Source organism: Pseudobutyrivibrio ruminis (genome assembly GCF_015057245.1).
GTDB lineage: Bacteria > Bacillota > Clostridia > Lachnospirales > Lachnospiraceae > Pseudobutyrivibrio > Pseudobutyrivibrio ruminis_E.
The window spans coordinates 57,672-115,342 of sequence record NZ_SVET01000002.1; the positions used below are offsets into that span (position 1 = coordinate 57,672).

Here is a 57,671-nt window from a genome sequence, read left to right on the forward strand (position 1 = left end):
AATATAAAAAATATAACAATATCGGGAAAATGCACCATGTTGCAAAATCATTATAACTATAACTCGATAACCCCATAACAAATGGAGACCCAAGCCAAATCATAGATATCATAAGATATTCTGTCTTTCCAGCTTTTGGATACATTATTTGCAATAGTTTATAAATCCCAACACCAGATACCACAATCAAGATTTTTGAATATAGCATTTGCCCCAGTATTGCTGTTCCAAAAAGCGCCTTATTAAGAAAAGCAAAGAATACATAACTATATGATATATGATTATAAAAGGCTAATTTATCAAAATCTAATAGTTCTGATATTGTGGAATTATACCCATCTAGCAAAGCAAACATGTTATGACAATCCCACATATAGTATGACTTACTTTGATACGAAACTATAAGTGAAAAAACAATAATTGTTAAATAGATATAACAACTTTCCTTATTTAAAGACATATGTGTTGATTTACACTTAAAACTGACCCAGGATTTACACTCAGAATTGAGCCACTAGATATAACAAGTATCTCCTGTTGTCATTTATTATACTCGTTGTTCCTTGAAAATTTAATACTTAGAATTGACCCACCTCTTTAAGAAAAATACAATACTTTCCGTATATCAATTCGTATATACGGAAAGGAGAAAAAAGAGGTGAAAGACTTGGAAGATTGGGCAGCTGTACAGAAAGTGTACAAGCAAACTAAATCGAAACGAGCAACAGCTCAAATCCTTGGTATCTCACGCAACACAGTGAAGAAGCTTCTTGCGATGGATAAGCCACCGACTTATAACCGGAAAATCTATCATTCAAAAATTGATTCCTTCAAGGAGCAAATCATTGAATGGAGATGCGACCCTTATAACTTTAATGGCACAAGAATCTTTAGAGAACTGAAAGCTATAGGATATCAAGGTAGCATAGGACCTGTATATCGTTTCCTAAATAAGATTGATGAGGATGTTGGTTATCATATTAGCAAACGAGCTACTGTAAGGCATGAAAGCCCGTGTGGCGACCAAGCTCAGTTTGATTGGACTGAGTATGAAGTTCTTGTTGGTTCACGTTACAGAAAGGTGTATTGCTTTGCTATGATTTTAGCGGCCTCAAGAAAGAAAGCTGTTTGCTTTTCTTTAAAATCTGATGCTGCAGCTATTTATGAAGCAATTCAAGAACTTTTTGACGATTTAGGTGGTGTTACATTGGAGTTGTTGATAGACAATCCTAAAGCACTAGTTTTAGAGAACAACCCTAGATCAGAAGCTGAAATCAGATACAATCCACATGCATTAATGGTAGCTAAACATTTAAACACTGAACTTAATGCATGTCCATGCTATTGGCCTAGAAAGAAAGGTAAGATTGAACGCCCCTTTAAGTACATTGAAGAACAGTTTATCAAAGGGAACTCTTTTGCAACTATGGAGGAACTAAATCATAGAGGTAAAAAGTTCGTAGATGATTGGTGCAATGAAACGCACACAACTACAGGGCGTATACCAAACCAACATTATCTACTGGAAGAGAAAGCGACATTGCTAGAGCTTCCTAAAACTCATTATCACATGGATGCATTAAAAACTAGAAAGGTCAGCCCTGACAGCTTTGTAAGCATTGAAGGAAACAAATACAGTGTTCCGGTTACATATGTCGATAGAAATGTATTCTACAGGATTATTTATGGCTTTCGAATAGAAATCTATGATAAGAATGAGCGGCTAATATTGCGGCAGGAGGCATTTGACACCAAAAGGAATGTTCTTACTAATGATGAGCATTATGCGCAGATAGCTCCAAAGGTAAATACTTCTATACCTCAGATTCGAAGAGATTTTACAGAACGCTTTAGAAATGGTTCACGATATCTAGAAGCTGCAGGTCGTAGATTTGACCAACCAACGCATCATGCAAGAAGAATTCTTGAACTTCAAGAACTCTATGATGACAACGTCCTAGATTACTTTATTGGAGTAGCTATTGATGAAGACATGATGGATATCACATCATTTAGAGCACTTCTAAGAGATTACAATAACGGCTATCGTACTCTACTAGATGAATCTAGAAATCAAGCACCTTCTAAAAATGAATTAATTCGTGATTGCAGTTATTACGAAGAATCAGCAAAGGAGGTAGCTAAATGAAGACATCAGATGTAGTAGACAAAAAGGCTTTTATCACTGAAAAGCTGAAGAAGTTTAAGCTGGTTGATATTCGAGAGCAATACGTTGACCTGATTGAAGAAGCTAAAACAGATAAGCTTGGTTATGAGGATTTCCTAATCAAACTTCTTATAGCCGAAGATGAAGGTAAAGAACAACGTAGAACGGAAAAACTTATTGCTAAAGCAAATTTTGACACGATAGCTTCTTTAAGCGAAATAGATTATTCGTTTAATAGGTCTTTGGATAAATCAAAAATTGAAGAGCTTGGCTCACTAAGGTTTATTGATGCTAAAGAGAACGTAATAATCATTGGCCCTCCTGGAGTTGGTAAAAGCATGATTGCCACTGCTATTGGGAGAAATGCTTGTAAAGCTGGATACAAAGTAATGTTTGTGAATGCCAAAGAACTTGTAGATCAGTTACACATTTCAATGATGAATGGACGCTTACAAGAGACATTAAAAGAACTCAAAAAGATAGATTTATTAATCATCGACGAATTATCTTACATAAAAATGGATAAAGAAAAAGAGAGCCTATTTTTCCAAATCATTCGCCAACGATACGAAAAAGGCTCCCTCATCATTACAACTAATCTTCCAATGGGAAGATGGGATGAATTGTTTACCGGCCAGCTTGCCGCTACTGCAATTCTTGATCGAGTTCTTCACCATTGTCATGTCCTAAGTATAACGGGCGACAGTTATCGTGTCAAAGGGTCAAAAAAGAGTGTTAAAAAATAAAAGGGAAAACAAATGAGTAGAATAACAAAAGATCAACTGCAAGGCTTTGCAAAAGTTTACAACGAGCAGGGCAAAGCGGAGCTATATAATAAACTAAAAAATAATTACGAAGTAAAAAATCCAGCCTGCATATTCAGAAGAATGAAAGCTGAAGAGACGCTTGGATTTGATGAAGCACTTAATAAATTTACATTTCATAAGCCTATCGCGGAGGATGTGTTCTTGAGCTTTGATGAGTTATGCGCACCTCGACAGGAACTGGTACAAGTTAACCAAACCGCTACTGAATCAACTAAGACTGCAGCTATGGAAAAGCTAATCCAGGAGCTTATTGGCGACAAGTTATTAGCCATAAGCAGATATGTAAATATGAATGTTTCGGATAGAACCATTATTATTGACAGGACATCCCTCCAAAATGATGGCTATCAGATAATTGCTCACTAAGAGGTGGGTCAAAACAAAGTATCAAATTTAGGAATAACATAAAAACTGACCCATCCAGCGAAATCATCGCTGGTGGGTCAGAACTAAACGTAAAAGTGGGTCAATTCTACTTGACAATCAACAATGCTAGCAATTTCGCTATCGCTATACTCCGCACAAATTAGGTTAAAAATCTCTTTGGTAGCTGGTTTAAGACTTAAATTAATGGCATTTAAGTCAATTATTAAGTCATATATAGAAGATTCCACATCAGCGCTGATATCATTTGGTAATGTTGCATAGGAATCAATGTAGGTACTGTTTTGCGCATTATCTCTACATAAATGTACAAATTTATAGTAAATAGCATTTTTTAAATAAATTAGACATTCCCCATCTGTTTTGCAAATGTCAATACGCATGACAGCCTCGATTAATGCAAGGATTAACTCTTGATAAGCATCATCTTCATCAAGAAAGAAGGCCTTTTTACTGTACTTTTTTAATAGCGGATTCATTTTAGTAATAACATTTTCCATAGAAACAGAATCTTGTTTTGCTGATTGTACTAATTGTGCAAAACTATTATTCATTATTCTCACCTCCCATAGATTAAGAAGGTGGGGATAAGAAAAATGTAAACTTAACGAAAAATATAAAATTGAGATTACAAATTAGTGATTTGAACCTTTTTATCTAATGACTGACCTGGTATTTAAGGATAGGCGTTAGGAAGGTGATGCAGATGAAAAATTATCTTAGAAGACTAAAAAATCCCGCCACCTTAATCGGTATATGCGGATATGTTCTGACGATATTATCGACGCTTGGGTTTAGTGTTGATAATCAGGCAATAATGACAATATTAGAAAGTATTTGTGCGATATGTGTATTACTTGGAATAATGAATAATCCAGAAACGGAAGGCATAGATTTTCCAAAATCTGAGTAGTTTAATATTGGGTCAGTCATATTCAGCAGAAAAATAACATATCATGAATTTTGTAGAAAATCTATAGGAAATGTTTGAAACATGACTTAGATTTACCGTAAAATAACAAGAACAAATTTTCGAAACAATGTTGACAATCGAAAATATGTTTGCTATATTGTATTCATCGCTACTAAGGGAGGTAGATACGGTAAGGCAATGTGAAGTCAGACAGACATTTCTATATAACTGGCACTAAGGAGGCGAGAATAATGGAAATACACATTGCATGTCCATGCTGTAATAACAAACGATTATTTGATGCAGAAGATACCACTGATGGAATAATTAAAATTAAATGCCCCAGATGTAAATTAGTAATAGCGGTGAGTATGCATAATAAGAAAATTCGTACTGAGCAAATAGGTACACAGTCTTAATTGATTAGTAGTAACCAACGCCTGACGAAGTTATAGAGATTATAGAAAATCTCTATACTTTGTCAGGCGTTTTTTATTTGCAATATTACAGCCTAAAAAAGATGAAAGGAGAGGATTCTATGGGAAAACTTACAGATTTAGTAAGATTGCTAGCAGATCTTAAGAATGCAGCAGAAGTTCTGGTAGCAGTGATTGATTCACTGGAAGATATGGTTGGATCAATCGATAACGCAACATCAAAGTAAAATTTATTTTTAGGAGGAAATTAAAATGGATGAAATGGTAAAAGCTACTCAGGAGTGGCTAAACAAGACTTACAAGGGTGAAAAAGATTTTACACCATTTGCAGAAAAAGATATTGATGGTATTACAGGTGCAGGAACATTTAAGAGATTGATTCAGGCGCTCCAAATTGAGATTAATAAGCAGTATGGAAAGAATATCAAGGTTGATGGAGATTTTGGTGATGGAACACTAAAAGCCTTGCCAGCAACAATTGGAAAGTCAAATACCAAGAATAATATTGTGCATATTATCCAGTCATCATTATGGTGTAAAGGCTATTCAGCAGGAGCTATGGATGGAATATATGGAAAGGATACCAGTAATGCTGTTATGAAGTTTCAAAGTGATGCTGGTATTGAAAATGATGGAATTATAAGACCTTATATTTTGAAAGGAATAATGAATACAGATGGATATAAAGTGTTAAATCCTAAAGATACAGATGCTGTATATAAATCGTATGTTCAGCAAGGTATGAATAAGTATTATGGCCAAAAAATTGGTTTATCACCTACAAATGGTTTGTGGGAAAGAAAAGCACATAAAAATCTTATTAAATGTTGTCAGCTTGAATGGGGACTAGATCCAGATGGAGTTTTTGGTACAAATACAATGAATGCTGCACCAACTTTAACTAAAAAGACAAAAGGATATACAGCATCTAAAAGACTATTAAAGTGGGCACTAACTGTCAATGGTTATTATCCATATGGATTAAATGAAGGTGTATTTGACGATAAAACTTACAATGCGATTTATGAGTTTCAGGATTTTCTTAGATTAGGAGCTGATGGAATGGCTGGTAAAAACACATGGGCATCATTACTTTCAAGTAGAGGAAATACAGCTAGAAAAGCTACTGCTTGTGATACTAGCACTAGATTATCAAGGTTTACAGCTACAGATTTAAAAAATGCAGGTTATACGGACGTGGGTAGGTATTTAACAAATGTAGAAGGTGGAACATTAGATAAAAAGATGACGGAAGATGAAATAGCAGTACTTGGAATCGTAGATTTAAATATTATTCCAATATTTCAAACAACAGGTCGAAAAAATACATACTTTACAGAAAAACAAGGAAAAAAAGATGCTATCGATGCCACAGCTGCTGCTGTAAATCTTGGATTTCCAAAAAACAGTGTAATTTATTTTGCTGCTGATTATGATGTTTTAACGAAGGATATTGAGGAATATTTAATACCATATTTTAAATCTGTAAATGATAATATTGGATGTAATTATAGAGTAGGTGTTTATGGTCCAAGGATGCTGTGCAATCACTTATATGAAAAGAAATTAGCAGAGTATAGTTACGTTTCTGATATGTCTTCAGGATTTACAGGTAATATAGGACAAAAAATGCCAAAAAATTGGGCATATGATCAGTTTTTTGAAACTAATAGTTTATCCGTTGCTATTGATAAATGCATAGCATCTGAGCGAGCAACAGCAATTCCTGCTAAAAAGATAAAAAACAATAATTCATTTAATATTTACACATTATACGACAACTTATGGAACTATGCTGAGAAGTACTTGCAAAGTGCGGGCAAAGAGACATCAATAAAAGATATAAATGTGTTTATATTGCAGTATTTAAGAGGTCATTATGAGGGAACCGGATGGGATATACTTGGTGGAACAAAAGATAAAAACTTTGAAATGGCAGTTAATGCTAAAAATTTAGGAATAGCAGATACAAGTAAAGAAATTCTAGTTTCTTCATTTGATTTTTTTGATAGTAATACGGCTCAAAATATTGAAATAGAGCATCTGGCAGCAACATTGAATGCATGTATTTATAATACATTGATTCTGGCAAAGGCAGATAATAAAATTGATGCATATGCTGGTTGGGCAGGAGATTTACATCAAATGGCAGCAGCAGTTGAGAGCAATAAAGATAGTGATGTTGATGCAACTTTTTCATTAGAAGCTCTTAAAAGAAAAATTGCTGCAAATGATGATAAATATGGTTTTTCAAAAATGGATTTATTGCAGGATGTAGATGCGTTTAATATGGCTAAGCTATATGATTGGAAGAATAATAAAATTCATGATATTTTTAATGATTATTACAATCTATCTGACAATAGCTATAATCGCTATAGCTTGTTTAAGAGAGAAATGTTATCAGCTTTTGGCAAGAAGACTATAAAAGATATTGCTTTACCATTTGCCAATGGAGAGTATAAATTATATACAGATTATTTTGAGAGTAATTTTGGTAAGTATCCATATGAGTATGGAGAGGTAATTGCTGAGGCTTTTGATAGTCGAATAGAAGATTTAGTAAATCAGTAAAAATATAAATTAGGGGGAGTAATATCACCATACTATGCTATTACTCCTCTATTGAATACATCACATTTCCTGACGAATCATAATAGGTATATATAATGGAAACTGAATTGGCATTGATGGTTCTGTATTCTATGATTAAAAGGGGAATACGTCCTCGTGTTAATGGATTGTTTTGATAAGAATAACAGTATATTTTTTTGGAAGAAGGATCCAAATCATATATTTCACATACATAAGCTTGGTTTTTTATTGTGAGTAGCTGTTCGGGGTGAAGTCCGTTTAATAATAGATGTGTGTAACCAATGCAAATAAGTAAGATGGGAATAATTGTGACTATAAGTCCAATTAGAAAGTTTTTGAACATAGTTAATTTTGGAAAGATAGAAGAATATAATTTGATTAAGTATATATAATATCCAAGTATTATATATACAATATAGATTGTTGTTACATACCATCGGTATTTCAAATCAAATAAAGTAAGAATGGCAATACTAATAAAAAATATTACCGTTAGTAATGTATGTAATAATAATAATTTGTTTTTTAAGAAATATTTCATAGTAATAGTAAGTTATATTGTTCTGAGTTTTTATATGACATTATTTATGCTAATTATAGCTAAAAAAGTGAAGAATATCAAAAAAAGATTCTTATATGCAACTAATAGATTCTGTAATTCTAATGTTTCCTTCAGTGAAAAAAGTTATAATGCATTGAATTTAGATAATGATAGAATGTGCAAAAAAACAGTTGGTTTCGTGAACAAAAAATCTTGTAAATATGCTATATTAATCAAAATGATGCGTTTTCCAGTAATATCAATGGATTTTTTCATCTGATTGATATTCTGGGGAGCGCAAAATTATTAGAAAGAGTGTTCACAAAATATAGAAACCATTTATTGAACAGGAGTGTACTAAATGATTACAGAAGAGGTTATGTTAAAAAGATTCTACCAACAGAATCCAGATTACATTGGTAAAGACATTGAAATCATTAATTATAAAGACGGCTATGAAATTAATCTCATTAAAAAGAATGGTAAAAGAGAGTGGTTACGTACATATCGTGGTGAAGATGTCAAATACCGCGTTTATGGATATGCTCGATGCTCTACTAATGAGACCAGGCAAGATATAGACCGACAGAAACGAGAACTGAAATCATTAGGTGTAACTGATGAAAAATACATCTACTGGGAATATGAATCCGGAATAAAAAAAGATAGAGTGGAATTTCAAAAATTACTAGATGTTGTTGAATCGGGAGACACAATAGTAACTACAGAGGTATCACGTCTAACTCGTTCTACTAAGCATCTATGTGATATTATGCAGCTAGTCCAGGACAAGAAGATTAAACTTGTAATAGGTAATTTTGTTGTAGACTGTACTGCTGATGAAATAGATCCAATGACCAAAGGGATGCTCATGATGTGGGGTGTCTTTTCAGAAATGGAGCGAGATATTATTTCGCAGAGAGTGAAATCTGGAATGGAAAATGCCAAGGCAAAGGGTCATAAAATAGGTAGACCTAAAGTTGATGCCTCAAATCTGCCTGAGAAGTTTTTAAAGTATTATCCTATGTATAAAACTGGCGGCATTAATATTACTGATTTTGCCAATTTGCTAAGCTGCTCACGTACGACAATATACAAGTATATAAGTCTAATTGAGGGTCAAAGTAAATAGTAAAAGAGCTCTTAATTGAGGCTTATGTGTAGAAAATTGAGTTTTCAGAGCCTTGGGTTATGAAAGTTTATTTTTATTAAATATAAAGCACCTATAATACGAGCCTTTATGCCATGGCTTTTTCTTTATAGTTCTACAATTTGTTGATAAATGCTTGAATTTTCCACTCCAAACACATTCCCAGTTATTGTATCTTCTTTCATTGAATCATCATTGATAATTATTTTATCTTTTGTTCGCTCACTTTGCTCCAGCATGGCTAGATACGTATCAAACATATCATCTTTAAGTTGTTCCAATGTTTTAACAATTTCTTTATTAGAAACTCCCGTATTCCAAATCTTACGTATATCTTCCTCAGTTGAAAATGCGTCATGTACATATTTTGTGCTAGGAGCAAGGACACCGTTATTATCTTCTAGGACATGAGCAAAACAACTCATTCCTTCTTGCGAGGCATGTTGTAGATAACCTACTTGTTGTGCCTCTAAATTTTCAATATAAGAATAAACTATTTCTTTATAGACAGTGTCTTTTTGCATATTTTCGATTACTTTTTTATCTATAGTTATGCTACATTGCCCTGGGTTTCCAAAATTATCTCCAATTTGATTAAAACTGTTGTTATAGCCTAAATACGGTGGTTCACTAGGCATTTTTGAACGGGTTTGGATATCCTCGAGGCGAAAGCTTATATTAGGATATTTTTTACATAAATCATGATAATAATCTAAAATTGAGTCAGAATCATCGCTACTGCTATTGGTTAAGAATGAGCTTGTTACTTGACTTGAGGTTTTTCTTGTATAAATACTAATATTGTTATACGAAGTACTTACAGATGTTAAATTCATACTTTTTTCTCCTAAAATAAAAAGCACCAATTTTCACTCCATTGAAAACTGGCACCATCCGTAGTTCCTATACACCTTGAATTTACTATTGATTTTTATATCTGTAAATAGGATTCACACTATTTTTATTAAAAATTCATAAATGTATCTTCGTAATGTGAAAGAATTGATACAATTTATTGAGGCTGTTGTTTATTGTGATGCGTTATATTAAAATACTGATGTAACTATAGTTCTTCAATTAATTAGGAAGGAGATAACATGAAACGATTATTCAAATTTCAAAGAACCTTTTTTCTAGTATTATGTATTGCAAGTATTATGAGTTATACAACTATTGTATGCGCCCAACCATATCAGGTAAAGACAGATACATGCCCACGGTGCGGACATTCAAATCAAAGTTATGGATATGATCCAGAATTTAGCAGTCACGCCGAGTCTTATAAAGCAGGACAGCGCTGCAGAGGATGTGGACAAATTGTAAAAGAAAAAGAAATTCATTTATGTGAATACTATAACGATAAGTATTATTTCATGTGTAATAGCAATAATTGTAGAAGGTTTAATGTTCCAGATAGAATATATACGCGAGAATATTCAAATCCTATAAAATATCACTATGTTAGTACTATTTACAACTAACTCAGAGAATATTTAGTATTTATTAAGATAAAACAAAAGATATGGTAGAAGAAGATTTTCTATAACTACCATATCTTTTGTTTTGAGATAATTAAAATATTTTATAGAAGTGGGGATATAATACATTGGTTAAAATATGACATTTGTACACAGCTCTATTTGTGGAGTTTTCATAATGACAATTCACATATTAAAAAATGTGTTTGCGTAGCGTTTCCGCTCCAATATTATTAGTATATAAAAAGTATTACATGTATTCTTTATAGATGCACTGTTTTTTATTATTTTTTGCAAGCATTATGAGCTATACAACTATTGTTTTAAAATCTTTCTCCACTATCGTTTAATACGAAGCTTGCTTCAAAGGTACAGTTTAGTACAGCTGCTATTCGTAGTAGTTCTTCTGTTGTGAAACTGTCCCTATTGAGTTTATTGTATAGTCCTGATGGACTTTTATAACCCAATGCTTTTGCAAGTTCGTTTTTACTCATTCCACGTGATACTAATACATGTTCTATCTTTGGTGCCCAAAAAGCTTTCTTTTCATTAGTTTCCATTATATTTTCCTCCAATTATTCAAATTAATATAATATTAAAATAATATTATATAAATATTATTTTAAATACTTAGTTAATGCCTCTGATATAATTTCATTTACTGATGTTTCTCGTTCCTCAGCCTTTTCCTTTGCTTTATCGTAAAGAGATGGTTTTATTGAGATACTATATTGTTTCTTTGTTTCTGTTTTCTTTGGAGGTCTGCCTCTTCGAGGTCTATCTATCTTTGTCTCATTACTCTGTGTCGTGTTTTTTTCAGTTATATTATATTCTGTTTGATTTTTAGCTTTTATTGTTGGCTTTTGCTCGTTATCTTTTGCACTTGCCTGAGGTACTGGTATTTGACCAGTCATAAATGCTTCTGCAGGATTTGTCGCTTTTGCAGGCGTTGCCTTTTTGGTTTTACCTTTTATATCAACTTTTGGTGGCATAGCTTCTCCTTTCTATATTTGATATTAAAATAATATTTATATAATATTAAATAAATATTATTTTAATGTTGGCAATATCTCTTTTACTAGAGCTTTGTAGTCTTCCATTGCTGAACAGCTTGGAGCCCATTCAATAAGCGGTTGCATTTGACTTTGTGCTTCCCTTACTTTTACGGTTTCTCGTATTTTTGCCTCAAATACCATTGTATTTGCTTCCGCTGCCATTTTATTCAATGCATCATATATAGCAGCATTTAAGTTAGTTCTTGCTGAATATTTGACCATTAATATTCCAAGTAATTCTAGGTTTGGATTTGTATATTTCTTTACACTTTCTATTGTTTGGAATAGCTGCTCCAATCCCACCATTGATAGATATGAACATTCTGTTGGAATTAGTAGTTTTGTACTTGCTGTTAAGCTCATTATGTTTAATAATCCAAGTGCAGGCGGTGTATCTATCAATATGTAATCATATTCTGCACCTTCAATTGCTTCTTTCAGCATTTGTTCTTTGCCAATTTTGTTAAAGGCTATGTCTGCATTTGAGAGCCATACTGATCCTGGAATTACATCATAATATGTTGCTTTTACTATGCATTCCTCTAATGTGCTATTTCCATTTAAAAGTGTGTATAGGTTATGTTCGGCACAGTCCTCCAATTCTATTCCTGAAATTGTTGTGAGATTACATTGTGGGTCTGTGTCGATACATAGTACTTTCTTGTTGTAGAGTTTTCCTAGAATTTCGCCTAGAATTTGGACAGTTGAACTCTTTGCACATCCACCTTTCTGGATGTTTACACTTATAATTTCTGTGTTCATTATTTTCCCTTTCCTTAATATTTATATAATATTAAATAAATATTAATATAATATTATCTTAAGATTAATATAATGTTTAAATAATATTTTTTTAGAATTATTATAATATTTATTTAATATCAAAATATCACACTTGAGAATAAAATGGAAGTGCTATTCAAAAAAAATATCACGCATTTGTGAAGAAACCACTTGAATATATGTTTATGATTCATTAGAATATTAGACATGAGGGAAATAAAAAAAGCACCTATTCGCAGTAGGTACTTTTAGATTTGCAATGATACGGGAAATATCAATTGCTAAAACAATATCTATGTTATGAAATTATTATATCGATAAATCACTGATTTTACAACCGCTACATCTTGTTTTTGTGGTATTTCATAACTCAAATTCTTGTTTTTAGCAACGTTCGTTGCAATGACTTCCTGCTATTCACGTATTATTTGGTTTTAGATTTTAAGTACGTGAAATAATTTAATATAGCCTTGGCACCATCCAGGGGGAAGAGCGGTCGTGTTGAGAGGAATAATCACGTTATAACAACCTTTTCGAAATTGGATCAGAGTTAATCGTCTGCTATAATTCGGAGGAATCACGGTTAGAGCGTGGCGGGGAAGCTGGGTTGAACGGCAGCTCTGAACCGCATTATTTCTGTCCAGTTTACCAATCTGGACGAGCTCTATATGGGCTTATATCAAATATTGAAAGATGGAGTTACCGTGCTTCGTGTTATATGGGCAGTAAGCCGTGAGAAAGCAAGCTGCTAAGCAGTATCAAACATATAACTAGGGGGGCCGACAAACGACGATTACGTGCGACGTTTGAACCGAAGACCTTGGTCGCTAGGAATTTCCTTGTAGTTGGACGTGTAGTAATACATGTAGTGATAAATACGGATTACCTCAGGCGTGAACCGCCTACATATCATTCCCTTCGCAATTCTCGGATTTTGCAATATCCGTGGAATTTTACCATTTTGCAGGTTCGAGAATTGCGGGGGGAAGCTCAAAGCCGTTTCCTAGAGCATCCCCACCTACGCCTAGGCTAGCCTCTATCTAATATCAAGTCTTTAAGTAAAAAAATTCAAGAGGCTGCAGAGCTGTCTTGTTGGTTCTCTTCTTAGCGTTATATGTATGAATTGATATATATTGAGTTTCTAATTTGAGTTGTACTCACTTTTATTGAAGTTGCATTGAAGTTATTATTGAAGTACAATTGAAGTTGTTATTGAACTTCTTCAATTGGAGGTAGATTATGTTTTTAGAAGAGCTTTTGAATAATACGGTATTTGAGAACGGGGAGATAGAGTGTAAGCAGATTTTAAATAGGGATAATATTGAAGGATGGATTAAAACAATAGCTGGTTTTGCTAATGCTAATGGTGGAACTATGTATATTGGAGTTGATGATAAAACTAATAAACTTATTGGATTTGAACGTAAACAAGCTGATAATGAGCGAAATTATTTTAATAATCAAATAAATGAGCATATTTCTCCAAGACCACCATATAAAGTTGATTTTATTGGATTCACTGTTAGAGATAAAGAGCGATTTATAATAGCTGTAACTGTAGGTAAATCTCCTGTTAGGCCTGTAATAGTGAAATTAAAAAATGTGCCTGCTATTTATATGCGAAGAGAAGGCTTTACTAATGGAGCTACTTATGAAGAAATTATTGAAATGAGCATAAAGAGTCAAAACAAATCTTTTGATACGATTATTTCTGATCAAACCTATGAAAAAAAAGATTTTACTAAGTTATTCTCATTTTATGAAGAGCACACTGATGGCAAAAAGCTATCTGAGAAAGCGCTTACATCACTAGGCTTTTTTGATGAAAATGGGAAGCTGGCAAATGGAGCAATCCTATTCTCTGATGATTACAATGATAACAAGACAGAAGTGCAGTGTTCGGCATATTCGGGATTTAATAAGGGGAGTGAGAGAATCGTCACCGTTAATAAATTTTCTGGATGTATAACAGATACAATTAAATATATGCAGGATTTTATAACTCAAAGGATGAATCATACGATGATAAAAAAAGCTTCTTCTAGAATCAATATTGATTCTTATCCAGCTAGAGCATTATTCGAAGGAATAATTAATTCGGTTGCACATCGTGATTATTTTTTGGATGGCACTCAAATCCAAGTTGATCTTTTTAAGGATAGATTAGAAATTTCGTCGCCTGGCAGTTTTTTTCAGAGCGAAAAAATAGAAAAGACCTATAACCTTTCATCGATTATGTCAAAAAGAAGGAATGAACTTATATGTGGCGTATTGGTTTTATGTAATGTGATGGAAGCTGCAGGTACTGGATTTGATAAAATTGTAGAAGAGTATTCAGCGGTGGATGATAAGCATAAGCCATATATTTATTCCACTTCAGATCATTTTACGTTAGTTCTGCCTGATCTTACTTATGAAATGGGAGTTGAAGCAGAACCAACAGAAAATCTTATATTTGCTCCAATTCCAAATGGAAGTAAATATGATGAAAAAATATTATCTTATTGTTACAACAATGCAAAAACAATTGCAGAAATAACAGAGTATCTTGAAGTGAGCAATTCTTCATATTTTAGAAATAAAATTATTAATAACCTGGTTGAAAATGATTATCTTATCGCTGATGAAGATGGAAGAACAAAATATTATAAAACAAATCATAATACCGTAGAACTGGCATAAGGGCTTGTTTGTTTTATAAGATTTAGATGATTTGCTTTGAGGTACTGAGCCAGAGGGAAGAGCCACCCGAAGGGCATGCTATTGAATAAAAGCGTAATGAAAATGATAGACTTGTGAAACGGCGGAGAAAAACTTGCTTATGAGTTTACTTCGTCGTCGGTAATTAGTTTTAATCATTTTCATTGCGCTTTTTTCAATAGTGGCGGATGAAAAAGAGAGAGACAACTGGCGAAATGTATCCGTTTACACGCTTTACAGCTAGAGGTGTTTACCACCTCAGAGCGTGAACGGGTAAACGGATATAAGGTATTGTTATAGAGATAAGTACTTGACTGAATATGATAAATAATATAGTATTAATGTGTAAATTTTATTTATTATATTATTTCACTTTATGACAGTTTTGATACTACTGTTGCTTGAATGAGTGAAACCTATGATGTGTTTATGCGGAGGTTAAGTAGTTCAAGTTTTTAGCTGAATAATTAATTTGAAAGGCTAATGGTTTTAAAGTATCAATAGTTATGATGTAACTTGACAATCGGAAAGTACGATATTCGAGAAAGGGGTATTCGAATTAAAAGAAGAGCCTATCGTTCGGAGCTGTACCGAAGTGCGATAAAGCAGTAATCCAACATCCTGGGATTATAAATAAAAGGATAAACAGCCAGAAGTTGAAAAAATATCTGGAGAAGTTGATTGCTTCTACTCAATAATCCGATAGAATCCTTACTACCGTAGAATAATAAAATAGGAGCAGCACACATAAGCTGATCAAAAAAGTGTTTGTAAATAGTCGTACATAAGACTCGCCTGAATAGGAATGAAAAAGAGTGTCACAGCTGAATACTAGATTTTGTAATTTAGTAGGAAGCAGCCTAGCTTTAACATGTGTAATTTAATATTGGTTAGTTGTTAAAGGGGCATAGTGTGTAACCACTAAGTCCTTTTGTTATATATAAATTTAGAGGTGCAAAAATTGGGAAGAAGAAATAAACAGTACAGCAAAGATTTAAAACAACAGATTCAATACAAGCTTGAAGGAATGCTAAAAGCCGGAGAAGGGACCAGTAAAAAAGAAGCTATTTTAACAGATAGTACCAGAGATAAAATTTTTTCATACTCAACATATAAAACATATTTTAAGCATTGTAGATATTTCGCAAACTATATAAAGGAATATCACCCTGAATGTACAACGTTAAAGGCAGCAAAAAAATATGTAAATGAATGGTTGCAGTTTAGAGCAGATCAGATTGATGAAAATGGAAATCATTTGTCAGCCTGGACAATTCAAACAGAAGCAAAAGCTGTTGGTAAGCTTTATGGCTTGGAGCCTTCAGATAAGAATTATTTCAAACCTCCTATACGAAGGAGAGAAGATATAAAACGTTCTCGTGGTGATGCTGTGAGAGATAAACATTTTTCAGAGAGGAATAATGATGAAATTGTAAAATTTTGTAAAGCCTTGGGACCAAGACGAAGAGAGCTTGAAGAAATTAGAGGAAAAGATCTGATAACTCGTGAGAAAATTGAAAATCAAATCAAAATTTTAGAGCAAAAAAATAATCTTAGTGATGGGGAGATTGCTTATATTAATACTTTGAAAGATACCAGACTTTTTCCTGAAGCGGAGTATTTTGTTCATATAAGAAATGGAAAAGGTGGTAGAGAGAGATTTTCTCCAATACTAGGTGATAATAAAGAAAAGATAATAGAGAGAATAAAAAATACATCTGCAGAAGAAAAAGTCTTTCAACATGTACCTACAAATATGGATGTACATGGTTATAGAGGAGACTACGCAACTCTCATATATAAGTCGGTGGCCAGACCTATTAATAAGATTCCATATGATAAGGTAAATAAAGGAACGGGGAAAAAATACCAAGGAGACGTTTACGTCTGTAGGAAAGATGAAAGAAAGAAAAAATTAGATCGACAAGCGATGTATATTTGTTCTAAGGCATTAGGTCACAATAGGGTTTCAGTTGTTGCAGATAACTACATAAGAGGATTATAAAATGGCAGGAAATATAAAGGTATATAAAGGCATAAATAGCATAACAAAGGCGTTTCCAGTGGAATATGGGAAAAAGAGACTAGGAATATTTACTGCGGAAAAGAAGGATGATATTAAAGATTTTAATGCTGCAAAATCAGAAGGTTTAGATTATGCTTTAATTAAAACTACGGATTATAAAAAAATGGCTCTTACTATTGAAAATCTTTCTGATGTGGTCTTAGATATGAAGGCTACTATTGATAAAAAACAGAAGGAAATTGAAGTAGAAAAGTCAAGAATAGATACCGAAATACAAAAATACCAAAAAGAGTTGCAAGAGGAAAATGAACTATATAAAGCAACTTTGCGGGAGGATTGCACTCAAAAAGATGAAGAAATAAAACAATTAAAAAATACGATAGAAAATATTGGTAAAGTGAATGAAGCTCTGCAGGCACAAAATAAAAAACGAAGTAATCAAGAGCGACATCTTCAACCAAAAAGAGAACATTCTGGCTATGTGGTTTTTGAGTCTTCAGAAATAGATTATAAGTACCCTTATTATGAAGAATATGAATTATCAGGAGTTGATAGTGAAGGAAGTCCACAATATAAAAAATTAAAAAATCCTAGAAAAAGTATGGATACAGCTAAAGTCTGGATGACGAAAATACAAACTCCTTATAGAGTAGATATGGATTATGATTCTGCCAAATACCAAATTACTAAGGATTTGCTAAAAGATAGTGATACGGATGAAGGAAGAAGACTTCTTGGTAGATGTGGTATTGAACAATTTGTAATGACAGGATATACAGATATATCAGATAAAAGCAAAAATGTATTATTTTCACTAAAGTTAAAGAAAAATTTTATTAGGGGATATTATGAGGTTAGTATATTGCATACAAAGGAACTAACAGAGGTACCAATTGATATGCTAAGAAAATAATAGTGTATGTAGACATGTCTATTTGATGATTTTATAATAAGTTAATCAACAGATGGAGGTATTGTGAGTAATGTTAAGAAAAATATTTTTGTTATTATGCGAGATGAGCTTAATATTAACTTTGTTAGTAGGCTGTGGTAAAGAAAAAATAGATAATTCTAATGTTAAAGAAAATACAACTATCGAAGATACTAGTGAAGGATGCAAAAAAATAAAAATTCCCACTATAGAAAGCTTTTGGGCAACAGAGGATAATCACGTAATTTATTTTTTGGAAAACAAACAATTATATAGTTATGATGTAGAGTCTAAAGTTAAAAATTTGGTTACGTCAAATATTATAGATCCTTATGATATAGCTGTTAATGACGGAAACATTTATACAATAGAACATATTGATAGCAATGATGATAGTCTAAGACTGTTTAAATATGAAAAGAATAGTGATACTTTTTTTGAAGTAGCGGATTTGCCAGAAGATACCATTGAAATATATTGCTCGGACGATTATTTAGTTGTTGTGGAAAATAGTACATTTTCTAATGAAGATGGCAAGTATCTTGTATTTGATGTTAGTAATCCAGAAAAACCTAATGAGATGGAGCTGTCCCAAATAGAAGTAGAAAAAGAAAAATCAATAGTTACATTAGATGATGAGCAAAATGTATTCTTTCAAGAAAAATGTATTTTTGACAATACTTGGTATAATTATGATGTTGTAACAATATGGGGATATAACGATAGCGATGTTTATATTAGTGCTATTTTGGAAGGAAAAGAAGAATTTTTCAGCATATCACTAGATGAGCTTGGGAACATAACAAAATTAGATGAAAATACTGTTAAAGTTGCAGTTTTTAATAGTGTAGCATTAATCAAGATTAGCGATGGAAGTGTATTAATAGAATAAATTTTATATAGTGGTTTACAAAATAGATGAAAATACCTTTTTCTTTTATGATTGGTCAATCAATATTAAAAATAGAAGAAAGAGGTATTTTTTTATGGCAAGAATTCCAAACACATCTAAAGCTTATGTCAATTGCTCAAACACAAAAATTCCAGTGTATAAAGATGGAAATTTAAATGTAAACCAGGTTATTGGACACATTTATCCAAATGAAATGTACACAGTGATACCTGTTGATGCTGCAAATTCTGATATTTGGTATGTAGGAGTAATGTTTAGAAATAAGGAAGGCAAAGCTCAAACAGGTTATATTTTAGCAGCAGCACGTGAAGCAAGTGTTGATCCAGCTTATGCTTCGCAGCAAGTTTTTTTTCACCGTAGAAATTCAAATGGTAAGACTTTGGTGCCAGCTACTGCGGTTACAATTAACAAAAACGACAGTAATAAGTATATGATTTTTACTGTTAAGAAGGAAGTTACATACTATGTTGGTGAAACTCTTAAAGGTACATTGAAAGTTGGAGCGAGAGTAGCCACAGATGGTTCTACCGTAGGTAAGAAACATCCAAGTAGATTGAGTATTGATTATGTTGATACTACAGGAAAGGGAAACTGGACTAAATTATCAAATGGTTGGGTAAGTTTAGGCTTTTCAGTAGGATCTACACCAAGTAATAGAGCACTTTACTAAAAACAAAAAAATGAGGTGTGCTACCGATTTTGGGGCACACCTCATTTTTATCAAGAATTAACTAAGAACACTTCGTAATTTGCGACGTACTTTATTTATATATTGTCGAGTATATCCGGTAATGCTTGTTGATTTACACTTAAAACTGACCCAGGATTTACACTCAGAATTGAGCCACTAGATATAACAAGTATCTCCTGTTGTCATTTATTATACTCGTTGTTCCTTGAAAATTTAATACTTAGAATTGACCCACCTCTTTAAGAAAAATACAATACTTTCCGTATATCAATTCGTATATACGGAAAGGAGAAAAAAGAGGTGAAAGACTTGGAAGATTGGGCAGCTGTACAGAAAGTGTACAAGCAAACTAAATCGAAACGAGCAACAGCTCAAATCCTTGGTATCTCACGCAACACAGTGAAGAAGCTTCTTGCGATGGATAAGCCACCGACTTATAACCGGAAAATCTATCATTCAAAAATTGATTCCTTCAAGGAGCAAATCATTGAATGGAGATGCGACCCTTATAACTTTAATGGCACAAGAATCTTTAGAGAACTGAAAGCTATAGGATATCAAGGTAGCATAGGACCTGTATATCGTTTCCTAAATAAGATTGATGAGGATGTTGGTTATCATATTAGCAAACGAGCTACTGTAAGGCATGAAAGCCCGTGTGGCGACCAAGCTCAGTTTGATTGGACTGAGTATGAAGTTCTTGTTGGTTCACGTTACAGAAAGGTGTATTGCTTTGCTATGATTTTAGCGGCCTCAAGAAAGAAAGCTGTTTGCTTTTCTTTAAAATCTGATGCTGCAGCTATTTATGAAGCAATTCAAGAACTTTTTGACGATTTAGGTGGTGTTACATTGGAGTTGTTGATAGACAATCCTAAAGCACTAGTTTTAGAGAACAACCCTAGATCAGAAGCTGAAATCAGATACAATCCACATGCATTAATGGTAGCTAAACATTTAAACACTGAACTTAATGCATGTCCATGCTATTGGCCTAGAAAGAAAGGTAAGATTGAACGCCCCTTTAAGTACATTGAAGAACAGTTTATCAAAGGGAACTCTTTTGCAACTATGGAGGAACTAAATCATAGAGGTAAAAAGTTCGTAGATGATTGGTGCAATGAAACGCACACAACTACAGGGCGTATACCAAACCAACATTATCTACTGGAAGAGAAAGCGACATTGCTAGAGCTTCCTAAAACTCATTATCACATGGATGCATTAAAAACTAGAAAGGTCAGCCCTGACAGCTTTGTAAGCATTGAAGGAAACAAATACAGTGTTCCGGTTACATATGTCGATAGAAATGTATTCTACAGGATTATTTATGGCTTTCGAATAGAAATCTATGATAAGAATGAGCGGCTAATATTGCGGCAGGAGGCATTTGACACCAAAAGGAATGTTCTTACTAATGATGAGCATTATGCGCAGATAGCTCCAAAGGTAAATACTTCTATACCTCAGATTCGAAGAGATTTTACAGAACGCTTTAGAAATGGTTCACGATATCTAGAAGCTGCAGGTCGTAGATTTGACCAACCAACGCATCATGCAAGAAGAATTCTTGAACTTCAAGAACTCTATGATGACAACGTCCTAGATTACTTTATTGGAGTAGCTATTGATGAAGACATGATGGATATCACATCATTTAGAGCACTTCTAAGAGATTACAATAACGGCTATCGTACTCTACTAGATGAATCTAGAAATCAAGCACCTTCTAAAAATGAATTAATTCGTGATTGCAGTTATTACGAAGAATCAGCAAAGGAGGTAGCTAAATGAAGACATCAGATGTAGTAGACAAAAAGGCTTTTATCACTGAAAAGCTGAAGAAGTTTAAGCTGGTTGATATTCGAGAGCAATACGTTGACCTGATTGAAGAAGCTAAAACAGATAAGCTTGGTTATGAGGATTTCCTAATCAAACTTCTTATAGCCGAAGATGAAGGTAAAGAACAACGTAGAACGGAAAAACTTATTGCTAAAGCAAATTTTGACACGATAGCTTCTTTAAGCGAAATAGATTATTCGTTTAATAGGTCTTTGGATAAATCAAAAATTGAAGAGCTTGGCTCACTAAGGTTTATTGATGCTAAAGAGAACGTAATAATCATTGGCCCTCCTGGAGTTGGTAAAAGCATGATTGCCACTGCTATTGGGAGAAATGCTTGTAAAGCTGGATACAAAGTAATGTTTGTGAATGCCAAAGAACTTGTAGATCAGTTACACATTTCAATGATGAATGGACGCTTACAAGAGACATTAAAAGAACTCAAAAAGATAGATTTATTAATCATCGACGAATTATCTTACATAAAAATGGATAAAGAAAAAGAGAGCCTATTTTTCCAAATCATTCGCCAACGATACGAAAAAGGCTCCCTCATCATTACAACTAATCTTCCAATGGGAAGATGGGATGAATTGTTTACCGGCCAGCTTGCCGCTACTGCAATTCTTGATCGAGTTCTTCACCATTGTCATGTCCTAAGTATAACGGGCGACAGTTATCGTGTCAAAGGGTCAAAAAAGAGTGTTAAAAAATAAAAGGGAAAACAAATGAGTAGAATAACAAAAGATCAACTGCAAGGCTTTGCAAAAGTTTACAACGAGCAGGGCAAAGCGGAGCTATATAATAAACTAAAAAATAATTACGAAGTAAAAAATCCAGCCTGCATATTCAGAAGAATGAAAGCTGAAGAGACGCTTGGATTTGATGAAGCACTTAATAAATTTACATTTCATAAGCCTATCGCGGAGGATGTGTTCTTGAGCTTTGATGAGTTATGCGCACCTCGACAGGAACTGGTACAAGTTAACCAAACCGCTACTGAATCAACTAAGACTGCAGCTATGGAAAAGCTAATCCAGGAGCTTATTGGCGACAAGTTATTAGCCATAAGCAGATATGTAAATATGAATGTTTCGGATAGAACCATTATTATTGACAGGACATCCCTCCAAAATGATGGCTATCAGATAATTGCTCACTAAGAGGTGGGTCAAAACAAAGTATCAAATTTAGGAATAACATAAAAACTGACCCATCCAGCGAAATCATCGCTGGTGGGTCAGAACTAAACGTAAAAGTGGGTCAATTCTACTTGACAATCAACAATATGCTTTGTCGAGCAATATTTTACTAGTATTAATGAACAGAATACTTGAACCATTAATACTAGTATAGAAAGCACTACTTTTATAAGAAAAGTATTAAATGATGTATTTATTAGCGAATACAAGGGAATAAGAAATATGATTAATCCTACATAGACACCAACTATCTGATCATCATATTCATTATCAAAACTATTATTTTTACATAAATTATGTATAATAGTCACAATAAAAACCATTCCACAGACCAACATTGTAGCCATCGCTGTAATAATTGGTGCACCATCATGGATATGCTCATTATATAAATATATAGACGCACAAGATAGCAACGTAACCAAAACTATCGAGTAATAATTTACTCTCATCCTTATATAATTCATACAATCTCCCTTATTACCTATTCAAGATTTATCTTACCATTATCAACTCTCACTTTGTATGCCACAGAATTCATAATAAGTTCTGGATTGACAAATGCATCAGAATACCGATTTAAAAAATCTTCGTCTATTGCATAAAAGTATATATAGTCATAATCGCTAATTACATCTACAAACTCTTCACTTGTGATATCTTGAGTCCAAATATCTCCATCATTAAGTGGTGTTCCAACGCTATATCCATCCACCTGTCTTCCACCACAATAATAAGTTTCAACAAACTTTACAAATCCATTATCGCCCCTTTTCATGGCAAAAATTCTAGAATTCTCTGCAGTATTACTTACAATTATATTAGCATTGGAAATATATTCTTGATTTACATTTGAATCACCAGTAACAATACCTGGTAATACTTGATAAATAGTTTCAATATTAAATATGAATATGTATACAACTAATACCATAAATAATTTCTGAAACAATCTCTTATTAGATTTCCATAAATTAGAATCATAGTAAAGGTATACAACAAACATTATTGCTGCAAGCATAAACGAATTCATATATCTCTCATAGCTAGCTAAAGATGTTGCTTCATATTGACTAAAACAAACTGCATATAGGAAATACATAAATATCGCATAAATTAGACCAAATAGTGCTATCCATAAGCTAGAAATTAATACTTTCTTCTTTTTCTCCTCGTCTACGCTATAATACCAAATACCTAAGACTGCTATTACAATCAACATTAAGACGCATAAGTAAGATCCATTTACTAATATATTCTGTGTAAACAAAGCCATAAAATACTTATATCTAAGTTCACCTATATAAGAAATAGAACTTTCAGATGAGAATCCAAAAACATCCTTAAGCATCGATATATTCATATTTCCATAACTTTGTGCTGAATTATTTATATCAACATAGCCTTTTACATATTGATTAAACCACAACCATATTATTAGAGGAAGTCCCATCATCACTGCGTATTTGACAATATCTCTTTTTTCAAATTTATGCGTAGATACTCTTGTCGCAATTAATAAGACTAATACCATAGGATATAAAGCTATTGATGTCATTTTTGACAGTATAAATCCCATAAAGCCTATCGTTAATATGAAGGATTGATATGAAAAATCATTGTATGTTTTATATGCCTCAAAACATAAATATGCCAAAAATAACCCCAATGTGTAATCGCAATATACTGTATGATAAAACTTAAATCCAGCACCTTGATTAAAAATAAATGGCAATAATAGCGGTACAAGAACAGCCATAACTGTAATTATTATATTTGCGAAGGACTTCTTTACTTTTAAATTCTCCATTACCATATTAAACATAGGCATAATCAATGCAAATCCGAATATTTGGACCGCTCTATATGATTCAGGCTCAGTTAATCCTCCTGCAACTTTACAATAAATATATTCAAAAATAGTAAGTGCAGGAACATAGTCTTTATGGGCAAATGTAAGATTTGATGTGCAATACAGTTTATCTAAACGCATGCTTTCTTTTAGAAACATTCCCCAATGTGAAAATTCATCCCATTCTACATATCTTTTTCCAAAGTTTAATATAAAGCACAATATATAGAATGCAATAAATACAAGTAACCCTTCACTTATCCATTTCTCTACATGAATAGCAACAGTAATTTTATTTATTTCATGTATATTTTTTATCAGCAAGTATCCTATTATTGATACCGCCACTATTAATCCTAAAAATAAACCTACCAACAAATTTTCGAATATCAGACCACACACTATTACTAATAGTGTGTGAAAAATAAAAGCAGGCGCTAATGAATCTAAAAACTTTCTTTTAAAGAATTCACTCCAACACACACCTATAACTATACTATACAATAGCGGTAACAAAAAACTTTGAATCATACTACTCCCTTTTCTTTCTACAAAATATACCTTGATTATTTCATACTAAATTTTACCAATCAACATCAAACAACGTATAATGATTTCTGAGCTAATACTACTCCTCCACCTATGAGGATAAAATGCTTTTTTCAGCGACTTTTTTAGACTATATTTATCAAAAACAAATAGTGCAGCAATATTATAGTCTTCATCTCTTTCATCTTTAAAGACTCTACAATATTCTCTCGCTACTGGAAGTATTTCTGACTCATTGCATAATGCTCCTCTAAGCCATCTAAACCTTGCATATAACGAAGAAGATGATTGGCTTTCTGTAAGCCTTCGATGAATAGATGCTATTCTTTCATCTTCATATACATATCCATATTTTATTGCAAGCACTTCTGCCCAGTGATCATGAGATGTAAGATTATTAATATCAGCCTTTAGCATCAAATCTCTTTGTGTCCTATTAATTACAATAGAAAATCCCATATGGATTACTTCCGTAAGGGATTTTGCAAATGTATATTTATAATTCCATAATTTATTTTTTTCAGTAACACTTAAAACTTCATCACTTAAATAATAAGAACTGTGGTAAATTAATGGTTTACTATTATCTTGAAGTTCAAACCAGTCTATTGCCCATTTTATTTTATCTGGGAACCAAACATCATCCTGATCACAAAATGCCCAATAATCTGCATCCCCCGATTCTTTCAGCAATGAAAGAAAGCTTTTTCCAAATCCTATATTTGTACCTTTTACCAGTTTAACTTTTCCGCTCTCAACATATGGCCCTATTACTTCCAAAGTATTATCCGTAGAACCATCATCTCTAATGAAAATATCAATATATTCATAAGTTTGATTTAACAAACTCTCTATTTGCTCAATAATATATTGAGCCCCATTATATGTAGAAATCAGTATATTTACTTTAGGCTTCAATTTGTTCATTTTCCTTTTTGCTCATTAGATATCCCATATATACATAGCAAAGTATATAAATTATTATTTGCCAATCTTCAACAACATTATGGCTAAACAAAAAAGCTGCATACTGTATAGCTGTAAACAATGTGACTATAATAAATATTAATAAATATTTTTTCTTGTCTATAAAAAGAAGTGGTATTAAAAGAACATCTAATAGATAGCCATATCTTTCGTGCATTCCTGGAAGGAATAAATAACATGTCCATATCGTCCAACAAGCTAGTCTTATGAATTGTTCTTTGGTTTTCACCTCAATTTTTTCATCAATAACGCTATACATACACAATCCCAGTATTGAAACAGTAAGTAAAATAGCTATATTTTTCAAAGTGGCATAATCATCACCAATCAATCTCCAAAAACTAAGAGAATTTAAATACATAAAAGGATAATCACCTGTCTGGCTAAGATATATCGAGAATGGTGCCAAAAGACTCCTTCCATATATATAGGCAACTATTCCACTACTCCAAAAACTTATTAATGATAATACAAAATAAAAAATAGAATATTTTTTTTTGCAAAAATAAACAATTATCATAAATGGCATTAAGAAAATTGCCTGCAACTTAAATGCAACCGCAAAACCATAAAAGATAAAAGCTCTTAAATATTTGTTGTGCCACATACACAATAGTGTAAAAATGCAAAATGTACTATATATAGAATCACATTGTCCCCAAAGCGAAGAGTTCATAATCACTTCAGGCAAAATTAAAACAATGCTGTAAGCAATTAAGGATTTTCTTTCTTTCCAGATAACAAGACCATTGTCTGAATCCATCGCAAGAAAAGCTATGCCTACAGCTAATATATAATCAAATACAATTGATAATAGCTTATACTGTAATATTGAATCGACATTTATATATGTCATGACAGCTATTAATGTTTGATATAATAAATTATAGTTTCCAACCTGATTCTTTAATGAAAGCAATCCTCCATTATTTTTGATTTCGTCATACCATGGTTCTAAACAGATCATCATATCTGATGACTTAAAGCCAATTACTGTCCATCTAATAAAAAATGCAATAATTGATATGACAACAAAGAAGAGAACATTTTTCTCTTCTATAATTCTGCTTATTGCTACGCTCTCCATTTCAGATATTTTATTATTCTTGTTATAGCCTTCTATCATAGCATACGCTCCCACTATTTTAACAGAACCAGACATTCCCCCTACTCATAAATTGTCTAATTCAATAATCTAGCTCCCTTTACTTGTCAAAAACAAACTATCTCGACAGTATATTTTTCACATAATCTGTAGTCAAAATCTTATCTACAGTTCCCTGTACGTCGAGGCGCTTTGTGTTGTGTGATGTGTATGCATCAGAAGCCATTGTGTGAACCTGGCCATCTACGAAGAACTTGTCGTAGTTGAGGTCACGGCCGTCTGGAAGTACACGATAGTAGTTGCCCATATCTACGGAACGAACGCACTCTTCGTTTGTCATAAGTGTCTCGAAAAGCTTCTCGCCGTGACGTGTTCCGATAATCTTTGTGCCTGTGTCGCCGAAGAGCTGCTGAACAGCCTTTGCAAGGTCGCCGATTGTAGAAGCATCAGACTTCTGAACAAAAAGGTCACCTGGCTCGCCGTGCTCGAATGCGAACATAACAAGTGCAACTGCCTCATCAAGATTCATGAGGAAACGAGTCATCTCTGGATCTGTGATTGTGATTGGGTTACCTGCTTTAATCTGGTCGATGAAAAGAGGGATAACTGAACCACGTGAGCACATTACATTACCGTAACGTGTTGTACAGATTGTAGTCTTGCCGGCTGCAACACGAGCGTTTGCGCCGATAACCTTTTCCATCATAGCCTTTGAAATACCCATTGCATTGATTGGGTAAGCGGCCTTGTCTGTTGAAAGGCAAACAACTCGCTGAACGCCTGCCTCTACTGCTGCATGAAGAACGTTATCAGTTCCCTCTACGTTTGTACGAACTGCTTCCATTGGGAAGAACTCGCAAGAAGGTACCTGCTTTAATGCTGCTGCATGGAAGATGAAATCAACACCTGGCATAGCATCCTGCACTGAACGCATGTTACGAACATCGCCGATGTAGAACTTTACCTTGCCAGCAAGGTCTGGGTGCTCTGCCTGAAGCTGATGTCTCATATCATCCTGCTTCTTCTCGTCACGTGAGAAGATACGAATCTCCTTGAGATCAGAATCAAGGAAGTGCTTAAGAACTGTACTTCCAAATGAGCCTGTACCTCCAGTTATCATAAGTGTTTTATCTTTAAACAATTCACAATTCATCTTTTATCCTCTCTTGTCTTCATAAAAATATTGCAATATTCACTAATTTGCCTATCCATAACCCCAGCCACATCTTTCCTATTCAAATATGCTGCCGACCATTCAACAATCTTTTCCATTGCTGTTTCGACATTCCAAACAGGTTTCCAGCCAAATGTATTTTTAAGCTTACTACAATCTAGTTTGAGGAAGTTTGCTTCGTGTGGTCCACCGTCATGTTTATTAATCCATGATGCCTTACCAAATGATGTTTCTTCTGTAACTAAATTCCACTTATCGCAGAACAGCTGCACTAACTCACCTGTAGTCCAGCAATCGGCATCATCAGGTCCTACATTGTAGCTTCCTGCCAAACTCTTATCTTTATACTGAGCCTCCGCAATCATAAGATATGCCATTACAGGCTCCAGAACATGTTGATAAGGACGTGTAGAATATGGATTACGAACTACAATTTCCTGTCCCGAAGAGACAGCTCTAATACAATCAGGAATAATTCTGTCATTAGCAAAGTCTCCGCCGCCAATAACATTGCCAGCACGACATGTAGATACAGCTGGTGCATCACAACCATAAACTTTCTGGTATTCTGAATCAGTAAAGAATGAATTCTTATACGATGATGTAACTAGCTCCGAACAAGACTTTGAATTTGAATAAGGATCAAATCCATTAAGTTCTTCATTTTCACGATAGCCCCACTGCCACTCTTTGTTAAGATATACTTTATCCGTTGTTACGTTAACAAATGAACGAACGCTAGGTGTCTGTCTTACAGCTTCACAAATATTAACCGTTCCCATAACATTAGTTTCATATGTATAAACTGGATTCTTGTACGAATCGCGAACAATTGGCTGGGCAGCCATGTGAATCACAATCTCAGGCCGAATCTCTTTGAACACCTTCAACAGATGTTCTAAATCACGAATATCCCCTTCAATAGAATTCATCTGTGATGATAAATTGCATATTTCAAACAACGATGGATTTGTAGGTGCCGAAAGTGCATATCCTGTTACATCTGCACCAGCATTAATTAGCGCTTTGCACATCCATGAGCCTTTAAATCCTGTATGTCCTGTTATCAAAAATTTTTTATTTTTATAAAAATTTAGATTCATTTCAACTCCCTTTAGTAAGACTCTTTGTATTTAATATAATCCTATTCCCATCTTTTCCAAGGAGCTTTTCCCGATGCCCATAATTCTTCTAACATCTGTTTTTCTCTTTGAGTATCCATACATTGCCAAAATCCATCATGCTCATATCCCATCAATTGACCTTCTGCCGCCAATTTACGCAATGGCTCCTTTTCAAATACTGTTTCATCTCCTTCTATATATGAAAATATTTCTGGGTTCAATACCATATATCCGCCATTTATAATTGCAGCATCATCAGCTTCCTTTTCGCGAAATGATTTTATTTCTCCATTTACATCTCTTTCTAGTATTCCCTTCTGTTGTGCTAAACTTACCGTAGTAATTGTTGCTACCTTTCCATGTTTTTGATGGAATTCCAGCAATTTATCAATATCTACATCACTTACTCCATCTCCATATGTAAGCATAAATGGTTCATTTCCCAATATTTTTGCAGCCCTTTTTATTCTACCGCCAGTCATAGTATTTAAACCTGTATCCAGTACTGTGACTTTCCAGTCTTCGGCATTTTTTCTGTGTACTTCCATACTATTGTTAACCATATAAAATGTAATATCCGAATTGTACACAAAATAGTTTGCAAAGTATTCCTTTATTTTGTTTTGTTTATAACCCGCCAATATAACAAATTCTTTTATTCCATATGTCGAATAGTATTTCATTATGTGCCATAGAATAGGTTGTTCCCCTAGCTCTATCATAGGCTTCGGTTTCAAATGGCTTTCTTCTGATATTCTTGTTCCAAACCCACCTGCTAGTATTACAGCTTTCATATTCTATTCTCCCATTCTTTCTTTTTCATATTCTTCTAAATTCTTCTTAATCATCTTAAAATTATTAATTGAATCATATCCGATCTTGAATATTCGTTTTATGTTCATATAATTTTTCCCACCTTGTCGTGGTTGAAATGTCACTTCTCTATATTCCACGGACTCATTATATCTTGAAAAGCATGCTGCTAGTATAGCATTAGGTAAATTAAAGTCATCTGGCATCAATCCAATATATTTATTTACCACACAACTTCTCATTAATCTATAAGGAGCATTTGCATCAGGTACCATTACTCCAAAGAAAAACCATAAGTATGCTCTTAAAACATTCTCAACTATTTTTCTACCAAATCCATCTCCTCTTTTAACACGATTACCCATAATCACATCATTTGTTTCCCTTAGATTCCAGAACGACTTAAACTCAGATGGTAATGTCTGGCCATCTGAATCTGTTTGAAAAATCCAATCTGCACCATTCTCAATCGCATATTTATACAAAAGAATAACTTTTGTACCATGATCAGTTCCTGGTTTTGGAATAACTATAAGCTTTGGATAGACTTTCTGTAATTCATATAATATGTTTAATGTATTATCCTTAGATCCTCCATCGGATACCACCAATCTAGAATCCTCATCACCATTTTCCAGGATAGGATACCACTCTGCAACAACATTTTTAATATTAGCTTCTTCATTGTAGGTTGGCATTACAATATATAATTTATTATTCATTTATCATCCCTTCTAATTCCATTAATATCCCCCTAATTATATATACTATAATCTGATCAATAATTATCCTGTATATACTCAAAAAATATAATATTAACAGATACCTTCATACTAATGATTAATGGTGTATCTAAGCAATTAACCAATAGTATAATCATAAAATTCATTTTTTCATAACTATTCATCCAAACTAGTATTTCATATATTTCATGTTGATTGTCAAGAAAATTTGCCCCATTGGGCATGCGGACGTTTTCTTGGTCTAAGCAATTAATCCAAGAATGCGTCCGCCCCCCCCTCAATAGTTCAAATTCAGATTAGCATTTATAGCATGATTGTCCCAAAAATGAAGTCATAACCAAAAACAATATTATACCTAAACGCGAAACAATAATAAAAATTATGTATACAAATTATTGTTTTCTTTTTCTCAACATAACTCAATCTTCACTCATAAACTCTCAGCTATTTCTAATGCTTTAGCTATTCCTTGATCCATATTATAGTACTTAAAATCAGCTAATCTGCCACAGCACACTAACCCATTTATACTATCTGCTCGATTACGATATTTTTCGTACAGTTTCTTACTCTCCTCGGTTACTACTGGATAATAAGGTTCATTTTTCTCCCCACGCTTGTATGGCAATGGATATTCCACAGCATAAGTAGTTCCTTCCACTTCCTGATTTGGAAGTTTTTTGTATTCTGTAATTCTAGTAAACCCTTCTGCCTGTGGATAAGCAACAACTGGCATATCTTGAAAACTATCAATCTCATCATGTTTCCATTCAAACCTTAATGACCGATATGGCAATTTCCCGTAAATACATCCAAACAACTCATCTATAGGCCCTGTGTATATTACTTTTCCATCAATCAACTTATTATCTTTAAATAATTGATTATTCTTTATGGTTAGATGTTCTAATGCATCATAGTTTGTTTGAATAATAATATTTGGATGTGAAAGCAAGTTGTCAATTAGTTCCATATAACCCTTCCGCGGCATAGCCTGATATTTGTCACTAAAGTACTTGCTTCCATATGAGAACAGAACTGGGACTCTTTTAAAAATATCACGATCAACCTCTTCTGGTTGTATTCCCCATTGTTTTGCAGTATACGGTGCATAGTCCTTGTCATAAAGAAATTGTGCAAACTTTTTAACATATTCATCATCACAATCCAACATTTCAAGCACGGTCGCTTTATCCTTATCACCAAATGTTGCTTTGATATGTGCTTTTATTATCTCAGCTTCATTAGGGAAAAACGTATCAACTGACTGAAAATCAAAAGATGTTGGAACACATTTCCCATCCATCACTGAACCACAAACCAAATTATACTTCTCGAATTCACAGTATTCATTAACATATTTCCAAACAATATCATCATTTGTATGAAATATGTGTGGTCCATACTTATGAACATGAACCCCATAATCATCTGTATAATCATACAAGTTTCCACCTACATGATTTCGTTTTTCCCATATTTCTACTTTGTGATTTTTTTTTGCTAATTCTCTTGCTACAACACAACCAACTATTCCACTGCCTACAACATAAAACTTATTCATAATCCTCTTTTAAATCTCCCTTTATTCTATTTATTACTTGTAATATTCCCTCCTCAAAGCTTACTTTGGGTTCAAATCCAGTATCCTTTTTTATTTCTGTAAGATCAATGCATGAACTAGGAAGGATGTCACTGTTATACGGTATTTCTCCTATTCCAAGCGGAAGCTTTTCATTTATCAACTTATGAATTATTTGAATATAATTGCATAGCTTCCAATTATCGCCATGGCCAACACCATATATTTTGCCTCCTATACCTTTTTCTCCTAACAGATATAGTGCTTCTTTAACATCATCTATGTAAATATAATCCCAAAGTTGTTCTAATCTTGTAAGAGAAGGTTTTTCGCCACGTACCAACTTATCAATCGTATAATATATTACATTATTATCTCTACGATCTGGTGCATATATTCCAGTAATAATCGCATAAATAAAATCGATATCGTATTGTTTGGCGTACTCGCTACATATATATCTTGACGCAACTTTAGCAGCTCCATATGCATTATTGGGAGATGGAACTGCATTTTTACCTATTGGTTTTCCATAATATAAATATTCATTTGTAGAACCTGGGAAAATTACTTTTTTAATTTCACATTCTTTAGCAAACTTCATACACTTTATAGCCATATTAATATTTGCCATCTGAACATCAGTATCATTTCTCAATTCCGGCTTAACACCGCCCCATGCGAAATGATATAAAGTGTCAATTTGAGCTTTTTTGAACAACTCAACATGCTGCATTAAATCATTCAAATCCATACTCGTTACATGTAATAACTTGTTATCATTATATGATATATCATTTTTCGCATATACAATTGCAAAAACTTCTTTTCCTTCATCAAGTAGTTTTTGGACCATGTTTTTCCCAAGAAAGCCATCCGCTCCTGTAACCAAAACTTTTTTCATTTTTTAACTCTTTCATTATCATTCTTATTCTAAATTGATACTTAATTAATAATTCTATACCATATCCAGCAACTATTATTATGTATGGCATTATAAGACATTTATATCGACTTTGACTCTCAGACAAAATGACCATACAAAAATATCCAAATATAATCAAAGAAAGAAATATATATTCTACTTCGATGTCCCCTTCGTTTTCTTTTGCTTTCCTTATGCTTCCAACTATGGAAAGTATAGCAATAGTAACATATATTAATTCCGATATTAACCCTCCGCTATTTTCGGCCAATTTGTATAAAAAAACATCATTATTTTCTTTGTTTAAACCCACACTATATAAATAATAATGAATAGGGATATAATCATCTTGCCAAGCCCAGATTATCTTTTTAAAAAAATTAGGTATAATTCTATTTGGATTATTCTTCCAATCTTTTTTTAGAGTATCATATGCATACTCTTTCGAAGACTCGAAATCATTTCCATTATCCAAATATCTTTGATAATACAATCTTGAAATGTTACCTATATGAATTTGTCCTTCTGCCTCAGTATTTAATCCTACCAATATATAGTGTGGCGTTGCGGTTTTTGCATCTAACTCCACATTATAATAGTCGGATGTAATATCTGTAATTGTCGCATTTACCACTTTATAACTCATTATAACAAGTATGAATATACCTATCTTAAATAGTATTTCCTTATATCCCATCTCGTTAATGATAATAATTAAAATTTCACATAAAAAAAATGCAACCATTATAACTATAGAAAAAGTTTTAAATGAGCCAGATATTCCAAAACACAGCCCTGCAAGCATACACAAAACAGCTCTTCTGATACACTTTTTATCAACTTTATATTTAAGCAATAAATAAATGCCAATCGTATTAAACATTATTGCTATGAAATCCGGTGTACCTGTGAGTGTATATAAAACATTACTTGGATATAATCCATATAATACACCAATCGCAACACATACCCTTTCATTATGGAACAATTCTTTTGATATATAATACAAAAAATAGGCGGTAATTCCACTGTATAAAGCATTAAGATATAAAACAACTACGTAGCTATCTTCCAATATATTAATTACCATATTCTCGTATAATGAAAAATTCATATATGCTGGAAATAAACTATAATATGCTATATTACCTTGTTCCAAATTCCCATGGGCTCGTTCCCATGCCATTGCAAAATCTGAAAATGGGACTAAGTATTCTGAATTTAAAAAAACTATTATTACTCTAATACTAACCGCAACAAGTCCTATTATAAGCCCCTTATATATTGCATTATGGGATTCATTATTTTTTATATTTATTCGATCTATTAATTTTATAAATACTATACATAATAGTATCCATAAAACTAAACTTACCACCCCAATAAACGAAAAATTTATAGTAGGAAGAAAATAATATTCAGGCGAATGCCCCTCTATCACTTTTCCCCAGCCCCCCAGAATATAAACAACCGACAAAAAAAGCATCAGAAAAAAAGGTAACACTATAACAACATATTTATATACTCCTAATAGGATTGTTGTAATTCTTTTCATACTTTTTCACCATTTCCAAATATATTTATTATAACAATTCCCTTTATACTCCAATTTCTTGTATAATTGACTTGGAACCATCAAGATTATCCAGGAATGCATTGTTTACTATTTCTTTATCTGTCAACATGCGTATCGCTTCTTGGAGCATTTTACTCACTAATAGCTTTGTTCCTTCTTTTCTTATATCTCCTAAATACTTCATTATCCCACGCTTTTGAAAGCTTTCTGCTCCCAGCATTTGATTATCTGCAACAACATACGTAATTGTCGGTGTTTGTGTTGCACAAAGCTCATATAGTGTACTTCCAGCTGCACTAATTGCGATATCGCATTTACGCATAAGACCTACCATATCTTTAACATTTATATGTAGTTCTATATTGTCACTTTTTGCAGCCAACAATTCTATCTTTGTTCTATCACCATTCATTGCACCAATTATAATATGAAATCTATAATCTGTTTTCATGTATGATTTCATCTCAACTAATTGTCTCACTATTTCTATTGCAACATGTTCCGTATCTGCCCCTCCAGTTGAAACCAATATATTTCTAGGATTCTTCCTTACATTCCTAGGTGGTAAGTTAGTAAACTCTTTTCTTAAAGGTACATATTTTATCCCTAAGAGCATTTTGGGATATCTAGACTTTCCTTCCACGATTCTATCATCTGCATATATCTTTATATATGTATCCTTCATATCGGGGCCATAAATATTATAATTAATCAAGTAATCGCAGGGATAGGCAAACGCCATTAAATCATCAACATATACCAACTTCCCTCCATATGAATGGCAACAATTAAGCAGTGTAGTCAAATATTTTTTTGTAACATAATACGAATCAACAAAAATATATTTCGGCTTGTATTTTAGTAATTCTTCTTTTAAGTAAACAAGTTCAGACTCCATTTTCATGAAGTCTGTACCTATAACTTTATTATTTATTTTTCGCTCTACTATTGTTTTTGAAAGCTCATCTCCCGCTGTGTAGAAAACAATTTTTTCTCCCACTTCCATTGCCGCATCCGCTATACTAAGACATCTCATTATATGTCCGGCACCTATTTTAGAATTTCCATCTGCTCTGAAAAAAATCATATATAAGCCTATTTTACTTCCCTCAACAACATAAATCCTTCAGCCAATTCACAACCTACATTGCTTCCTCTATATTTACCTAATGCTCGTAATGCTTCTGGACTTCGCGGATGTGGATAAACAGTACTCTCACTTCTATAGCATGCCATACCTCTAACTTTAGCTTCTAATGTATCAGTTACATCAAAAAAAACGTTAGGACAAAATGGCTCACTGTAATTATAGTTCCATTCTGTACTGCTTGGAGTTTCAAACGTATATATTCTTTTCACACTATACTCACCAACAGGTCTGCATGCAGTTAATACAGCTTCACATGTCAAACGATGATCTATATTTAAGTCTCCATGATGATGGGTGAAGATTGTATCCGGTTGATACTTATCGACATATTTACTCACAATCTTAATGATATCCAGCAGATCCATCTCATCCATTCTATTATCTGGAAGACCACAGAACTCAATTGATGAATACCCTACTTCTAATGAAGCCGCTTTTGCATCTCTTTGTAATTCAACAAGAGCATTTTTATCTGCATCCGATCTTGTATCACTTCTAGAAGTGATACCTTCAGCCATAATTACAGCATGAGCCTCTATACCCTCATTGACTAATTTTCTAATCGTTCCGCCTAGTCCCAGCAATTCATCATCGGGATGCGCTGCGACTACTAATACTTTTTTCACTCTTTTTCCTCCACGTAGTTTACATTAGCTCTTAGTTTTCCATTAACAAGTTCAGCATTTCTATATTCTAATTTTCCATTACCATACCGTTGAAAAGCAGCAGGGTATCCCTCGCCATCAAGCATTCTTATAAAATCGTACATCTGTCTTTGACTTAAATCAGGAGGCATTTCACTTTGTTCTTGCTTTCGACGAGAAAAAGCTATACCTTCGCCCTCTTGTGGTATTGGAATAGGCTCATTTCTAATTATATCTGGTATCATTTCTTTAAACACAATATCCGAAATCTTAGTAAAGATTTCATCTGCATTTCCATTTGAAATATCTACGGGATATTTCATGTATATATCCCCTGTATCCAATCCTCTTTCCACTCTCAAAGCAGAGACCTTGGTTTTGTAAATACCTCTTACAATAAGATTCTGTAAAGGACTTCCTCCTCTTCCAAATGGTAAATCTGTCATATGAAATACTACACATTCAAAATTTTCATATATTTCCTGTGGAATAATCCATGACCAATGTGGAAAAAATACAAATCTTGGATTAAGCTCGCGTAATCTCTCGTATGTTAATTCAGATTTATCTGTTATCAAATAAAACTTATGACTCTCGTCATCTACGCAGTATTGCTGGAATCTTTTAATATTCCAAGATTTAATAGTAGCTACTACATAATTATTCATATCTACAATTCCATTTCATAACATCTATACTTTTCAAAAAAGCCATTCTTTTCGAAACATTGTGCTGATGGACCATTTTCTGGCTTTACCTTACCAATAAGATTTTTAGCGTTTGGAAAAACCTCTTTAGCTTTTTCTTTTGATAGTTCGAGAATGATTGTGCCATAGCCACCTTTTCTTTTTTCAGGAGCTACACTATAGTCTATTTCAACAGATTCTTCTATTTGTGATAACCTCAATTGTCCAACTGGAATATTATCATGCATTAATATATATTGATGCTGTGTGCCATCCAATAGCAATTCTGAATACCAGATAACATGGGATTCATACTCTATTGGCTCAGAGTTAAATGCATTTTTTCTTACTGTTTCATCATTGGCCCATCTATATATTAAATCGCAATCTTCTTTGTCTGCATCCCTTAAATAAATATTTCCCTTAAAATGCTTATTTTCATCTCTCATTTACTTTTCTATTGACTCCCAATCAATTGGAGTTCCCCTACTTATATCAACCGCTGCTTTTTTCCCTTGGATATCACTATAATACTTTGGTTTCAGACCATTTCCTGGTCGAATCACCCTAGTATTTTCACTGGTGAAAGCCTCTCCGGACTTGATATCCTTTATAGCAAATATACTACGTCTAAAAACAGTTGAAGATTTTTCTCCTTCAGTAAGCTCATAACATGGTCCTTGCGCAATAAGTTTTGCATTTTTAACATCCTGAACCATCTGTGAAAAATCCTCCATAGTCATGCTAAACTTTGAATCTGCACTTTCAACACCGTCTAGCATAACATGTTTTTCAACAACACAGGCGCCAAGAGTAACCCCCACAACAGCACCAAGACTTCCAGCACTATGATCTGAGAGACCGATTGGTAATCCAAATCGCTCTGCCATATCTGGAATATTGTTTAAATGCATATCTGCCCAAGGTGCAGGATATTCACTACAACATTTCAACAAAACAATCTGATTATTTCCAGCTCTATGACATGCATCAATGGCATCCTGAATTTCTTCTAATGAAGCCATTCCTGTCGACATAATCATCGGCTTGCCTTTAGAGGCTGTATATTCTATCAATGGAGTATCCACCAACTCAAAGCTCGCTATTTTATAAGCCTCAATTCCAATTGATTCTAAGAAATCAGCACCATCTTTATCAAATGGTGTTGATAGGAAATCCATTCCACACTTTTCGCATTCAGCCTTAATAGTAGCTTGCCATTCATAAGGTGTGCCCGCTTCCTGATATAAATCATATAACTTATATCCATCCCAAAGACCACCTTTTATTTTAAAATAATCATTATCACAGTCTATTGTCATAGAATCAGCTGTATATGTCTGTATTTTTAGGCAATCAGCCCCAGCCTTTGCTGCTTCACGCACTATTTTCAATGCATTTTCCAATGAACCTCCATGATTGGCGCTCATCTCAGCAATTATATATGCCTCGTCATTATTAATTTTTTCAAATATATGGAACATTTATACCTCTTCTAACTATGCAACATGCTATACTTTATCTCAGCTAATTTCCAATCAGTCTCAGTGTCTATATCTTGAACCTCAATATCATTTAATACAAAAGGCGTACATGCACCTCCTATTAATGATTTATTATTAACCAAACTCTCTATTTTTGAAAAATAAAACTGTCCCGCATCATGATATATTTTGTCTAAATCCTGTGAACGGCTTTTTTCGTACTCAGGCCATTTATACTTTAGACTATTGTCTACAATACAAAATCCTCTAAGCGGTGGGTAAGAAAATTCAACTACAGGGATTAAGCTTTCACTGTTGCTTTCAATAAACTTTTGATATGCATCTCTTAATTTATCGCTTGTCACGAATGGTGCTGTCGGATATATACAGCATAAATTGTCAAAATGCTTTCCTTTTTTATTGTACTCTTCTATAACTTCTAACAATACATCGGCAGTGGTTGCATAATCATTTGACGTTTGTTCACTACGCATAAACGGTACAATAGCTCCATATTGTTGAGCGATGTCGGCTATCTCGCCATCATCTGTGGAAACCATTACTTCATCAAATACTTTGCTATTAATTGCCGCCTCAATACTGTATGCAATAATTGGTTTACCACAGAATTCCTTAATATTTTTACGTGGAATTCTTTTAGAACCACCCCTGGCAGTTATAATTGCTATACAACTCATTTTCTATAATTCTCCACAACTTTTTTTACCGCACTTATTACATCATGTACATCTCTATCTGTCATCTTTGGATAAAGCGGAATACTCATGATTCCTTCGTAAATCTTTTCAGCATTTGGACACAACCCCTTCTTATATCCCAAATGCTGATAATATGGGAACCAATATACAGGTACATAATGAATCTGAGGTTGCACATTCTCTGCAGACAACGCATCGAAAAATTCTCGTCTAGTGCAAGTAAGCTTATCTAAATCAAGTCGAATAATATATAAGTGTCTACATGTGTCTGATTCAGGTATTTCCTTCTGAACTATTATCTCTGGAATCTCTGCAAAAGCCTCATTGTACTTTTCTACAATTTCATGTCTTCTAGCTTTAAAAGCTTCTAGCTTCTTCATCTGACTTACTAACAAAGCTGCCTGAAAATCTGTCATTCTGTAGTTATAACCTAATGAAATCTGCTCATAATACCAAGGTCCCTCATGTGGTGCGCCTTCCATCATCTCTTCATCATGAGTAATACCATGTGTATGAGCTAATACAAGCTTTTTATATAGCTCATCGTCATTTGTGAGAATAGCTCCACCTTCACCTGCTGTAATTGTTTTAACTGGGTGGAAAGAAAAACATGTCATATCTGCAAGACTGCCAACAGGCTGTCCATTGTATTTTGTACCAATTGAATGAGCTGCATCTTCGATAAAAATAAGATTATGCTTGTCACATATCTCACGTATTTCTCTAATCTTTACTGCCTGTCCAGTAAAATCTACAGCAACTACAGCCTTTGTTTTTTCTGTAATATGTTCCTCTATGCTTTTAGGGTCAATATTATATGTATCTGGATCAACATCAGCAAACACTGGTCTTGCTCCACAATACAATGCACAGTTAGCTGATGCAGCAAATGTTAAAGGTGTTGTAATTACTTCATCACCCTCACCAATTCCTGCAGCCATACAAGCGCAATGAAGAGCAGCTGTTCCGTTTGATACAACAACTGCATGCTTTGCTGTTGTATATTTTTCTAATTCTCTTTCTATTTCATCAACTTTAGGACCACATGTAATAAATGGTCCTGTTAATGTTTCAACTACTGCCTGAACATCATCATCGTCAATGTTCTGACATCCATAAAATATTTTTTCTTTTCTGGTTGGGAAACCACCTTTTATTGCTAAACGTTCCATCTCTTATCCTCCAAATAATCATAATAAAGTCTATTTAACGTTAAAAACTAACTTAATAAAATTAACACTTCTTTTAAATATTTTTGATTTTTTATAAATTAAACATATTCCTATTACCGAACATAATATACTAATAATCCCTTTAATAAACAAATACTTCCATCCATTTCCAGATATTTTACTTGTAACTAGATAGGTGGTTGAGGATATAATCACCATCACAGCATAATATTGTATTTGTTTCACATAAAAATAAACAGGACTCTTATTGAAATATTTTTTAAAAATAACTATACATTGCCATATTAATCCAAATACAAAAGTAGAAAACAAAGTGGCAAATATAATTCCCTCGATACCAAATATTTTGCCCAGAATTATATTCAGGGATAGATTTGTTACCGTGCTGGATATATATATCCATCTTAAATCCCACCATGAACCAGTTCCAGATAGATAAAGAAAATATGCATTGCCTGAAACACTAATTACAAACCATAAACATATAAATATAACATCAATTAGCGGTAATAAAAGCGTTTTTCCCATCCATATTTCCATAAAGGGTTGGTATAATGAAAACATACATGTTACGCAAATCGTAGACAGCATTGCAAATAGGAACTGCCATAATAACATATCGTTATAGTTTTTTTCTACAGATTCTTTTGCAATACTATTCCCCACACTAGCCTGCATCGATGACCTTAGCATTAATATTATATTTAACACACCATTAACGACAACTAAATAATTATTATATTTTGCCACTGATTCTAGGCCTACAAACATCGATAATATGATACTATCTAGCGTCGTATAAGTTATGCTGCTTATATTACATATTAATAACCCTTTAACTCTTTCCACAATACTTTTTTTTGTACTATTATCAATATCTCCCTCGCATTTATATTGAGGAAATAGTTTTTTTGATATTATCTCAACTGCTATATTTCTACACGCTGTGCCAATAATAGCAGCAACTACGTATGCATAAAAACTTTTAAATATTATTATTGATATAATTTGCAACGAGTATTCTATAATAACAACTACAAGATATGCAAGTTTTTCTAAATCAATTCTTTGAAGCCCTTCAATCAATGATGCTTTATATGCAAACATCCAATAACTTATTGATGTATTTAACAAATATAAAAAGAATAGGAAATATATATTTATGCTGTGTGGATAACTTCCATTAATAATAGTGGGTATAAACGGCATTATTACTAAGCCTACCACAAGGATAACCACTCCAATTCTAGTATATACTTTCCTATAAAACGCCAATAGCGAATTTACTTTCCTCACATCATTATCCGCTATTGGTTTGTACATGTTGTAAACAATAGCTCCTGAAAATCCTAGTTCTGCCATATTCAATATTTGCAATATCGAAGCAAACAAACTAGACAACCCCAGATATTGCTCACCTAGACACTTCACAATCATTGTTCTAGATATAAACTGAAACAACATAATTACTGCAGAATATAAATACGATACAATAATATTTCTTTTAGTATTTTTAATTCTTGATTCATTCATTTCCATTTTATCTTAACACTTTTCTTAAAATCTCTTGTTCTATCTCTGATAGTATATTGGTATTTCCATGACCCTCTGAAATTATATTTTTTCTGGCTTCATCCACATTAAATTTCGAGAAAATCATTATTTTCTTCATCGCATTAAAAAGATTTTTTACATCATCTTTTGATAGAAAAATATCTCCTCCCCAAAACCGATAATACAATTCTTTTTGTTTAATCATTTGCTCATCAGAAAATATTCCATTTTCTGTCTCAAACGCAAATCTAAACTCATCCAAATAACCATTTTTATATTTTGAAGAATCTATTTCTTTTGTATATAAAATGAATTTCTTATCCATCTCCAAAACATAGCCAATATTGGTTCCTATATCGTTACCTATGACTGTGTCTGACAATTCAATTATCGTTTTCAATCTCCTTATAAAATTATAGTCCCCCCTAAACCCAGCAGACACGATTTTACAACCGTACTTGGTATACTTTTTTATATCATCATCCATTAAATCATTCCAATATACACACGCAACAATTGAATCATACTTATTTGCATAGTTAGCATAGACCCACTCTAAAAAAGAGTCTCCCTTACTTCGATTATTATCACATTCATAAGAATGGCTCGGAAATAATAATAACGTTTTTCCCCATTTTTTCTTTATTGCTTGAATTTTTTCATCTGAATAATAATAACTGGCATATTTTGTATATGCACCTATACATAAACAGGGAATACCACTATTAACACTCTTAACATCATTGATTCTCTCTTGACCTTGACTTGTATAACAAACTATATCATTATTCAAAACCAATTTCTGTTTTGAAAATCTAATTCCATGTTCTATTTCCCCTATATAAGGTATAATCCATTCTTTCATTCCTGCAAACTTCAACATTTCCTTATAATAACCATAAAAATATGACCATACATAATCTCCTGGAACTGCCAAAGAATAATCTGCATGAATATACTTCCTTAATATTTTTAAATATCCCTCAAGATTCAAAATAGAATCTTTTCTACTCATTTTTTTTACGTCTATCGTAAATTTCCAATACTCTGGCATTTTCATCAAACAATACCATCTAGTTAATCCCTGATAAACTATATTCTTATTTCTTGTTTTTAATCTACTTTTTCTCATATATTTCTTTGTATATTTTGATAAGTTTTTCATTATTAATTATTCTATCATGAGTATTTCTAGCTTTCTGGACACTATTTTTCGAAATATAATTAGTCCTTTTAGTATCGCTAAAAATATCTATTACATAATTAGCCAACATCTCCACCGAACTAGATTGGTACAAATACCCTTCCTTGCCATGATCGAGCAAATCCATTGTACCTCCAACATAGGAAGCGACAATAGGGCATCCCAACATCATAGCTTCACAAATTGAATTGGAAGAATTCTCTATAGTAGATGAACTAACAAAAACATTTGCTCTCAGGTATTCCTCTTTCATCTCTTCTGCCGATAACAGCCCTCTAAATTTTATGTGATTCTCTAAATCATACTTATCTATTAAATGCAATAAGTATTCTTGATATGATGCCAGCTTTAATCTACTAATTCCTCTATTCTTAGTTACATCATATCCTGTTGTTACAATTTGAGTTTCAGGATACTCCTGTAAAATTAAAGGCATTGCTTGTAATAAATAATGAAATCCCTTTACTGGGTATGAGCACTGGCTTGCAAAAATAGAATATGGAGTTTTACTCTCTTGACTCCATTGCCCCTCATAAAAACAACTCCTTAAATTTTCATTACATTTATGATAGGTTAAGTTTTTATTTATCTGAAATACACATGCCTTATCCCATTCTGTTCTCCCAATTACATGTCTTACTCTTTTTAATAATTCTATTTCATACTCTGCTCTTTTATTAAAATCTTCTATACCGTCTTTTATACATGTCCTAAAAAGATAATCAACAGGCATTTTTCTATTTATTATTTTGTAAGGAACACCTTCTGCATAATGCTTCCTAATAACCGACACTAACCCCTGTATACTAACCACACATTTATCTATACACCCAAGCTCTTCTATAATTTTGACGCATTCCAAACTATGCTTGTATTCTGTTCCCCAAATATGATAAATATCATATTGTTGTTTATGTAATACGTTATATAATTTTCCTACAGCATTTTTTTCCGTAAATCCAAAGTATTCTACAGCACCTGTATTGCCCTCAACATTTACATTATTGCTATAACATATTGTCAAATCACATTTATCCGATATAAATCTTGATGTTGAGTCTAACCACCCTCCGAATGAATTAATGTTTCCTCCAAAAGATTCCGTCACTATTGGCGGTTCTATATTACATAACCAAAATACTTTTAACTGAGACATATTTATTATTCCTTCTCAAATATCTTAAAAACAATCCTTATCATTCACTTTTAATCGATAACACAGTATCAATATTATTACTATATAAATAATATTTTCCATTTTTTGTTTGTAGAACAAAATCGATATTATCTATCATTTCATCAATTTCTTCGTCAGTAATGTAATAATCAACAGTATCGACCGTGTATATAGAACCATAAATTGGTTCTCTCAAATTTAATTCATCCCATTTTATTTCATTCTGCTTGTCTTCTACTATTTCATCCAAATATTTATATTCAAGCGCTATTAGATTATCAGTTATTAAATATGTATTAAGCGCTCCTGCTTCTTCTCCACCCTTATCACTTGTCAGATACATAACAATACTTGAATCTAATTTATTATCTTCAATATATTCATTGATTTCTACTATATCACTAATTCGAGAAAAGTCAGTTTTATTGCATGCATGGATTGTATAAATCCCCATCACAAAATTAAAGGTTTGGAGAAATAGCATCAGCCCAAATACAATGTTAACTCTCATATTATCTTTTTGTCTTAAGTATACACAAATACCTACAGAATATATTACTACAGTAACTATTACTTCCGGATATATTTGAATAATGTTTGTTATCTTTATAAATGGTTCCTTCAAAGGATTTATAACATATTGAAATGCTTCTAAATAATTTAATGAGAAGCATTCTGTAGCGGCATGATCTATCCCCTTGTATATCAAGGCTATGCCAACTATAATTGCAAAATAAATAAATCTTTCTTTATTTTTATCAATTGGAAAAGTCTTTCTTTTATCAAAAGTATAAAATGTTATCGGTAATAATAACCCCACACATGATATCAAGTATCTTAGATGCTGTCTTGGAATTGTCTTACCGTAATCCTCTTTTACAGTAATAGTTAAACATATAACAAATGTTTCACCAACTATTAACAAAATCGCAAACAACAATGCCAGTTTTGCCTCTTTGTCCATCGATTTCCAGCACAACAATGGACGTATTAAAAACACAATACCCACTGCTAAAAGTACCGATAATAAGTAATAAATATAGCTATATAAGAAATATCCTATTCTATTTCCAAACACATCTACGCCTGTACCAACTGCCGCATTATAAGTGACAAAATCACTTGGTCGCTCTGTGTAACTCCCAACCAATAATTTCGTAAATAAATCATTAAATAATATGTTTAATAACACATATACTGCCACGCTTATTATTATAAATATGCATCTTTTTCGAATACTTCGGTTTTCCCCTAATTTCATTAAATGAATATAACAAATATCAAATATCTGTGCCCCTATCCATGCCAAGAGAACACAAATTCCCACCTCTTTACACATATATAGTAAGAATGACACAATTGAAAACAATATATAGATTTTTATGCTCGACTGTTTGAAAGACACGATTGCCAAATAATAGGTAAGTAAAGATAGCGGAAAATATAAAACCTCGCTCATGAATGTCCCAGCAAACACCATATCTGGAAAAACCATAATTATTAAAACTATGTACCATCTATAATTTCTAGCAACATTTAATTCTTTTGCTATAGCATAAATCAATATACTCGAAGTAGACATAATGAAGCAATTAATTACATTTACTACGAGAACCCTTAGAACAACATCATCAATAAAAAAGGCTGGAGATATTAACATTGGATACATAATTTTTTTAAATTGATAAAAAACTCCGTTTAGTGAAATAGTTCCACTCCATATTCCCTTAGCATATGCATAATATAATAATTCATCTCCATATGTAGATATACGAGATCTAAAACCTGTTAATAAAAACAAAACTATTGTCCATATAATAATAACAGCTCCTAGTAATAAATAATCGTATCTTTCATTAAGTGCTATGCTATTTTTAATATTTCTAAAAAAATTTCTATTCACTCTTTGTTTCCTTAACTTATATCCGCGTAATAACTAATCATTAAAAGCAATCATATTTAAACATATATACTAAACCAATTCCTTCTCTATTATTTCCGTCACAAATTTTATAGTACACTGCTCAAATAGTTTCAAAATATCACTTTTATCACATATCAATCCTTTTTTTGTTTCGACAAACTTGCAAAAATCGCAAAGATAATCACTATATGTATCAGTATATAATGTATATGAATACTCATAATTTTCTACATATTTTAGTGTTGGACAATTATGAATCTGACACAAATTCAATATAGGCTTTCCAGTATTTATACAATCAAATAATTTACTTGGCACCTGATTATATGTTGTATTATTGTAACAAATTAAAAAATCGGCCTCTTGCATCGCTTGTTGTATTTGAGTTTTATCTAAGCAGCCAAGATCAATCACTCGATTGTTTATTTTATTTGAGTATTTTAATATTTCATATGAATTATGGCCGGCAACATACAACATATAATTGTCAGGTAGCTTTTCAAATAACCTCACTAATTTTTCCGGATTCCGAATATCTGGATAAAATGTTCCTGGGTGAAGAAAAGCAATTTCACCTTGTTTATTAGATATTATTCTTTTATCAGTTTTCTTATTTACTCTACTTTCATCATTTATAAGAGGGAATTCTATTGTAACTATTCTATCTGATAGTTTTTTCATTTCTTCATTTTTTATCAAGTCCATTTTTATCAAATCCGTAGTAAAGACCCTAAAACATCTTTCTATAACATCTTTTTCATCGATTAACCTCTTATTTTTTTTCTTTTTAGGGAGCATAGAATTATAAGCATATGGATCTAAGCTAATAAGACATTTGTACTTCACACCACGTACTTGCGAAACTAAACGCGAAATATCAAATGGGAATGATACTCCTATTACTACATCTATATTTTCGCTTTTGCAGAACTGCTCTATTCTTCTAATCCATTTTTTTTTCAAAGCAAAACTTCCTAATGAATATATCAGGTAATTAACCATATAGTTAGGATAATGTATGCAGTACATAATCTTAGTGATTGAGTCCATACTTAACCAATCTATTGTTTCTCTTTGCAATATAAACTTTTGCGTTCTATTATCTTGAACTATAAATTTCTTGTTGAAGATATTATCATTATCTGCAACATCATTTGTTACATTTAGAAAATATCCCGCATCAACTATGTGATTCATTCTTTTTAACTGGCTTGCAATCAATTTCGTTATATTAGCATTTGCACTATTTTTTTGTGCTTCAAATATAAATAGTATCTTCATTCTTCTTCCAATCTATATGATGATTTTCCCTTATTCTGAAACGGAATCTTTTTAAGTATTCTATCCGGTAACATTGATACTAATACACGCATAATATATCTAAAATAATTCTCACCATAATCTATTTCCACTTCTATTTTTTTACAATTCTGTGTTTTTATATAAACACTTAATAGCCTTTCTGCTATAAACGCACAGTATCTTTTATGATACTTTTCTCTTTCTTCAACATCACCAACACGTTTTTTTAATTCAAACATTATTGGAAAAATCCAATCACAATATTTTTCAAATTCTTCTTTACTCGTAACAAACATATTTGCTGCATTACATACTCTCAAATCAGAAGAACCATCACAATTATATAAATTCACCCATGATTTATAGTATCGAGGATATTTCTCATATAGTATCTCTTTTATGACATCAATATCATCAGGATAATCATGTGCTATTGCCTTTACTCCTTTTTTTACTATCCACAATCTTTCATATTGATTCTTTTTGAATAATTTTTTTATTTTTGATGACGATATTCTTAACCGCTTATTGTAATGATAAAATCCCACTATATCACAATCGTTTAGTTTTACATTTTTCCATATCCAATATAATCCCGTCATTTCTGCCATATATGGGTTTTCTTTTGAAATAGAATCTCCTGTAGAATCTTTCAGATTATATATATAATTATCTCTTAAATCTGCTCCGACCTCTATTGGAATACCTTCCCACTTTTTCTTTAATGGTATGCCAAATGTAGATATATATATTTTTAAATCACTCATTATTATCTTTTCTCATTTTTTACATATTATATTTAACAATATTTCCAACCCACTCTTTAATGTAGCGTTTCTTGTTAAAAAATACATTCTTTCAACATAATAAACTATATTCATTTTCCAGGTGGAATTCACTCGGCAGGTATTTTTAACTACTATTCTATAATTACAGTCTATTTCTTTTAAAAAATCAGCATCTATGGCATTACGCCTTATTTGAAAGACAAAATTTGAGCCAATCATATATCCAAATATTCTATTAATAACATTTTCATTATTCTTTAAATATTTGCATTCCTTCATTTGTTCATATACTGTCTTCTCTTCTTCCCACCATCTTTTCAAATTAATAAAATTAATTTTCGATAAAGAATTCTCCGTGAGCCTATTATAGTTATATGTACACGATCCAATAGTTTTAATTGTCTCGGTATATTTGAAAACTTCTAATATAAACGAAAAGTCCTCCGCATACATACGTCCTACTGGATAACTAATGTTATTGCTATTTATAATATCTTTTTCAAATAATTTATTGCATGGCGAACCAACCACAGGGTCCACCCCCCATTTATCTATTATTTTATAAAATTGATTGTAATAATATTTGCGATTTGAGGGCTTTTTATTTACTACAGAATTCTCATAGATTTCTTTATATCCACATATCACTATTTGTCCATCTTGATCATGTGCATTAATTAAAGATTCAATATGATTACAATCTAACCAATCATCCGCATCAACAAACACTATAAATTTTCCATTTGCCGACTTGATACCATTGTTTCTAGCAGCCGCAGCTCCTGCATTTTGTTGGTTTATTATAAAAACACTCTCGTTTTTAAATCTCTCACAAATATTTCTAGAAGAATCAGTTGACCCATCATTTACCAAAATCAACTCTATATTTTTATATGATTGCTCCAAGATACTATGTATACACCTATCTAAATACTTTTCAGCATTATAAAAAGGCACTATAACACTAACTAAATCATCCATAATCCACTTACACCAATAAAAACATTCCTATATTTTTTATTAACCCAGTCTTTCGATATTTGTTTTTAACAAACAAATACTTCCTCATAAAAAATGATTGTTCTTCTATTGTTGAAAAAATATTCAAATACTCAACTCTATCTTTGTCCAATAAATCGTTGTACTGGTTCAAAAAGAAACTACCTTGTTTAAAAATCGCATATAACATTTGACGTTGATTATCTAAATTGTTCACATTTTGTAAAACATACTTCCACAAACTTATGCTTCCCACTGCATTATTTCCGTGTTGCCTATACTTTAGTAATGGCTCATCTATATAAATAACTTTACCAAATGCCGACGCAATAAGCCCAATCCACCAATCATGCATACGTATTTCTGATGAATAATCTTTAAGATAATCTTTTGTAGATTTGTTAAAAATAACGGAACAACCTAGTAATTTGTTTTCCATTAAGATTTGTTCAAAAGATAAAGCCTCTGAATTTAGCCTTTCGTTCTTTTGAAATGACGGATAGAGCAAATCTAGTTTTTCATCTACTATTTCAGCATCGGAAAAAGCCGCTATAGCCATGTTGTTACCAGCTTTTAATTCTGCATTCTTTATAATATCTAGACTTTTTTTTATTTTCTCTGGTTTCCAATAATCATCCTGATCGCAAAACATATAATACTTGGCATCTATAGCCTTTGTCCAATAAAGAAAATTTTTTACAACCTTCATATTTTCTTTATTTTCATGAATTATAATCTTGCTAGGATAGAACTCTCTATACTTTTCAGCTATAGCTATTGTTTTATCAATAGAACAATCATCACATATATGCAATACAAAATCTTTATATGTGTTATTCATTATTGATTCAATCTGTTCGGCTATATATTTTTCGCCATTATATGTGCACATTATTATGGCTACATTTTCCATAGGTAAACATATCCTCTTTGTTTTACTCTCTCTATAATTGATTTGATTTTTCACTTTCCTTATATTTTTTAACTAGGAACTTTGCAATCTTCTCTGGCCAAAATTTTCTATACATCTCATAATCTTCTGCACTACGACCAGTTTCCTGGATTGTGGCTGTTGTTTCAGAATCTGCATGTATTCTATGGGCCATCAATGGTTCTTTGCAATATAGAAAATCACCTTCTAACCATGAATATCTCTCCCAAGCTTCCCAGTCCTCATTAGTTCGAAAATGATTTAAGAATAACGGACTTGGTAAATTATCAACTGCATATGAAACGGAAGGACAGCATATAGGTGAACCTAATGATAGAATTCTTCGTCTAACCCATTTAGAACCTTGCAGAGCTTTAATCCGAAGTGGTAATAGCATTACACGTTTTATATTTAAGAGCTTATTACTCTTTACATATATATCATTCCTAATCTCCCAATAATCAGTAAAAAATATAAGTGGTTTACTGGATTCTTCAAATGCTTCCACTGCTTTTTTTGCATAGTTTTCAAAATAAATATCATCCTGATGTGCAATTGTAACTAAAGGTGTTTTTGCACAACTTATAGCATACATCCAATCTTGGGTTATTCCAGTTTCACCATCATTTATAAATAAAGGTATATTATTTTTTTTGCATAAATCATTTATATGCTCATTAGGTGTCGATGTGGCTAATATTACATTACTTTTTTCGGTCTGATTTAAAACCGAAGTTATGCATTCTTCTAAAAATTGACTCTCACCATAAGCGCATATAACAAATGTATGTTTATTCATCTTTATAATCTTTCTATTACTTTATTTTGCAAGAAGTGCTGCTATTGCCGTTATCGCTATTGATGTATTATTATCTTCATTTTGCTTTTTAATAATACATGAAAGCTTTAAGCATAATGCAATAATTATAAACAATAAGTATATAAACGTTCTGAAAGAAGATGCATATATCGTGGCTGAAAGCCCCATAACTCCTCTTCCTAACACTGCAATAGTCAACATTCCAGTTAGAACAATTTTATCTTTAATTTTCTCTGGTAATTTCCATGTTAAATAAAAAATTATCATTACCGTAACAATTGTTATGATAAAAATTAACGTGGCATAAATGTTTTCTCTTGGACTAACCAAATCATAAAAACCATACATATAATCCTCTGTATATGCTACTTTATCAATACCACATAACTTTACTAAATAAACTAATAAAATTGGTTCAAATGCTAATATCATAAAATGCAATTTATTTGATCTTATGCTTAAGTATGCAAGTAAAATCAAATACATGTAGAATAGTGAGACTCCCGTAAATAGCAGTGTTACTACAGTTGTTGAATATCCGTGGAACAACTTTGTAGCCAATCCCCAGTTTTCATATTGTGGCAAATAGGCATACATTTCAGATTTACTATGCATTCTTGCCAAGTGACCTGGTATAAAAAATGTAAATATTTCACCAACAAAACTAATACATGTAATAATGATTGCATTTTTAATCATCATCCTATTTTTATTGTATTTTATAACAACATATGTCAATAATATGGCGCACAAAACCATTGTTATTCCGCCTTGATCTTGATTTGTTGCGTAAAATATACTCGGAATGATGCATAGATAATGCCAATTCATATTTTCATTGAAGATAATGGATCTTTTATATAAATAGAAAACTAATAGTATACAAAAAGATGTGTATACATAATTAGTCTGAGTACATATAAATCCCGCGCTAGATAAATAGTCTCTCGGAATCATTAACATTAGAATACATGTTAGCATATAGTCTGCCGGTTTTGATTTGGTGAACAGCTTAACCAAAAGTAACGCAATAAATACCCATATACATATGTCAAAAATTTTCCATAACCATAAAGGTATTCTTATAAATGCATCTGCTAAAGAGTCTGTAAATATTTTGCCAATTGACCAAAATCGTCCTATAAAAAAATCTTTTAAAGTAACCCCTTGATTCATTTCTTCAACAAATACCGCATCATCTGAAGTGTATGGCCACGGAATTCTTTCTATTACCAGAACTGCGGTATAAATCAAAATCACTATTACGGACTTTATTTTATCAATCTTCATTATCATCATCCTTTTTTTCGTACTCATTTAATGCTATTTGTTGTGATAATTTTCTAACACGTTCTGATGCTCTTGAAAGTGCTACTGTCAAAGAAAAAATGATAGCTAAGGTAAACATTATACCTAAGAAAAAGAGCATATTTGTTACGCTATATACCCCCAACAAATTTGCAAGGTGCATTAAAAAGCCAGGTATTAAAACAGCAATAATCATTAATATGTCAACAAATATCCATATTAATGCATATTTTAACTGGAGTTCTTTTTTTTGAATAAATTTAAGAATTCCAAGCAACGCAATTACAAGTACAATAAATATAAATATCTTTAATCTTGTCGTTTCCATATAAATCCTTTTCCTCTTGAAACTTCAACAAATATAGCTAAGGTTACTTTAATCATATAATACACTGATTTTCGTGCATTAATTGATGATTCCCCTCCTTGTCTTTCATTCATAATAACAGGTATCTCAATCACTTTATATCCCCTAGCCACCAATTGAACATCAGTTTCAGGTTCTGGATAATCGCTTGGATAATCCTGAGAAAACAATTTAATAGCTCTTTTACCTACCATTCTTAATCCAGATGTAGGATCTGTTATTCGTTGCCCTGTAAGAATTCTAATAAGACCTGAAAAATAGTTGATGCCTATTCTTCTCATAAAACTAGACTGAAAGCCTTCATTTTCCAAAAATCTTGAACCTATAATCATATCAGCGTCTTCTTCAGCTAGTTTATTTTCCATCTCCTTTAAAAACTCCGGGTTGTGCTGCCCATCTGCATCTACCTGCACGGCAATATCATATCCATGTCTTGAAGCAAATCTATATCCCGTCTGAACAGCACCACCAATACCTAAATTTATTGGCAAGTTCAAATGCGGAATGTTATTATTCTCACATACCTCTCTTGTATGATCTAACGATGCATCATTTATTACTATTACATCGTAATCTGGAGATAGCTCATGTGCCCGTTGTACCGTTGATGCTATATTAAGTTCTTCATTATATGCTGGTATAATAATTAATTTTTTCATTTTTTCTTAGCTTTATATTTACTCTTTCTTTTGATACAGTTATAAAACCATATTTATATTGAAAATGATTCCAACATAAATATAACAAAATCCATAGAATAATACCGATTTTCTTATAGGAAGAGTATTTTTTGAACCAACTATTGCATAAAAGAAAGGCAATAAACAAGGTATGAAATATCTACCTTGGATTCCTGTTAATACTTTTTCCCCGTAGGTTGTCATCAAAAATCCTGCACCTATTATTAGCCCTATTTCAATTAATGCAACTGCTAATAATATTATACGGGTATACATTTTAAGACATATAATTTCATCATCTGTTTTTATGTATACTGCCATAATTGTTAATACTATTATGCATATAATTAGATATTCCGGCATATTTGATGTTACAGCCATTTTAGAACCAAACAATTCTTTTATATATGTTGTTATGTTTGCTTCTATTGTATTAACCACAATTCTAACTGATTCTATAGGATTGCTAATTACATCACTAATACCATAATATGTCTTTAATGATTTAACCGCTGTCACAAAATTATTTGCATTTACTGATCCAGAATCTGCTGTAGTAACTATAGCTGATTTTCCTTCAACATATGTGTATGCTTTGTTAACTATTATATTAATAATCGGAACCGAGAGTATAAATGATAGTGTTTTAAATACTCTATCTTTTATGTTTTCAAAGCATTCATTAGGTATAATAAAAAACAATAATAAATGTACATAATATACTGCTTTTATTGGACCAAATAAGCATATCAAAATAATAAGTAGTATTATAGCACTCCATGTTAGTGGTCTTTTATCTACAGCCACCTTCATAATGTAAGCTGTAAATATTAACGATAGTATAATAATTACTGCATCATAATTTAACGATGTCACCTGTTGTAGGAGCATTGGATTAATCATTAAGATTACTGCCAATTCCCTTTTATAAGGCAATACCTCCAATACATATTTACATGCTAATAAATAAGTTATAAAAACAAAAATTCTTGCCAATGTATATGTCTGTATAAAGTTTAAAGACAACATTCTTCCAATAGTTATCCCTATAGCTGGTATTAAATGACTAATTGGATAAATCAATGTATTTAACCATGTACCTGCCGTTCTTTCCCCCACCAATATAGTACTCATAGACTTGTCAATATCACTAAAGTCAAATACTTCATCTATTAAAAGACAATAATTCTCATTTGAGTTGCTATCATTGTCTAACTTATAACGATACTCTCCTTCAATTTCAATAACATTACTTTTTCCCATAATAATATTGGAAAGCATCAAACTTGAATAATAATGATAATCATCATCATTGACAGCCCCTGGTGAAACCATCAATAGAACTATAGTCCCCATTATACCAACTATAAAGATGCCGTATCGCTCAATATTTTTATTTCTGCAAAACCAGCATATATTGATTAATACCAATAACAAACTTAACGATATAACAGCAAATATATTTGTATGTGCTTTAGATAATGAAAGTGCCACATAGCCTTCAAGTGGACTATTATATGTACATTCAATAAATGTAATGCTATTATCCCTGTTTATTAAATCTTGCGCACCAGTCATCCTTATTTCTATACAATTCTCTTTTTCCAAATTAGGCGCCTGCACAAATATGTCATACGTACTTCCTCTTGAAAGTGGTGTATTTAAATTAAACTGTACCCAGCCGGTTCTTTCCGATAAATCTGCTTTAGACATATTCCATGTTTGTGCATATGTCCCATCCTCGTTTGCAATGGATACGACGAAGTCACCATCATAATTCCAATCAGATGCAGATATTGGTAAATCTATCGTATCAATATTATCTATATTGCACTCAAAAGGTTGAATCAATACTATTCCACTGTAAATTGGCATATAAAAATCATAATCATTTTGAGTTTTTTCAACATAATAATGTTTTATAGGATTAAGTCCGTGAACTATATAAAATAATCCAACAAGACATAAGAATACTATATTTACAACAATCAATGATTTATACTTTTTCAACCAACCTAAACACTTACTATACATGTTTTCTCCTGCAATTATAATAAAATACTAATTCAACAAGAATTAATATCATTATCGCCAAAGCAATCCTTGTCCATTCTTTACTTATATGTCTACCATATCCGACTACCTTAAAAATCAAGTTACCTTCTTGTTTAACACCAGCCACTTTTAGTTCGGTAGTATCGTATTCTCTTTTTTGTTTTTTTATGGTTACCGCCTTGTACGGATCAGTGATATCTGATGTTACTTTTATTAAACACTCATGACCATACAAGTCATACGCAAAAGGATCATTCACTTCTAGAGTTAAATAGGAATTACCCACAATTTCCAAAACATCGATATCCCACGTATCTATTACCTGGCTATCTGTATTATCAATTAGTTCAATACTTATCGTACCTAAATTATTTCTTTCATAGGTAAACATATATAAGCTTATATAAGCAACAGTGTTTTTGTCGCACACAAAGGTTTGTTCAACATCATTTCCTGTGATTAATTCGCATACATTTTCCAATTCATTCGCATCAACGATTGCATTATTAATAATCGTATCTTCAAAATAAGAAACTGGAAAGTCTCGTTTAACAAAATCCATTACTATGGGGAACAAAGAAATTATTCCAAATGATATAAATAACAATACATATGTTCTTTTTTTTAACTCAATATTCCTTTTTCTTATAAAGAATATTAATATCAATATAATGATAATTAATGGAAAATACCATAAAAGTAAGTTTATCATTTATTACCTCTTATTCATTAGTCTTGATTAGATATTTTTTTAATTTGCCTTCTATATATCTCAACATCTCATACACAAGACTGTCATGCAACAGTAATAGCACTATAAAATATGTGCTCATTCCTACCAACACCAATATAGCCGTATTTAGTATACTTGCTTTAAAGTAGTTAGATAAAATAGAAATCACAAAAAGCATTGCTATTCCTGAAATCCAATACTTAACGCTTGAACTAATAATCTTACATATTTTTAATTCACGTCTTAAATAAACAAAATATAGGACTGTTCCAATTCCTTCAGCTACAACAGAAGCAATTGCTGCACCGGAAGAATAATATCTACCTATTAACAATGCATTAAGAAGCATATTGCTCAGCATAGAGGCAATAATAATTCCTGTGTATACATTCTCGCGCTTTGTTGGCACTAAATACTGCACACCACTGATAGTATTTAATCCTAAGAATATAATAAGGAAGCTCAAGATATACAACAATCCAACAACCGGTTCATAACTTTCACCAAAGAACCAAGGCACAAGATTATTTGCTATTCCAATTAGCCCAAGACACAATGGAATAGATATCATCCATACAAACTTATATGACTTATATGTATATTCTTCCATTAAATCTTTTTTATTATTACTAAAATAATAACCTATTCTTGGAACCATTACGACACTGAAAGCATTAATTATTGTAAATGTAAGCCTTACAACCTTGGTCGCTTGCTCATAATATCCATTTTCAAAAGAATTATCAGCTATGGCTCCAAGCATTGTTTTATCCAATGACATAAAAATCTGACTTGCAATCGTTGGTAAAAACAGTGCTGTACTTGTTTTGATATTATTCATTGGATGGATATTCTTTAAATCTGGTAATTTAATATATTTAGGCATGAACA

General features: G+C 32.3%; 55 protein-coding genes (2 of these 55 cut by a window edge). 17 read left to right on the forward strand and 38 right to left on the reverse strand.

All coding sequences use genetic code 11. The annotated features are described in order from the left end of the window. Positions 1–355 carry the 5' end (the start) of a hypothetical protein gene (locus E7274_RS02350; protein ID WP_304173407.1) on the reverse strand. The gene continues 1,097 nt to the left of window position 1, outside the view, so 355 of the gene's 1,452 nt are visible here — the first part of the coding sequence; the start codon lies at positions 353–355; the stop codon falls past the left edge of the window. Between the two features lie 303 nt (positions 356–658). Here E7274_RS02350 and istA (E7274_RS02355) point away from each other — a divergent pair, with 303 nt between their 5' ends. From istA (E7274_RS02355) to E7274_RS02365, 3 genes are read left to right on the forward strand one after another with little or no spacing between them, the layout of a single operon-like run. Beyond that, positions 659–2,149 carry an IS21 family transposase gene (gene istA, locus E7274_RS02355; RefSeq protein WP_304173408.1) on the forward strand — a complete coding sequence of 497 codons (1,491 nt, stop codon included), beginning with the start codon at positions 659–661 and terminating at the stop codon, positions 2,147–2,149. Beyond that, entirely contained in the window at positions 2,146–2,913 is a 768-nt protein-coding gene (istB, locus tag E7274_RS02360; protein WP_090477643.1) for an IS21-like element helper ATPase IstB, read from the forward strand. Before istA (E7274_RS02355) ends, istB (E7274_RS02360) begins: the two co-directional genes overlap by 4 nt. 12 nt (positions 2,914–2,925) lie before the next feature. Continuing rightward, on the forward strand, positions 2,926–3,360 hold the full coding sequence (locus tag E7274_RS02365; protein WP_304173410.1) for a hypothetical protein: 435 nt from the start codon (positions 2,926–2,928) through the stop codon (positions 3,358–3,360). 83 nt (positions 3,361–3,443) lie between these two features. Here the strand turns inward: E7274_RS02365 and E7274_RS02370 are convergent, their stop codons facing one another. Then, a complete protein-coding gene (locus E7274_RS02370; protein ID WP_304173412.1) occupies positions 3,444–3,932 on the reverse strand; it encodes a hypothetical protein in 489 nt (162 codons plus the stop codon). A 152-nt stretch (positions 3,933–4,084) separates the two neighbouring features. Between E7274_RS02370 and E7274_RS02375 the strand changes: the two genes are divergently transcribed. The 5 genes from E7274_RS02375 to E7274_RS02395 all read left to right on the forward strand — a co-directional run bounded on the left by E7274_RS02375 (position 4,085) and on the right by E7274_RS02395 (position 8,996). Beyond that, the gene (locus E7274_RS02375) at positions 4,085–4,291 is read left to right on the forward strand and encodes a phage holin (RefSeq protein ID WP_090483001.1); all 207 of its coding nucleotides are present in this window, start codon (positions 4,085–4,087) and stop codon (positions 4,289–4,291) included. 251 nt (positions 4,292–4,542) lie between these two features. Further along, positions 4,543–4,710 carry a hypothetical protein gene (locus tag E7274_RS02380; protein ID WP_177194982.1) on the forward strand — a complete coding sequence of 56 codons (168 nt, stop codon included), beginning with the start codon at positions 4,543–4,545 and terminating at the stop codon, positions 4,708–4,710. Between the two features lie 119 nt (positions 4,711–4,829). Continuing rightward, positions 4,830–4,955, forward strand: a complete 126-nt coding sequence (locus E7274_RS02385; RefSeq protein ID WP_278335556.1) for a hypothetical protein — start codon at positions 4,830–4,832, stop codon at positions 4,953–4,955. 25 nt (positions 4,956–4,980) lie between these two features. After that, the gene (locus E7274_RS02390) at positions 4,981–7,302 is read left to right on the forward strand and encodes a glycoside hydrolase domain-containing protein (RefSeq protein ID WP_304173413.1); all 2,322 of its coding nucleotides are present in this window, start codon (positions 4,981–4,983) and stop codon (positions 7,300–7,302) included. A gap of 923 nt (positions 7,303–8,225) precedes the next feature. Continuing rightward, positions 8,226–8,996 (forward strand): recombinase family protein, encoded by a 771-nt coding sequence (locus E7274_RS02395; protein WP_330598805.1) that lies wholly within the window; start codon positions 8,226–8,228, stop codon positions 8,994–8,996. 125 nt (positions 8,997–9,121) lie between these two features. Here the strand turns inward: E7274_RS02395 and E7274_RS02400 are convergent, their stop codons facing one another. Continuing rightward, positions 9,122–9,850 carry a DUF6033 family protein gene (locus E7274_RS02400; protein ID WP_304173415.1) on the reverse strand — a complete coding sequence of 243 codons (729 nt, stop codon included), beginning with the start codon at positions 9,848–9,850 and terminating at the stop codon, positions 9,122–9,124. A gap of 261 nt (positions 9,851–10,111) precedes the next feature. Here E7274_RS02400 and E7274_RS02405 point away from each other — a divergent pair, with 261 nt between their 5' ends. After that, entirely contained in the window at positions 10,112–10,495 is a 384-nt protein-coding gene (locus E7274_RS02405; protein WP_304173418.1) for a hypothetical protein, read from the forward strand. Between the two features lie 320 nt (positions 10,496–10,815). On the opposite strand, the gene E7274_RS02410 is transcribed toward E7274_RS02405, so the two are convergent. The 3 genes from E7274_RS02410 to E7274_RS02420 are packed head-to-tail and all read right to left on the reverse strand — an operon-like array spanning position 10,816 to position 12,309. Then, the gene (locus tag E7274_RS02410; RefSeq protein WP_090483008.1) at positions 10,816–11,052 is read right to left on the reverse strand and encodes a helix-turn-helix domain-containing protein; all 237 of its coding nucleotides are present in this window, start codon (positions 11,050–11,052) and stop codon (positions 10,816–10,818) included. Positions 11,053–11,109: 57 nt separating this feature from the next. Beyond that, on the reverse strand, positions 11,110–11,484 hold the full coding sequence (locus tag E7274_RS02415; RefSeq protein ID WP_304173420.1) for a ribbon-helix-helix domain-containing protein: 375 nt from the start codon (positions 11,482–11,484) through the stop codon (positions 11,110–11,112). Positions 11,485–11,541: 57 nt separating this feature from the next. Continuing rightward, positions 11,542–12,309 (reverse strand): ParA family protein, encoded by a 768-nt coding sequence (locus tag E7274_RS02420; protein ID WP_304173422.1) that lies wholly within the window; start codon positions 12,307–12,309, stop codon positions 11,542–11,544. Positions 12,310–13,569: 1,260 nt separating this feature from the next. On the opposite strand from E7274_RS02420, the gene E7274_RS02425 reads away from it, so the two are divergent. The 8 genes from E7274_RS02425 (at position 13,570) to E7274_RS02460 (ending at position 22,593) form a co-directional block, all read left to right on the forward strand. Then, a complete protein-coding gene (locus E7274_RS02425) occupies positions 13,570–15,012 on the forward strand; it encodes an ATP-binding protein (protein ID WP_304173424.1) in 1,443 nt (480 codons plus the stop codon). Between the two features lie 979 nt (positions 15,013–15,991). Then, positions 15,992–17,035, forward strand: coding sequence for a hypothetical protein (locus tag E7274_RS02430; protein WP_304173426.1), 1,044 nt, complete (start codon positions 15,992–15,994; stop codon positions 17,033–17,035). A gap of 1 nt (position 17,036) precedes the next feature. Then, complete coding sequence (locus E7274_RS02435) at positions 17,037–17,969, forward strand: hypothetical protein (protein WP_304173428.1); 933 nt, start codon at positions 17,037–17,039, stop codon at positions 17,967–17,969. Between the two features lie 70 nt (positions 17,970–18,039). After that, positions 18,040–18,879, forward strand: a complete 840-nt coding sequence (locus E7274_RS02440; RefSeq protein ID WP_304173430.1) for a hypothetical protein — start codon at positions 18,040–18,042, stop codon at positions 18,877–18,879. Between the two features lie 94 nt (positions 18,880–18,973). Continuing rightward, entirely contained in the window at positions 18,974–19,570 is a 597-nt protein-coding gene (locus tag E7274_RS02445) for a hypothetical protein (RefSeq protein ID WP_090482997.1), read from the forward strand. Between the two features lie 321 nt (positions 19,571–19,891). Next, positions 19,892–21,382 carry an IS21 family transposase gene (gene istA / locus E7274_RS02450; RefSeq protein WP_304173408.1) on the forward strand — a complete coding sequence of 497 codons (1,491 nt, stop codon included), beginning with the start codon at positions 19,892–19,894 and terminating at the stop codon, positions 21,380–21,382. After that, positions 21,379–22,146, forward strand: a complete 768-nt coding sequence (gene istB / locus E7274_RS02455) for an IS21-like element helper ATPase IstB (RefSeq protein ID WP_090477643.1) — start codon at positions 21,379–21,381, stop codon at positions 22,144–22,146. Before istA (E7274_RS02450) ends, istB (E7274_RS02455) begins: the two co-directional genes overlap by 4 nt. A gap of 12 nt (positions 22,147–22,158) precedes the next feature. Next, entirely contained in the window at positions 22,159–22,593 is a 435-nt protein-coding gene (locus tag E7274_RS02460) for a hypothetical protein (protein WP_304173410.1), read from the forward strand. Positions 22,594–23,116: 523 nt separating this feature from the next. Here E7274_RS02460 and E7274_RS02465 read toward each other — a convergent pair. The 32 genes from E7274_RS02465 to E7274_RS02620 form a co-directional block, all read right to left on the reverse strand. Then, positions 23,117–25,015, reverse strand: coding sequence for a hypothetical protein (locus E7274_RS02465; RefSeq protein ID WP_304173432.1), 1,899 nt, complete (start codon positions 25,013–25,015; stop codon positions 23,117–23,119). A gap of 45 nt (positions 25,016–25,060) precedes the next feature. Further along, positions 25,061–25,960, reverse strand: coding sequence for a glycosyltransferase (locus E7274_RS02470; RefSeq protein WP_304173434.1), 900 nt, complete (start codon positions 25,958–25,960; stop codon positions 25,061–25,063). Further along, the gene (locus E7274_RS02475) at positions 25,941–27,146 is read right to left on the reverse strand and encodes a hypothetical protein (protein WP_304173436.1); all 1,206 of its coding nucleotides are present in this window, start codon (positions 27,144–27,146) and stop codon (positions 25,941–25,943) included. Before E7274_RS02475 ends, E7274_RS02470 begins: the two co-directional genes overlap by 20 nt. A gap of 97 nt (positions 27,147–27,243) precedes the next feature. Continuing rightward, positions 27,244–28,278: a polysaccharide biosynthesis protein gene (locus E7274_RS02480; protein WP_304173438.1), complete on the reverse strand. Its 1,035-nt coding sequence runs from the start codon at positions 28,276–28,278 to the stop codon at positions 27,244–27,246. Beyond that, positions 28,275–29,402: a CDP-glucose 4,6-dehydratase gene (rfbG, locus tag E7274_RS02485; RefSeq protein WP_304173440.1), complete on the reverse strand. Its 1,128-nt coding sequence runs from the start codon at positions 29,400–29,402 to the stop codon at positions 28,275–28,277. The genes E7274_RS02480 and rfbG overlap by 4 nt, the downstream gene beginning before the upstream one ends. A gap of 41 nt (positions 29,403–29,443) precedes the next feature. Beyond that, positions 29,444–30,217, reverse strand: coding sequence for a glucose-1-phosphate cytidylyltransferase (gene rfbF / locus E7274_RS02490; RefSeq protein WP_304173442.1), 774 nt, complete (start codon positions 30,215–30,217; stop codon positions 29,444–29,446). A 3-nt stretch (positions 30,218–30,220) separates the two neighbouring features. After that, the gene (locus E7274_RS02495; protein ID WP_304173443.1) at positions 30,221–30,958 is read right to left on the reverse strand and encodes a glycosyltransferase family 2 protein; all 738 of its coding nucleotides are present in this window, start codon (positions 30,956–30,958) and stop codon (positions 30,221–30,223) included. Positions 30,959–31,409: 451 nt separating this feature from the next. Continuing rightward, a complete protein-coding gene (gene glf, locus E7274_RS02500) occupies positions 31,410–32,543 on the reverse strand; it encodes a UDP-galactopyranose mutase (protein WP_304173445.1) in 1,134 nt (377 codons plus the stop codon). Beyond that, on the reverse strand, positions 32,536–33,465 hold the full coding sequence (locus E7274_RS02505; protein WP_304173447.1) for an NAD-dependent epimerase/dehydratase family protein: 930 nt from the start codon (positions 33,463–33,465) through the stop codon (positions 32,536–32,538). Before E7274_RS02505 ends, glf begins: the two co-directional genes overlap by 8 nt. After that, positions 33,398–35,041 (reverse strand): glycosyltransferase family 39 protein, encoded by a 1,644-nt coding sequence (locus E7274_RS02510; protein WP_304173449.1) that lies wholly within the window; start codon positions 35,039–35,041, stop codon positions 33,398–33,400. Before E7274_RS02510 ends, E7274_RS02505 begins: the two co-directional genes overlap by 68 nt. A 43-nt stretch (positions 35,042–35,084) precedes the next feature. Further along, entirely contained in the window at positions 35,085–36,149 is a 1,065-nt protein-coding gene (pseG, locus tag E7274_RS02515; protein WP_304173451.1) for a UDP-2,4-diacetamido-2,4,6-trideoxy-beta-L-altropyranose hydrolase, read from the reverse strand. A gap of 8 nt (positions 36,150–36,157) precedes the next feature. Beyond that, on the reverse strand, positions 36,158–36,838 hold the full coding sequence (locus E7274_RS02520; protein ID WP_304173454.1) for a PIG-L deacetylase family protein: 681 nt from the start codon (positions 36,836–36,838) through the stop codon (positions 36,158–36,160). Continuing rightward, on the reverse strand, positions 36,835–37,524 hold the full coding sequence (locus E7274_RS02525) for a formyltransferase family protein (RefSeq protein WP_304173456.1): 690 nt from the start codon (positions 37,522–37,524) through the stop codon (positions 36,835–36,837). Before E7274_RS02525 ends, E7274_RS02520 begins: the two co-directional genes overlap by 4 nt. Positions 37,525–37,526: 2 nt before the next feature. Continuing rightward, the gene (locus E7274_RS02530) at positions 37,527–37,991 is read right to left on the reverse strand and encodes a GNAT family N-acetyltransferase (RefSeq protein WP_304173457.1); all 465 of its coding nucleotides are present in this window, start codon (positions 37,989–37,991) and stop codon (positions 37,527–37,529) included. Then, positions 37,992–39,026 carry a pseudaminic acid synthase gene (pseI, locus tag E7274_RS02535; RefSeq protein WP_304173460.1) on the reverse strand — a complete coding sequence of 345 codons (1,035 nt, stop codon included), beginning with the start codon at positions 39,024–39,026 and terminating at the stop codon, positions 37,992–37,994. 11 nt (positions 39,027–39,037) lie between these two features. After that, positions 39,038–39,724, reverse strand: a complete 687-nt coding sequence (gene pseF / locus E7274_RS02540) for a pseudaminic acid cytidylyltransferase (RefSeq protein ID WP_304173461.1) — start codon at positions 39,722–39,724, stop codon at positions 39,038–39,040. After that, positions 39,721–40,917, reverse strand: coding sequence for a UDP-4-amino-4,6-dideoxy-N-acetyl-beta-L-altrosamine transaminase (gene pseC, locus E7274_RS02545; protein ID WP_304173463.1), 1,197 nt, complete (start codon positions 40,915–40,917; stop codon positions 39,721–39,723). Before pseC ends, pseF begins: the two co-directional genes overlap by 4 nt. 30 nt (positions 40,918–40,947) lie before the next feature. Continuing rightward, positions 40,948–42,477 carry a lipopolysaccharide biosynthesis protein gene (locus tag E7274_RS02550; RefSeq protein WP_330598806.1) on the reverse strand — a complete coding sequence of 510 codons (1,530 nt, stop codon included), beginning with the start codon at positions 42,475–42,477 and terminating at the stop codon, positions 40,948–40,950. 1 nt (position 42,478) lies between these two features. Further along, positions 42,479–43,657 (reverse strand): hypothetical protein, encoded by a 1,179-nt coding sequence (locus E7274_RS02555; RefSeq protein ID WP_304173465.1) that lies wholly within the window; start codon positions 43,655–43,657, stop codon positions 42,479–42,481. After that, the gene (locus E7274_RS02560; RefSeq protein ID WP_304173467.1) at positions 43,611–44,852 is read right to left on the reverse strand and encodes a glycosyltransferase family 4 protein; all 1,242 of its coding nucleotides are present in this window, start codon (positions 44,850–44,852) and stop codon (positions 43,611–43,613) included. The genes E7274_RS02555 and E7274_RS02560 overlap by 47 nt, the downstream gene beginning before the upstream one ends. Before the next feature lie 40 nt (positions 44,853–44,892). Further along, entirely contained in the window at positions 44,893–46,776 is a 1,884-nt protein-coding gene (locus E7274_RS02565) for a hypothetical protein (protein ID WP_304173469.1), read from the reverse strand. 69 nt (positions 46,777–46,845) lie between these two features. Beyond that, positions 46,846–48,078, reverse strand: coding sequence for a hypothetical protein (locus E7274_RS02570; RefSeq protein ID WP_304173471.1), 1,233 nt, complete (start codon positions 48,076–48,078; stop codon positions 46,846–46,848). Continuing rightward, positions 48,075–48,866 carry a DUF4422 domain-containing protein gene (locus E7274_RS02575; RefSeq protein WP_304173472.1) on the reverse strand — a complete coding sequence of 264 codons (792 nt, stop codon included), beginning with the start codon at positions 48,864–48,866 and terminating at the stop codon, positions 48,075–48,077. Before E7274_RS02575 ends, E7274_RS02570 begins: the two co-directional genes overlap by 4 nt. A gap of 12 nt (positions 48,867–48,878) precedes the next feature. Continuing rightward, on the reverse strand, positions 48,879–49,868 hold the full coding sequence (locus E7274_RS02580; protein WP_304173474.1) for a glycosyltransferase family 2 protein: 990 nt from the start codon (positions 49,866–49,868) through the stop codon (positions 48,879–48,881). A 7-nt stretch (positions 49,869–49,875) separates the two neighbouring features. Further along, the gene (locus tag E7274_RS02585) at positions 49,876–50,799 is read right to left on the reverse strand and encodes a glycosyltransferase family 2 protein (protein WP_304173476.1); all 924 of its coding nucleotides are present in this window, start codon (positions 50,797–50,799) and stop codon (positions 49,876–49,878) included. Between the two features lie 31 nt (positions 50,800–50,830). Further along, positions 50,831–51,616 (reverse strand): glycosyltransferase, encoded by a 786-nt coding sequence (locus E7274_RS02590; protein ID WP_304173478.1) that lies wholly within the window; start codon positions 51,614–51,616, stop codon positions 50,831–50,833. A gap of 21 nt (positions 51,617–51,637) precedes the next feature. Beyond that, on the reverse strand, positions 51,638–52,927 hold the full coding sequence (locus E7274_RS02595) for a hypothetical protein (RefSeq protein WP_304173479.1): 1,290 nt from the start codon (positions 52,925–52,927) through the stop codon (positions 51,638–51,640). Further along, positions 52,917–53,273, reverse strand: coding sequence for a DUF2304 domain-containing protein (locus E7274_RS02600; protein WP_304173481.1), 357 nt, complete (start codon positions 53,271–53,273; stop codon positions 52,917–52,919). Before E7274_RS02600 ends, E7274_RS02595 begins: the two co-directional genes overlap by 11 nt. Continuing rightward, positions 53,255–53,971: a glycosyltransferase family 2 protein gene (locus E7274_RS02605; RefSeq protein ID WP_304173483.1), complete on the reverse strand. Its 717-nt coding sequence runs from the start codon at positions 53,969–53,971 to the stop codon at positions 53,255–53,257. The genes E7274_RS02600 and E7274_RS02605 overlap by 19 nt, the downstream gene beginning before the upstream one ends. Before the next feature lie 39 nt (positions 53,972–54,010). Then, positions 54,011–56,026: a DUF2142 domain-containing protein gene (locus E7274_RS02610; RefSeq protein ID WP_304173485.1), complete on the reverse strand. Its 2,016-nt coding sequence runs from the start codon at positions 56,024–56,026 to the stop codon at positions 54,011–54,013. Continuing rightward, on the reverse strand, positions 56,019–56,759 hold the full coding sequence (locus E7274_RS02615) for a hypothetical protein (protein ID WP_304173487.1): 741 nt from the start codon (positions 56,757–56,759) through the stop codon (positions 56,019–56,021). The genes E7274_RS02610 and E7274_RS02615 overlap by 8 nt, the downstream gene beginning before the upstream one ends. Before the next feature lie 10 nt (positions 56,760–56,769). Beyond that, a protein-coding gene (locus E7274_RS02620; protein ID WP_304173489.1) for a flippase crosses the window boundary here: on the reverse strand, positions 56,770–57,671 show its 3' portion. 550 nt of this gene lie beyond the right edge of the window; 902 of the gene's 1,452 nt are visible here — the last part of the coding sequence; its start codon lies off the right edge, out of view — the gene reads right to left on this strand; it ends in the stop codon at positions 56,770–56,772.

Bases quoted from the DNA above. Each gene is read 5' to 3' on its own strand.
- istB (WP_090477643.1), top strand. From the start codon at position 2,146: ATGAAGACATCAGATGTAGTAGACAAAAAGGCTTTTATCACTGAAAAG.
- E7274_RS02365 (WP_304173410.1), top strand. From the start codon at position 2,926: ATGAGTAGAATAACAAAAGATCAACTGCAAGGCTTTGCAAAAGTTTAC.
- E7274_RS02370 (WP_304173412.1), bottom strand. From the start codon at position 3,932: ATGAATAATAGTTTTGCACAATTAGTACAATCAGCAAAACAAGATTCT.
- E7274_RS02375 (WP_090483001.1), top strand. From the start codon at position 4,085: ATGAAAAATTATCTTAGAAGACTAAAAAATCCCGCCACCTTAATCGGT.
- E7274_RS02380 (WP_177194982.1), top strand. From the start codon at position 4,543: ATGGAAATACACATTGCATGTCCATGCTGTAATAACAAACGATTATTT.
- E7274_RS02385 (WP_278335556.1), top strand. From the start codon at position 4,830: ATGGGAAAACTTACAGATTTAGTAAGATTGCTAGCAGATCTTAAGAAT.
- E7274_RS02390 (WP_304173413.1), top strand. From the start codon at position 4,981: ATGGATGAAATGGTAAAAGCTACTCAGGAGTGGCTAAACAAGACTTAC.
- E7274_RS02395 (WP_330598805.1), top strand. From the start codon at position 8,226: ATGATTACAGAAGAGGTTATGTTAAAAAGATTCTACCAACAGAATCCA.
- E7274_RS02400 (WP_304173415.1), bottom strand. From the start codon at position 9,850: ATGAATTTAACATCTGTAAGTACTTCGTATAACAATATTAGTATTTAT.
- E7274_RS02405 (WP_304173418.1), top strand. From the start codon at position 10,112: ATGAAACGATTATTCAAATTTCAAAGAACCTTTTTTCTAGTATTATGT.
- E7274_RS02410 (WP_090483008.1), bottom strand. From the start codon at position 11,052: ATGGAAACTAATGAAAAGAAAGCTTTTTGGGCACCAAAGATAGAACAT.
- E7274_RS02415 (WP_304173420.1), bottom strand. From the start codon at position 11,484: ATGCCACCAAAAGTTGATATAAAAGGTAAAACCAAAAAGGCAACGCCT.
- E7274_RS02420 (WP_304173422.1), bottom strand. From the start codon at position 12,309: ATGAACACAGAAATTATAAGTGTAAACATCCAGAAAGGTGGATGTGCA.
- E7274_RS02425 (WP_304173424.1), top strand. From the start codon at position 13,570: ATGTTTTTAGAAGAGCTTTTGAATAATACGGTATTTGAGAACGGGGAG.
- E7274_RS02435 (WP_304173428.1), top strand. From the start codon at position 17,037: ATGGCAGGAAATATAAAGGTATATAAAGGCATAAATAGCATAACAAAG.
- E7274_RS02440 (WP_304173430.1), top strand. From the start codon at position 18,040: ATGTTAAGAAAAATATTTTTGTTATTATGCGAGATGAGCTTAATATTA.
- E7274_RS02445 (WP_090482997.1), top strand. From the start codon at position 18,974: ATGGCAAGAATTCCAAACACATCTAAAGCTTATGTCAATTGCTCAAAC.
- istB (WP_090477643.1), top strand. From the start codon at position 21,379: ATGAAGACATCAGATGTAGTAGACAAAAAGGCTTTTATCACTGAAAAG.
- E7274_RS02460 (WP_304173410.1), top strand. From the start codon at position 22,159: ATGAGTAGAATAACAAAAGATCAACTGCAAGGCTTTGCAAAAGTTTAC.
- E7274_RS02465 (WP_304173432.1), bottom strand. From the start codon at position 25,015: ATGATTCAAAGTTTTTTGTTACCGCTATTGTATAGTATAGTTATAGGT.
- E7274_RS02470 (WP_304173434.1), bottom strand. From the start codon at position 25,960: ATGAACAAATTGAAGCCTAAAGTAAATATACTGATTTCTACATATAAT.
- E7274_RS02475 (WP_304173436.1), bottom strand. From the start codon at position 27,146: ATGATAGAAGGCTATAACAAGAATAATAAAATATCTGAAATGGAGAGC.
- E7274_RS02480 (WP_304173438.1), bottom strand. From the start codon at position 28,278: ATGAATTGTGAATTGTTTAAAGATAAAACACTTATGATAACTGGAGGT.
- rfbG (WP_304173440.1), bottom strand. From the start codon at position 29,402: ATGAATCTAAATTTTTATAAAAATAAAAAATTTTTGATAACAGGACAT.
- rfbF (WP_304173442.1), bottom strand. From the start codon at position 30,217: ATGAAAGCTGTAATACTAGCAGGTGGGTTTGGAACAAGAATATCAGAA.
- E7274_RS02495 (WP_304173443.1), bottom strand. From the start codon at position 30,958: ATGAATAATAAATTATATATTGTAATGCCAACCTACAATGAAGAAGCT.
- glf (WP_304173445.1), bottom strand. From the start codon at position 32,543: ATGAATAAGTTTTATGTTGTAGGCAGTGGAATAGTTGGTTGTGTTGTA.
- E7274_RS02505 (WP_304173447.1), bottom strand. From the start codon at position 33,465: ATGAAAAAAGTTTTGGTTACAGGAGCGGATGGCTTTCTTGGGAAAAAC.
- E7274_RS02510 (WP_304173449.1), bottom strand. From the start codon at position 35,041: ATGAAAAGAATTACAACAATCCTATTAGGAGTATATAAATATGTTGTT.
- pseG (WP_304173451.1), bottom strand. From the start codon at position 36,149: ATGATTTTTTTCAGAGCAGATGGAAATTCTAAAATAGGTGCCGGACAT.
- E7274_RS02525 (WP_304173456.1), bottom strand. From the start codon at position 37,524: ATGAATAATTATGTAGTAGCTACTATTAAATCTTGGAATATTAAAAGA.
- E7274_RS02530 (WP_304173457.1), bottom strand. From the start codon at position 37,991: ATGAGAGATGAAAATAAGCATTTTAAGGGAAATATTTATTTAAGGGAT.
- pseI (WP_304173460.1), bottom strand. From the start codon at position 39,026: ATGTTCCATATATTTGAAAAAATTAATAATGACGAGGCATATATAATT.
- pseF (WP_304173461.1), bottom strand. From the start codon at position 39,724: ATGAGTTGTATAGCAATTATAACTGCCAGGGGTGGTTCTAAAAGAATT.
- pseC (WP_304173463.1), bottom strand. From the start codon at position 40,917: ATGGAACGTTTAGCAATAAAAGGTGGTTTCCCAACCAGAAAAGAAAAA.
- E7274_RS02550 (WP_330598806.1), bottom strand. From the start codon at position 42,477: ATGGAAATGAATGAATCAAGAATTAAAAATACTAAAAGAAATATTATT.
- E7274_RS02555 (WP_304173465.1), bottom strand. From the start codon at position 43,657: ATGAAAAACTTATCAAAATATACAAAGAAATATATGAGAAAAAGTAGA.
- E7274_RS02560 (WP_304173467.1), bottom strand. From the start codon at position 44,852: ATGTCTCAGTTAAAAGTATTTTGGTTATGTAATATAGAACCGCCAATA.
- E7274_RS02570 (WP_304173471.1), bottom strand. From the start codon at position 48,078: ATGAAGATACTATTTATATTTGAAGCACAAAAAAATAGTGCAAATGCT.
- E7274_RS02575 (WP_304173472.1), bottom strand. From the start codon at position 48,866: ATGAGTGATTTAAAAATATATATATCTACATTTGGCATACCATTAAAG.
- E7274_RS02580 (WP_304173474.1), bottom strand. From the start codon at position 49,868: ATGGATGATTTAGTTAGTGTTATAGTGCCTTTTTATAATGCTGAAAAG.
- E7274_RS02585 (WP_304173476.1), bottom strand. From the start codon at position 50,799: ATGGAAAATGTAGCCATAATAATGTGCACATATAATGGCGAAAAATAT.
- E7274_RS02590 (WP_304173478.1), bottom strand. From the start codon at position 51,616: ATGAATAAACATACATTTGTTATATGCGCTTATGGTGAGAGTCAATTT.
- E7274_RS02595 (WP_304173479.1), bottom strand. From the start codon at position 52,927: ATGAAGATTGATAAAATAAAGTCCGTAATAGTGATTTTGATTTATACC.
- E7274_RS02600 (WP_304173481.1), bottom strand. From the start codon at position 53,273: ATGGAAACGACAAGATTAAAGATATTTATATTTATTGTACTTGTAATT.
- E7274_RS02605 (WP_304173483.1), bottom strand. From the start codon at position 53,971: ATGAAAAAATTAATTATTATACCAGCATATAATGAAGAACTTAATATA.
- E7274_RS02610 (WP_304173485.1), bottom strand. From the start codon at position 56,026: ATGTATAGTAAGTGTTTAGGTTGGTTGAAAAAGTATAAATCATTGATT.
- E7274_RS02615 (WP_304173487.1), bottom strand. From the start codon at position 56,759: ATGATAAACTTACTTTTATGGTATTTTCCATTAATTATCATTATATTG.